This window comes from Streptomyces sp. Y20, assembly GCF_043195475.1.
Classification (GTDB): Bacteria; Actinomycetota; Actinomycetes; order Streptomycetales; family Streptomycetaceae; genus Streptomyces.
Map to the genome: position 1 here is coordinate 230,687 of NZ_JBIDDP010000011.1, position 55,358 is coordinate 286,044.

Annotated in this window: 51 protein-coding genes and 8 pseudogenes (1 of these 59 cut by a window edge); 38 read left to right on the forward strand and 21 right to left on the reverse strand. The window is 70.1% G+C overall.

Features of this window, described 5'->3' with window-relative positions; translation table 11 throughout:
- Positions 1 to 448: the 3' portion of a cytochrome P450 gene (locus tag ACGFT1_RS26415; RefSeq protein ID WP_373911467.1), read on the forward strand. Its footprint begins 770 nt before the window's first position; only the last 448 of its 1,218 coding nucleotides appear in the window; its start codon lies off the left edge, out of view; the stop codon is at positions 446 to 448.
- Positions 449 to 465: 17 nt separating this feature from the next.
- The gene (locus ACGFT1_RS26420; RefSeq protein ID WP_373911468.1) at positions 466 to 735 is read left to right on the forward strand and encodes a ferredoxin; all 270 of its coding nucleotides are present in this window, start codon (positions 466 to 468) and stop codon (positions 733 to 735) included.
- A 239-nt stretch (positions 736 to 974) separates the two neighbouring features.
- Here the strand turns inward: ACGFT1_RS26420 and ACGFT1_RS26425 are convergent, their stop codons facing one another.
- The gene (locus ACGFT1_RS26425) at positions 975 to 1,847 is read right to left on the reverse strand and encodes an NAD(P)-dependent oxidoreductase (RefSeq protein ID WP_373911469.1); all 873 of its coding nucleotides are present in this window, start codon (positions 1,845 to 1,847) and stop codon (positions 975 to 977) included.
- A gap of 713 nt (positions 1,848 to 2,560) precedes the next feature.
- Here ACGFT1_RS26425 and ACGFT1_RS26430 point away from each other — a divergent pair.
- Positions 2,561 to 3,403: an aminoglycoside phosphotransferase family protein gene (locus ACGFT1_RS26430; RefSeq protein ID WP_373911541.1), complete on the forward strand. Its 843-nt coding sequence runs from the start codon at positions 2,561 to 2,563 to the stop codon at positions 3,401 to 3,403.
- A 449-nt stretch (positions 3,404 to 3,852) separates the two neighbouring features.
- Here ACGFT1_RS26430 and upp read toward each other — a convergent pair whose 3' ends face one another.
- The 5 genes from upp to ACGFT1_RS26455 form a co-directional block, all read right to left on the reverse strand.
- Positions 3,853 to 4,575, reverse strand: a complete 723-nt coding sequence (gene upp / locus ACGFT1_RS26435) for a uracil phosphoribosyltransferase (RefSeq protein ID WP_373911470.1) — start codon at positions 4,573 to 4,575, stop codon at positions 3,853 to 3,855.
- A gap of 25 nt (positions 4,576 to 4,600) precedes the next feature.
- Positions 4,601 to 6,442: an HAD-IA family hydrolase gene (locus ACGFT1_RS26440; protein WP_373911471.1), complete on the reverse strand. Its 1,842-nt coding sequence runs from the start codon at positions 6,440 to 6,442 to the stop codon at positions 4,601 to 4,603.
- Positions 6,443 to 6,477: 35 nt separating this feature from the next.
- A complete protein-coding gene (locus tag ACGFT1_RS26445) occupies positions 6,478 to 7,431 on the reverse strand; it encodes a pseudouridine-5'-phosphate glycosidase (RefSeq protein WP_373911472.1) in 954 nt (317 codons plus the stop codon).
- A 31-nt stretch (positions 7,432 to 7,462) separates the two neighbouring features.
- Entirely contained in the window at positions 7,463 to 11,605 is a 4,143-nt protein-coding gene (locus tag ACGFT1_RS26450; RefSeq protein ID WP_373911473.1) for an amino acid adenylation domain-containing protein, read from the reverse strand.
- A gap of 332 nt (positions 11,606 to 11,937) precedes the next feature.
- The gene (locus tag ACGFT1_RS26455) at positions 11,938 to 13,197 is read right to left on the reverse strand and encodes a CynX/NimT family MFS transporter (protein WP_373911474.1); all 1,260 of its coding nucleotides are present in this window, start codon (positions 13,195 to 13,197) and stop codon (positions 11,938 to 11,940) included.
- Positions 13,198 to 13,275: 78 nt separating this feature from the next.
- On the opposite strand from ACGFT1_RS26455, the gene ACGFT1_RS26460 reads away from it, so the two are divergent.
- Complete coding sequence (locus ACGFT1_RS26460; protein WP_373911475.1) at positions 13,276 to 13,953, forward strand: FadR/GntR family transcriptional regulator; 678 nt, start codon at positions 13,276 to 13,278, stop codon at positions 13,951 to 13,953.
- A 110-nt stretch (positions 13,954 to 14,063) separates the two neighbouring features.
- The gene (locus tag ACGFT1_RS26465; protein ID WP_373911476.1) at positions 14,064 to 14,345 is read left to right on the forward strand and encodes a hypothetical protein; all 282 of its coding nucleotides are present in this window, start codon (positions 14,064 to 14,066) and stop codon (positions 14,343 to 14,345) included.
- Here the strand turns inward: ACGFT1_RS26465 and ACGFT1_RS26470 are convergent.
- The gene (locus tag ACGFT1_RS26470; RefSeq protein ID WP_373911477.1) at positions 14,339 to 14,935 is read right to left on the reverse strand and encodes a TetR/AcrR family transcriptional regulator; all 597 of its coding nucleotides are present in this window, start codon (positions 14,933 to 14,935) and stop codon (positions 14,339 to 14,341) included. The two genes, ACGFT1_RS26465 and ACGFT1_RS26470, sit on opposite strands and share 7 nt — an antisense overlap.
- Positions 14,936 to 15,022: 87 nt before the next feature.
- Between ACGFT1_RS26470 and ACGFT1_RS26475 the strand changes: the two genes are divergently transcribed.
- Positions 15,023 to 15,754 carry an SDR family NAD(P)-dependent oxidoreductase gene (locus ACGFT1_RS26475; RefSeq protein WP_373911479.1) on the forward strand — a complete coding sequence of 244 codons (732 nt, stop codon included), beginning with the start codon at positions 15,023 to 15,025 and terminating at the stop codon, positions 15,752 to 15,754.
- Positions 15,755 to 15,822: 68 nt separating this feature from the next.
- Positions 15,823 to 16,281, forward strand: a complete 459-nt coding sequence (locus ACGFT1_RS26480) for a nuclear transport factor 2 family protein (RefSeq protein ID WP_373911480.1) — start codon at positions 15,823 to 15,825, stop codon at positions 16,279 to 16,281.
- 216 nt (positions 16,282 to 16,497) lie between these two features.
- On the opposite strand, the gene ACGFT1_RS26485 is transcribed toward ACGFT1_RS26480, so the two are convergent.
- Positions 16,498 to 16,854, reverse strand: coding sequence for a MerR family transcriptional regulator (locus ACGFT1_RS26485; protein WP_373911481.1), 357 nt, complete (start codon positions 16,852 to 16,854; stop codon positions 16,498 to 16,500).
- 431 nt (positions 16,855 to 17,285) lie between these two features.
- On the opposite strand from ACGFT1_RS26485, the gene ACGFT1_RS26490 reads away from it, so the two are divergent.
- The gene (locus ACGFT1_RS26490) at positions 17,286 to 18,191 is read left to right on the forward strand and encodes an NADP-dependent oxidoreductase (RefSeq protein ID WP_373911482.1); all 906 of its coding nucleotides are present in this window, start codon (positions 17,286 to 17,288) and stop codon (positions 18,189 to 18,191) included.
- Positions 18,192 to 18,615: 424 nt separating this feature from the next.
- Positions 18,616 to 19,101: a hypothetical protein gene (locus ACGFT1_RS26495; protein WP_373911484.1), complete on the forward strand. Its 486-nt coding sequence runs from the start codon at positions 18,616 to 18,618 to the stop codon at positions 19,099 to 19,101.
- Between the two features lie 73 nt (positions 19,102 to 19,174).
- On the opposite strand, the pseudogene tpg (ACGFT1_RS26500) reads toward ACGFT1_RS26495, so the two are convergent.
- Positions 19,175 to 19,384, reverse strand: a pseudogene (gene tpg, locus ACGFT1_RS26500) (telomere-protecting terminal protein Tpg); the annotation flags it as partial.
- Positions 19,385 to 19,403: 19 nt separating this feature from the next.
- Between tpg (ACGFT1_RS26500) and ACGFT1_RS26505 the strand changes: the two are divergent.
- From ACGFT1_RS26505 to tpg (ACGFT1_RS26520), 4 genes and pseudogenes are all read left to right on the forward strand, one after another.
- A pseudogene (locus ACGFT1_RS26505) lies at positions 19,404 to 20,080 on the forward strand (type I-E CRISPR-associated endonuclease Cas1); the annotation flags it as partial.
- A pseudogene (gene cas2e / locus ACGFT1_RS26510) lies at positions 20,077 to 20,451 on the forward strand (type I-E CRISPR-associated endoribonuclease Cas2e). The pseudogenes ACGFT1_RS26505 and cas2e, both read left to right, overlap by 4 nt.
- Before the next feature lie 54 nt (positions 20,452 to 20,505).
- Positions 20,506 to 21,090, forward strand: a complete 585-nt coding sequence (locus tag ACGFT1_RS26515; RefSeq protein WP_373911485.1) for a hypothetical protein — start codon at positions 20,506 to 20,508, stop codon at positions 21,088 to 21,090.
- Between the two features lie 82 nt (positions 21,091 to 21,172).
- Positions 21,173 to 21,425 (forward strand): annotated as a pseudogene (tpg, locus tag ACGFT1_RS26520) (telomere-protecting terminal protein Tpg); the annotation flags it as partial.
- Positions 21,426 to 21,600: 175 nt separating this feature from the next.
- Here tpg (ACGFT1_RS26520) and ACGFT1_RS26525 read toward each other — a convergent pair.
- Positions 21,601 to 22,206: a cadmium resistance transporter gene (locus ACGFT1_RS26525; protein WP_373911486.1), complete on the reverse strand. Its 606-nt coding sequence runs from the start codon at positions 22,204 to 22,206 to the stop codon at positions 21,601 to 21,603.
- 314 nt (positions 22,207 to 22,520) lie between these two features.
- Between ACGFT1_RS26525 and ACGFT1_RS26530 the strand changes: the two genes are divergently transcribed.
- Positions 22,521 to 22,817: a chitin binding peritrophin-A domain-containing protein gene (locus ACGFT1_RS26530; RefSeq protein ID WP_373911487.1), complete on the forward strand. Its 297-nt coding sequence runs from the start codon at positions 22,521 to 22,523 to the stop codon at positions 22,815 to 22,817.
- Positions 22,818 to 23,532: 715 nt separating this feature from the next.
- Here the strand turns inward: ACGFT1_RS26530 and ACGFT1_RS26535 are convergent.
- The 4 genes from ACGFT1_RS26535 to ACGFT1_RS26550 all read right to left on the reverse strand — a co-directional run bounded on the left by ACGFT1_RS26535 (position 23,533) and on the right by ACGFT1_RS26550 (position 25,754).
- Complete coding sequence (locus ACGFT1_RS26535) at positions 23,533 to 24,261, reverse strand: restriction endonuclease (RefSeq protein ID WP_373911488.1); 729 nt, start codon at positions 24,259 to 24,261, stop codon at positions 23,533 to 23,535.
- Positions 24,258 to 24,467 carry a hypothetical protein gene (locus ACGFT1_RS26540; RefSeq protein WP_373911489.1) on the reverse strand — a complete coding sequence of 70 codons (210 nt, stop codon included), beginning with the start codon at positions 24,465 to 24,467 and terminating at the stop codon, positions 24,258 to 24,260. The genes ACGFT1_RS26535 and ACGFT1_RS26540 overlap by 4 nt, the downstream gene beginning before the upstream one ends.
- Positions 24,468 to 25,131: 664 nt before the next feature.
- A complete protein-coding gene (locus ACGFT1_RS26545; RefSeq protein ID WP_373911490.1) occupies positions 25,132 to 25,515 on the reverse strand; it encodes a DUF6233 domain-containing protein in 384 nt (127 codons plus the stop codon).
- Positions 25,516 to 25,526: 11 nt separating this feature from the next.
- Complete coding sequence (locus ACGFT1_RS26550; RefSeq protein WP_373911491.1) at positions 25,527 to 25,754, reverse strand: hypothetical protein; 228 nt, start codon at positions 25,752 to 25,754, stop codon at positions 25,527 to 25,529.
- 794 nt (positions 25,755 to 26,548) lie between these two features.
- On the opposite strand from ACGFT1_RS26550, the gene ACGFT1_RS26555 reads away from it, so the two are divergent.
- Together ACGFT1_RS26555 and ACGFT1_RS26560 are read left to right on the forward strand one after the other, a co-directional pair.
- Complete coding sequence (locus ACGFT1_RS26555; protein ID WP_373911492.1) at positions 26,549 to 27,265, forward strand: hypothetical protein; 717 nt, start codon at positions 26,549 to 26,551, stop codon at positions 27,263 to 27,265.
- 931 nt (positions 27,266 to 28,196) lie between these two features.
- Positions 28,197 to 28,484, forward strand: coding sequence for a hypothetical protein (locus ACGFT1_RS26560; protein ID WP_393734080.1), 288 nt, complete (start codon positions 28,197 to 28,199; stop codon positions 28,482 to 28,484).
- Between the two features lie 628 nt (positions 28,485 to 29,112).
- Here ACGFT1_RS26560 and ACGFT1_RS26565 read toward each other — a convergent pair.
- Entirely contained in the window at positions 29,113 to 29,985 is an 873-nt protein-coding gene (locus ACGFT1_RS26565; protein ID WP_373911493.1) for a hypothetical protein, read from the reverse strand.
- A 525-nt stretch (positions 29,986 to 30,510) separates the two neighbouring features.
- On the opposite strand from ACGFT1_RS26565, the gene ACGFT1_RS26570 reads away from it, so the two are divergent.
- Entirely contained in the window at positions 30,511 to 31,710 is a 1,200-nt protein-coding gene (locus ACGFT1_RS26570; protein WP_373911494.1) for a serine protease, read from the forward strand.
- A gap of 346 nt (positions 31,711 to 32,056) precedes the next feature.
- Here ACGFT1_RS26570 and ACGFT1_RS26575 read toward each other — a convergent pair whose 3' ends face one another.
- On the reverse strand, positions 32,057 to 32,416 hold the full coding sequence (locus ACGFT1_RS26575) for a hypothetical protein (RefSeq protein WP_373911495.1): 360 nt from the start codon (positions 32,414 to 32,416) through the stop codon (positions 32,057 to 32,059).
- 460 nt (positions 32,417 to 32,876) lie between these two features.
- Here ACGFT1_RS26575 and ACGFT1_RS26580 point away from each other — a divergent pair, with 460 nt between their 5' ends.
- The 7 genes and pseudogenes from ACGFT1_RS26580 to ACGFT1_RS26610 form a co-directional block, all read left to right on the forward strand.
- Complete coding sequence (locus ACGFT1_RS26580) at positions 32,877 to 33,122, forward strand: chaplin (protein WP_373911542.1); 246 nt, start codon at positions 32,877 to 32,879, stop codon at positions 33,120 to 33,122.
- A 218-nt stretch (positions 33,123 to 33,340) separates the two neighbouring features.
- Entirely contained in the window at positions 33,341 to 34,966 is a 1,626-nt protein-coding gene (locus ACGFT1_RS26585) for a molybdopterin-dependent oxidoreductase (RefSeq protein WP_373911496.1), read from the forward strand.
- Between the two features lie 100 nt (positions 34,967 to 35,066).
- The gene (locus ACGFT1_RS26590; protein WP_373911497.1) at positions 35,067 to 35,729 is read left to right on the forward strand and encodes a fasciclin domain-containing protein; all 663 of its coding nucleotides are present in this window, start codon (positions 35,067 to 35,069) and stop codon (positions 35,727 to 35,729) included.
- Positions 35,730 to 35,882: 153 nt separating this feature from the next.
- Positions 35,883 to 36,566, forward strand: a complete 684-nt coding sequence (locus ACGFT1_RS26595) for an FAD-dependent oxidoreductase (protein ID WP_373911543.1) — start codon at positions 35,883 to 35,885, stop codon at positions 36,564 to 36,566.
- A 28-nt stretch (positions 36,567 to 36,594) separates the two neighbouring features.
- A pseudogene (locus ACGFT1_RS26600) lies at positions 36,595 to 36,822 on the forward strand (class I SAM-dependent methyltransferase); the annotation flags it as partial.
- A pseudogene (locus ACGFT1_RS26605) lies at positions 36,822 to 37,478 on the forward strand (class I SAM-dependent methyltransferase); the annotation flags it as partial. The pseudogenes ACGFT1_RS26600 and ACGFT1_RS26605, both read left to right, overlap by 1 nt.
- Positions 37,466 to 37,900: pseudogene (locus ACGFT1_RS26610) on the forward strand (DUF1295 domain-containing protein); the annotation flags it as partial. The pseudogenes ACGFT1_RS26605 and ACGFT1_RS26610, both read left to right, overlap by 13 nt.
- Positions 37,901 to 37,948: 48 nt before the next feature.
- Here the strand turns inward: ACGFT1_RS26610 and ACGFT1_RS26615 are convergent.
- Both ACGFT1_RS26615 and ACGFT1_RS26620 read right to left on the reverse strand, forming a co-directional pair.
- On the reverse strand, positions 37,949 to 38,698 hold the full coding sequence (locus tag ACGFT1_RS26615; RefSeq protein ID WP_373911498.1) for an anti-sigma factor domain-containing protein: 750 nt from the start codon (positions 38,696 to 38,698) through the stop codon (positions 37,949 to 37,951).
- Complete coding sequence (locus ACGFT1_RS26620) at positions 38,695 to 39,279, reverse strand: sigma-70 family RNA polymerase sigma factor (RefSeq protein ID WP_373911544.1); 585 nt, start codon at positions 39,277 to 39,279, stop codon at positions 38,695 to 38,697. The genes ACGFT1_RS26615 and ACGFT1_RS26620 overlap by 4 nt, the downstream gene beginning before the upstream one ends.
- A 341-nt stretch (positions 39,280 to 39,620) precedes the next feature.
- Here ACGFT1_RS26620 and ACGFT1_RS26625 point away from each other — a divergent pair.
- The 4 genes and pseudogenes from ACGFT1_RS26625 to ACGFT1_RS26640 form a co-directional block, all read left to right on the forward strand.
- Positions 39,621 to 39,845: pseudogene (locus tag ACGFT1_RS26625) on the forward strand (kinase); the annotation flags it as partial.
- Positions 39,793 to 40,008, forward strand: a complete 216-nt coding sequence (locus ACGFT1_RS26630; protein WP_373911499.1) for a hypothetical protein — start codon at positions 39,793 to 39,795, stop codon at positions 40,006 to 40,008. The pseudogene ACGFT1_RS26625 and the gene ACGFT1_RS26630, both read left to right, overlap by 53 nt.
- A gap of 456 nt (positions 40,009 to 40,464) precedes the next feature.
- Complete coding sequence (locus ACGFT1_RS26635) at positions 40,465 to 41,439, forward strand: ankyrin repeat domain-containing protein (protein WP_373911500.1); 975 nt, start codon at positions 40,465 to 40,467, stop codon at positions 41,437 to 41,439.
- Between the two features lie 159 nt (positions 41,440 to 41,598).
- Positions 41,599 to 42,090, forward strand: a complete 492-nt coding sequence (locus ACGFT1_RS26640) for a DUF6174 domain-containing protein (protein WP_373911501.1) — start codon at positions 41,599 to 41,601, stop codon at positions 42,088 to 42,090.
- A gap of 410 nt (positions 42,091 to 42,500) precedes the next feature.
- Here ACGFT1_RS26640 and ACGFT1_RS26645 read toward each other — a convergent pair whose 3' ends face one another.
- Positions 42,501 to 43,169: a hypothetical protein gene (locus ACGFT1_RS26645; protein WP_373911502.1), complete on the reverse strand. Its 669-nt coding sequence runs from the start codon at positions 43,167 to 43,169 to the stop codon at positions 42,501 to 42,503.
- Positions 43,170 to 43,817: 648 nt separating this feature from the next.
- Between ACGFT1_RS26645 and ACGFT1_RS26650 the strand changes: the two genes are divergently transcribed.
- The 6 genes from ACGFT1_RS26650 (at position 43,818) to ACGFT1_RS26675 (ending at position 51,210) form a co-directional block, all read left to right on the forward strand.
- Complete coding sequence (locus tag ACGFT1_RS26650) at positions 43,818 to 45,158, forward strand: MATE family efflux transporter (protein ID WP_373911503.1); 1,341 nt, start codon at positions 43,818 to 43,820, stop codon at positions 45,156 to 45,158.
- 160 nt (positions 45,159 to 45,318) lie between these two features.
- Positions 45,319 to 46,590, forward strand: a complete 1,272-nt coding sequence (locus ACGFT1_RS26655) for a phenylacetate--CoA ligase family protein (RefSeq protein WP_373911504.1) — start codon at positions 45,319 to 45,321, stop codon at positions 46,588 to 46,590.
- Positions 46,591 to 46,774: 184 nt separating this feature from the next.
- The gene (locus tag ACGFT1_RS26660) at positions 46,775 to 47,926 is read left to right on the forward strand and encodes a pyridoxal phosphate-dependent aminotransferase (RefSeq protein ID WP_373911505.1); all 1,152 of its coding nucleotides are present in this window, start codon (positions 46,775 to 46,777) and stop codon (positions 47,924 to 47,926) included.
- On the forward strand, positions 47,923 to 48,873 hold the full coding sequence (locus tag ACGFT1_RS26665) for a 2-hydroxyacid dehydrogenase (protein ID WP_373911506.1): 951 nt from the start codon (positions 47,923 to 47,925) through the stop codon (positions 48,871 to 48,873). Before ACGFT1_RS26660 ends, ACGFT1_RS26665 begins: the two co-directional genes overlap by 4 nt.
- The gene (locus ACGFT1_RS26670; protein ID WP_373911507.1) at positions 48,860 to 49,498 is read left to right on the forward strand and encodes a hypothetical protein; all 639 of its coding nucleotides are present in this window, start codon (positions 48,860 to 48,862) and stop codon (positions 49,496 to 49,498) included. The genes ACGFT1_RS26665 and ACGFT1_RS26670 overlap by 14 nt, the downstream gene beginning before the upstream one ends.
- A 1,220-nt stretch (positions 49,499 to 50,718) precedes the next feature.
- The gene (locus tag ACGFT1_RS26675) at positions 50,719 to 51,210 is read left to right on the forward strand and encodes a hemerythrin domain-containing protein (protein ID WP_373911508.1); all 492 of its coding nucleotides are present in this window, start codon (positions 50,719 to 50,721) and stop codon (positions 51,208 to 51,210) included.
- Between the two features lie 174 nt (positions 51,211 to 51,384).
- Here the strand turns inward: ACGFT1_RS26675 and ACGFT1_RS26680 are convergent, their stop codons facing one another.
- A complete protein-coding gene (locus ACGFT1_RS26680) occupies positions 51,385 to 51,639 on the reverse strand; it encodes a hypothetical protein (RefSeq protein WP_373911509.1) in 255 nt (84 codons plus the stop codon).
- Positions 51,640 to 51,976: 337 nt separating this feature from the next.
- On the opposite strand from ACGFT1_RS26680, the gene ACGFT1_RS26685 reads away from it, so the two are divergent.
- The 3 genes from ACGFT1_RS26685 (at position 51,977) to ACGFT1_RS26695 (ending at position 53,582) form a co-directional block, all read left to right on the forward strand.
- Entirely contained in the window at positions 51,977 to 52,300 is a 324-nt protein-coding gene (locus tag ACGFT1_RS26685) for a hypothetical protein (RefSeq protein ID WP_373911510.1), read from the forward strand.
- A 224-nt stretch (positions 52,301 to 52,524) separates the two neighbouring features.
- Positions 52,525 to 52,842, forward strand: coding sequence for a hypothetical protein (locus tag ACGFT1_RS26690; RefSeq protein WP_373911511.1), 318 nt, complete (start codon positions 52,525 to 52,527; stop codon positions 52,840 to 52,842).
- Positions 52,839 to 53,582 (forward strand): hypothetical protein, encoded by a 744-nt coding sequence (locus ACGFT1_RS26695; protein ID WP_373911512.1) that lies wholly within the window; start codon positions 52,839 to 52,841, stop codon positions 53,580 to 53,582. Before ACGFT1_RS26690 ends, ACGFT1_RS26695 begins: the two co-directional genes overlap by 4 nt.
- Positions 53,583 to 53,827: 245 nt before the next feature.
- Here ACGFT1_RS26695 and ACGFT1_RS26700 read toward each other — a convergent pair whose 3' ends face one another.
- The gene (locus ACGFT1_RS26700; RefSeq protein WP_373911545.1) at positions 53,828 to 54,289 is read right to left on the reverse strand and encodes a MarR family winged helix-turn-helix transcriptional regulator; all 462 of its coding nucleotides are present in this window, start codon (positions 54,287 to 54,289) and stop codon (positions 53,828 to 53,830) included.
- Positions 54,290 to 54,374: 85 nt separating this feature from the next.
- Here ACGFT1_RS26700 and ACGFT1_RS26705 point away from each other — a divergent pair, with 85 nt between their 5' ends.
- Positions 54,375 to 55,223 carry an alpha/beta fold hydrolase gene (locus ACGFT1_RS26705; protein ID WP_373911513.1) on the forward strand — a complete coding sequence of 283 codons (849 nt, stop codon included), beginning with the start codon at positions 54,375 to 54,377 and terminating at the stop codon, positions 55,221 to 55,223.
- Positions 55,224 to 55,358: the final 135 nt, after the last annotated feature.

Sequence of the window (55,358 nt, forward strand, 5' to 3'; positions counted from 1 at the left end):
CGCCCTGCTGGACCACCCCGACCAACTGCGGCTGCTGCGCGAGCACCCCGAGCACACGCCGACCGCGGTCGAGGAGTTCCTGCGCTACGACGGCGCCTTCTGCGTCGGCCTGTTCCGGCTGGCCAAGGAGGACCTGGAGATCGGGGGCGTGCCGTTGGCCGCTGGGACACCCGTCGTGGCCGGTCTCCAGTCGGCCAACAACGACCCGGAGAAGTACACCGATCCCCGGCGGCTGGACATCACCCGCACCGGGCAGCGGCACCTGGCCCTGGGGCACGGACTGCACAACTGCATGGGCGCGGCGCTGGCCCGCCTGGAGACCGGTGTCGCGGTCCCGGCGCTGCTGGAGCGGTTCCCGCGGATGCGCCTGGCGGTGCCCCGCGAGGACGTCCTGTTCGAGGAGAACTGGCTGCTGCGCAGCCTGCCGTCCCTGCCGGTGGAGCTGTGAGCGAGCGGAGGACGGACGTGTCCGTTCCACGCGAGAGCGAGGAGCGGGGCGGCCCCCGGCTCCTGTCGATCGACGCGACGGTGTGCACCGGCGCGGGGACCTGTGAGGCGATGCACCCGGAGCTGTTCCGGGTGGGCGCCGAGGGCCACGCGGTGGTGAGCCGTACCGAGCTGACCGACCCCCGGGACATCGGGGCCGCGACCGCCGTACTGGACGTGTGCCCGACGGAAGCGGTCCGGCTGACACCCGCCGACACCTCGGAGGAGCAGGGGGTGAGGGCGCCGTAGCTGCACGGCTCCGGGCGCTGCGAAGGGCGCCGTACGCACCGCCGGCTCGTGACGGCGGCGCGCACGGCGCCCCCTGCGCGTGCTGTCCGTTCCGGTATGACGAGCGTTCGTCATTACGTGACGAACGCTCGTTATGGTGGAACGCCGCTGGGGCCCTCCTGGCCCGGGCGACGGCGGTTTCCCCGTCGCCCGGGCCAGGAGGGCCCGGTGGTGGAGCGGTCAGGCGGATGCCCGGCGCCTCACGCGGACTTCTTCAGGAGTTCGACGATGCTGGAGAAGCTGTCGGCCGCGTGCCCCGCGTCCATCGCGCGGCGGAAGAGGTCCACCACCGCCGACTGGAACGAGGTGTCCACACCCGCGTCGCCGATGGTGTGCTTGACGTGCTCGACACTCGCCAGGCCCATCGCCAACCGGTCGACGTCGCCCTCGTGGTTGCCCGCGTCGATGCGCTCGGCGTAGAAGCCGAGGAAGTGCGGCATCGCGAGCATCGTGTCGTTGGCGTGGGACAGGATGTCCGCCGCCTTCAGACCGTTCGCCTCGGCCAGGGCGATCGCCTGCCAGTAGCTGAGCATCGACGGCCAGAACATGGCCATGCCGATCTGGTACATCAGGGCCGCGAGCCCCGGCTCCTCACCGCGGAAGTCGGTGCCTGTGAGCACCTCCAGGCTGCCGCGGTGCCGGTCGAAGGCGGCGCGGGGGCCGCTGTAGAAGGTCTTCGACTCGGGCTTGCCGATGCCCGCCGGCGGAACCGTCACTCCGCCGGTGAGGTGCACGCCGCCCCGCTCGATGATCCAGCGGGAGCCGGCCCGCGTCTTCTCCGGCGTGTCGGAGCTGAGGTTCACGAACACGTGACCCTTCAGCACGTCGGCCGCCGGCTCCAGCACGGCGTACATGGCGTCGTAGTCGGTCAGGCTGAGGATCACCAGTTCGTTGGCCTGCACGGCGTCCGCGACGCTCTTGGCCAGGACGGCGCCACGGGCCACCAGGGCGTCGGCCCGGGAAGCGGTGCGGTTCCAGAGGGTGACCTCGTGCCCGTTGTCGAGGAAGGCCTCGGCCATCGCCTGTCCCATGGGGCCGAGCCCGATGACGGTGACGGACTGGTTGCTGCTCATGAGAAGGGAACCTCCGTTGGTTTGCTTGCATCGCTAGTGGAACGAGCGCTTTAGTGGGCGCGGCAAGAACGTAGCACAGTTCTAGGATGAACGCTCTATTTAGGCGGGAGCCGCCTCGACGCACAGTCCGGCCCCTGGGGCGGTGGCCGCCACGGCAGACTCGGGCCATCGGCCGCGGGCTTGGGGGAACGGTGACTACAGCCCCGTACGTGGGAGCAGCGCGATGACCGACGTACCCGCCTGACACTCGTGCTGGCGCTGGGCGGATGCGGCTCCGCTGGGAAGACGCACCCTCCCGGCCCCAAGGAAAAGCCGTTCTAGCGGGCTGCCTTCGACGGAACGGCGGTGACACGCCCCTCGGCGTCTTCGACCGCTGCGACCTCGTCGTCGGCCCGATCGTGGGCAGGCCCCTCACCAGCCCGTCTGGCCTCATCGGCGGCCCTACGGATGCGTGTCGGGTCGGCCGGTGCGGGCCCTGGTGTCCCCGTCGGCCTGTGGCCCGCCGGCCCGCCGCCGCGCCGAGACCTCGTCCTCAGCGCCGCAGGCCCGCCTGCCCTGGGCGGTCGCCTACACCAGCGCCCGGAACGCGGCAACCGACCGGAGCGGCCACGACCCGACGGGTCGGGCACGGGCCGGGCGGGTGGACGAACCGTGCTCCCCGGTGGGGAGCGGAGACGGGAGACACTGTGGTGCCCGACGACGAGGAGAACGACATGGAGCCTGGGGAATTGCGTCGGGCGATGGAGGCGGGGCGGGCGACCGCCGCGGAGCTGGGTCTGCGCGTCGACGACGTGGTCGTCGTCCACGATTCGGACCGCGCCGCGCTGCGCCTGCTCCCGTGCGACGTGCTGGCCCGGGTCGCGCCGCCGGGGCAGTTGGCCGACTCGGGGTTCGAGGTGGAGGTGGCCCGCCGACTCGCGGCCGTCGGCGCCCCGGTGGCCGAGCTGGAGCCCCGGGTGGAGCCCCGGGTGTACGTGCGGGACGGTTTCGCCGTCTCGCTGTGGGCCTACTACGCACCGGTGGTGGCGGAGATCTCGCCGGCCGCGTACGCGGACGCGCTGATGCGGCAGCACGCCGCCTTGCGCCGGGTCGAGCTGGACGCGCCCCACTTCACGGACCGGGCTGCCCGTGCGCTGCAGGAGGTGACCGACCGGGAGCGGTCCCCGGACCTGTCCGGCGCCGACCGGGAGCTCCTCGGCCGCGCTCTGGGCGAGGTGAGCGCCGCGATCGGCGCGGACCGGACCCGCGACCAGTTGCTGCACGGTGAGCCGCACGAGGGCAACCTCCTCGCCACCGTGCGGGGACCGCTCTTCGTGGACCTCGCCACGTGCTGCCGGGGGCCGGTCGAGTTCGACCTCGCCCATGCGCCCGACGGGGTGGCGGAGCACTACGCGGGGGCCGATCCGCAGCTGCTGCACCGGTGCCGCGCCGTGGACTGGGCCCTGTTCTCGGCCTGGCGCTGGCGCCACGCGGACCGGATGCCCGGCCGGGACCACTGGAGGGCGGAGGGCCTCGCCCGGGTCCGAGCCTCACTCGAAGCCGGCGGCCTGGTGTGATCTTCTGGAGGTGTAGTTGGGGCGTGGGCTTGGTGCTGAAGGTCTCCAGGGAGCACTCCCGACGCGATCCGATCCGAGAACCGACCAACCCCCGACGACTTCACCTGACCCGGCCTTGGCACACCCCATCGCGGTCGAGCAGGGGCAGAAGCCGCTGGCGGGTGGTGATCACGGCCGGGCAGAGGGGCGACTTACCGCAGTTTGAGCCCGTCCTGGAAACGATCCGGGTTCCCCGGCCCGGCTTCGGCAGGCCGCGCAAACACCCGGACCGCGTGCGGGCGACAAGGACGACTGCAAGCAGCGGCACGCTGTCGAGTGCGGGATCTATCGCCTCAAGTGCCACCGGGCCGTCGCCACGCGGTACGACAAACTGGCCGTCCGCTACGAAGTGACGGTGCTGGTCGCAGCCATCGAACGAATGGCTGTGACCAGCACTTGCACAACAGGCACTAGCGGTCCGTGCCGAAGTAGCGGTCACCGAAGTCGCCGATACCGGGCACCATGTAGGCGTTCTCGTTGAGCCTCTCCTCGATCGCGGACGTCACGATCCGCACCCCGGGGAAGCGCTCGCACACCGCCGTGATGCCTTCCGGCACGGTGATGAAGTTGACGAAGACGATGTGCTCCTCGGGCACGCCCAGTTCGAGCAGCAGCTCGATGGCGGCCACCGCCGTGCCGCCCGTCGCCAGCATCGGGTCCAGCAGCAGGACGTGGCGGTCGGCGATGTCGTCGGGGAGCGACCGGTAGTACAGGTGCGGTCGCTTGGTCGTCTTGTCGCGCTGGATGAGGACCTTGCCGATCCTCAGCCCCGGGATCACCGCGCGCAGTTCGCTCTCCATGCTCTCCCCGGCACGCACGATGGGCACGGCGACCAGCCCGTCGGCGAAGCGCAGCCCGCGGTACGTGCTGCCGACCGGGGTCCGGACGTCGTGCGGCTCGAAGGGCAGGAGGTCGAGGGCGGCCTCGGTCAGGAGGCGGATGATCCGGCCGGCATGGAACACGAAGTCCTGACGGCTGGCCTCCCGGTCCCGGACGACGGTGTGCAGGGCGCGGAGCTGGTTGGTCTGGGGCAGCAGGTGGACGTTGCGGCCCAGGTACTGCTCGATGGAGGCGACGGGTGCGGGGCCGGTCCAGGCGGCTGCGTCACTGGTCTGCCGAAGTGCGGTGGTCATCTCTGGTCCTTGCCTGGGAGGGCGGTCAGTCGGTCGGCGGCTGCTCGAAGGTGGGCGGAAGCTCCGGCGTCGCGGTGAACTGGCCCGCGGCGACCCGGTAGATCGACCTGCCGCCCGTGCGGTGCCACAACTCGCGCATCACGTGGACGAGCTTGGGGTTGTGCTCTTCCTCCTCCTCGACGGCCCGGGCGATGTGCCAGTCCCATTCACGGGCCCAGCGCGGGTCGGAGAGGTCGTCCGTCGCGGTGTCGAAGAGGCCGTCGAGCGCGGTCAGCTTCCCGGGCGCGGAGAAGTGGCCGCGGGAGAACAGCACGCCCAGGATGCCGGTCCAGTACGCCTTGACCACACCGGGGCGCTGTTCGGCGGGGAGCGCATCGGAGATGGCCCGCATCGCGTGCAGAGCGGTGATGAGGTGCAGGAGCAAGAAGTCGCCCGGCTCTGCCAGGTACAGCAGGGTGACCACGTAGGCCAGCTCGTCCCAGTTTGCGGCGGGGTCCTGCCCCTTGATCCAGCCGGGGGCGTCGTGGATCAGCGGGTGGCCCTCGCCGAGCATCCGGGCGATCCGGTACTGGAGTCCGGACCTGCGCAGCTCCGGGTGGATGTCGGCCGAGGTCTCGCCGACCAGGTTCTCCACCCATGCGCCGAGCTGCGGCTGGTTCGCCTCCCAGTGGCGGGCAATGCGCAGCAGCGAGTCCTTCGGCGTCTCCGCTTCCTGCGCGGCCGAGGGGACCGAGCGCTCGGGATGGCAGCTCACGTAGGAGAACGCCAGGTAGGAGATTCCCTCGATGGCCATCCAGCGGTGACCCGCGGCCAGTGCCCAGCCCAGGTGGATGGTCGCGTGCTGGAGCGCTCCGGCCCAGCCGGGCAGCAGCTGCGGCAGGTAGCGGCGCAGCAGTTCCGGCATCCCCAGTTCCCGCTCGCGCCGGTCGAAGAACTCGCAGTAGGCGGCCCAGTCCTGGCGCTTGCCGACGAGCTCCAGCCAGTTGTCGTCGTCGATGGTCCGCCCGGCCGGCCTGGCCGGCTCGACCGCGCAGCCGTACGGCGTCATCCGGATGTAGTTGTCGTGGTAGTCCCTGATCCGCTCCGGCGCGACACCGAGACCGGCGAGCGCGACCACCGCGTGCTTGACGTGGTTGGTCAGGTGGCCGTTGAACTCGATGTGGTACGCGCGGTCGTCCAGCAGCCCGTCGACGATGTCGGAACCGGGCAGCGTGCCGAGGATGTACGCCACGACCTCCGGGAACGTCTCGGCCACATGGGACGGCCCGGCCGAGAGCAGCTCCGCCCGGCCGTGCACCCCGTACGTGACCGCGATCGACCCGGTCCCGGCCGCGTGCGCCATCTTCAGGTCGTGGGTGGTGTCACCGACCATCACGGCGTCCTCGGGGCGGGCGCCGAGCTGTTCGAGGATGCGCAGCCCCGACTCGGGGTGCGGCTTGGGGTGGGTGACGTCGTCTGCGCCGATCAGCACGGCGAACTGCTCACGCAGTCCGGCCGCGGTGAGCAGGGCGTCGGCGCTGCGGTGGAACTTGCTCGTGGCCACCGTCAACGTCACGCCGTGCCGCCGCAGTTCGGCCAGGCCCTCGGCGACGCCGGGAAAGACCAGCGAGCGGGCACGGGGCAGGATGACGGTGCGGAACGCCTCCTGGTAGCGGGCGACGCCGTCGGCGACGAGGGGGTCGTCCTGCGGGACGCCCAGCAGCTTGGCGAACGCCTGCTCCAGCGGCAGGCCGATGGTGGCCCGGACGTCCGCCTCCTCCCGGGGGCTCTCGCCGAGCGCCTCGAAGGCGGCGGCGAAGGTCTCGACGATCGCCCGCGGGGAGTCGACGAGCGTGCCGTCCAGGTCGAACATGGCCACGTGTGTCACGGCTTCCTCATTTCCTTCGGTTTCCCCGGTGGTGCTCACTGCGACTCCTCGCGCCGGAGCCGGGCGTGGGCGGCGGCGAGCCGGCCGCCGACCTCGGCGGTGTGGATGAGGACGGCCATGTTGGCCGTGGCGGAGCGGCCCTCGGTGGCGCGGTCCACGGCGCGCATGACGTACTTCGTCACGGCACCGCCGCGCACCCCGTCAGCCTCGGCACCGCGCAGCGCCGCAGCGATGGCGCCCTCGATGTCGTCCCCGTCGATCGCATCCTCCTCCCGGGTGGGGCTGGTGATCAGGACACCGCCGGGGTTGCCCAGGGCCCAGTGGCTGTCCACGGCACGGGCGATGAGTGCCTCGTCGTCCAGCCGATGCGGGGCGCGCAGGCCGCTGGAGCGGCAGTAGAAGGCCGGGAAGTCGTCGAAGCCGTAGGAGATGACGGGGACGCAATGGGTCTCGAGGAACTCCATGGTCAGCCGGAGGTCGAGGATCTTCTTCGCACCGGCGCAGACCACCGCCACCTTGGAGCGGGTGAACTGGATCAGGTCCGAGGAGATGTCCATGGTGGTCTCGGCCCCGCGGTGGACGCCGCCGATGCCGGCGGAGGAGAAGAACGTGATGCCGGCGAGTTCCGCCGCCACCAGCGAGGAGGCGACCGTGCTGGCGCCCATGCCGCCGGAGGCGAGGACGACCGGCAGGTCCCGGCTGCTGACCTTGGGGATACCCGGGGTGGAGGCGAAGCGCTCGATGTCCGCGTCGGTCATCCCGACCAGGATCCGGCCGCCGTCGATGCCGATGGTGGCGGGTACCGCACCGCCGGCTCGTACGGCTTCCTCCACCTTCCGGGCGGTGGCCGCGTTGTCCGGGTAGGCGAGTCCGTGGGTGATGACGTTGGACTCCAGGGCCACCACCGGGTCGCCGTCGGCGACGGCCGCGGCCACCTCCTCCGTGAGGACGAGGGGGACGGAATGCGAGCCGGGTGTGCGTGTCGTCATGGGTTTCCTTCCGTGAACCGGGGGACGGTGATCAGTAGTTGGGCGTCTTGCGGAGCAGGTCCTGGCGGTGGAGTATCTCGGGCTCGTAGACCTGTTCGTGCCAGGCCTCCTGCTCGACCGGTTCGATGGCGATGGAGACGACGTCCTCCTTGCAGCCGAAGGCGTTGCTCACCGCCGAGGTGAGGGCGGCGAGGAGTTCCTTCTCCTGTGCCTCGCTGAGGGCGACGGGGAAGTGCTTGATGCTGATGTGGGGCACTCCGACCTCCTGGGAGATGACGCGGGACGGGGGGACCTGCCCCGGAACCGGGGAGCTGGCGGTGGCGGTGGTGCTCAGCCGGTCGTTGACCAGTGCGGCGAGTGCGGTGACGTGTGGCTCGCGCAGCAGTTCGTAATGGCCGGAAGGCAGGTGGTGCACGACGGGTGGCGTGACGGAGAAGGCGCCCTGGCGCTCGACGAAGGAGTAGTTGTCGTCGTTGGCCTTGACGAGCGTCACGGGGGCGCTCAGGCGTCGTCCGGCCAATTCGTGGAACTCGTACGTCGGGGAGTAGGTGCGCTTGACGATGCCGGTGACGGCCTGGACCAGCTCCGCACCGAGGCCGGGCATGCGGCCGGTGACGAAGTCGACGAAGCCGGCCTCGTCGGTGACGGTGCGCAGGCAGTCGTCCAGCTGCGGGCCGCTGAGGGTGCCGGCGAAGACGGAGTGGAGGACGGCGAGGAAGGCCCGGTCGGTGAAGTCCGCCCGGCCCGTCGAGCCGGCCGTGTCCTCCTCGCGCAGCCGCGGCATGCCGGAGGCGATGAGGAAGAGGTGCTCGACCCGCTGCCCGGCCTGCTCCAGCTGCCGGGCCGCCTCGAAGGCGACGCGGGCGCCGAACGAATAGCCGCACAGCAAGTAGGGACCTTCGGGCTGGATGCTGCGGATGGCCTCGACGTCCGCCGCCGCCATCTCGCTGACCGTGCCGTAGGGCACCTCGCCGCGGTTGATGCCGTGGGCCTGGATGCCGTGGACGGGCCGGTCCTTGCCCAGTGCGGCGGCCAGCGGGCGCAGGTTCATGGGGTAGCCGCCCAGGCCGGGCCAGCAGTGGATCGGGGTGCCGGTGCCCTCGGGCTGGAGCGGGACGAGCCGGGGGAGGGGCTCCGATGCCTCGGCATCCATCCGGGCGGCCAGCCTGTCGACGGTGGGCGCGTCGAACAGCACCTGCAGCGGAAGTTGTTCGCCGAACGTCCTGTTCATCCGGTTCATGAGGGCCACGGCGAGCAGGGAGTTGCCGCCCAGCTCGAAGAAGTCGTCCGTAACGGAGATCTGCTCCTGCTTCAGGACGCTCTGCCACAGGTCGCGGATGCGGCGCTCGGTACGGGTGCGGGGCGCGACGAAGGGCCGTGCGGCCAGCGAGAGTTCGGCCTGCTGCGAGGCCTCCAGGGCCTTGTTGTCGATCTTCCCGTTGGCGGTCAGGGGCAGCCTGTCCAGGACGATGATCCGGTTGGGCAGCATGTAGCGGGGCAGCAGTCCGGCGAGGTCCTCCTTGATCAGCTCGGCCGGCCCTTGCATGTGGACAACGTCCTCCTTCATGTCCTCGCCGCGCAGTTGCTCGTCGCTGACGTGCCCGCCGACGAAGAAGTACGACGGTCCCGTGGGCAGTCCGCAGTCGGTGAGGATCCTGTTCAGCCGCTTGGCCGCGGGCAGGTCGTTGCCGGTCTTGGAGCTGTAGCCCGAGGACATGAAGCCGAGGTTCAGGCCGTTCATCTGCAGTCGCTGCAGCTTGCTGCCGAGGTCGAGGTAGTGCCGCCAGGCGTCCGGGCCGGTGGCGACCAGGCTGATGCCGAGGCCCGCCCGCTCGTAGACCCGCTGGTTGATGGCGATGACGTGCTTCTTGAGGACCAGGTCGTCCGAGATCCGCACCAGGTCGCCGTCGGCGTACCGGTACTGCCCGGCCGGCAGGCCGTCGATCCGGCCCGGGTGCGCCTGGACGTAGACGTCCAGCGCGTCGGCGCCGCCCTCCGCGTCGTGCGGTACGAGGTCGAACGTGCCCAGGTAGTGGTCCTCCTCGGCGCAGTCGAGTCGCTCCAGGGCCGCGGGTTGGTGCGCGGCGGCGGCGATGCCGAGGCCGTAGGCGGGGAGCACCTCCTCGAAGAGGCCGACCATGTGCCCGGCCTCGATCTCCAGGACCTCCCGGATGTTGTTGCGGTAGACCGGCTCGATCGCGCCGTGCTTGCCGAGGAAGTGGATCCTCGCCCGCGGCGCGGACCGCCGCGCGGTGGGACCGATCAGCACCAGGTGGTGGTGGAGCGGGTGGTAGTAGTACAGGCCCGGTTCGATGCCGCCGATGCCGTCGAGTTCGAGGTACAGCTGGGTGGCGTAGAGCGAACCGGGCGAGGCGTACGCGTACTTGGGCAGCAGGCGCTGGTCGCTGAGGTACTGGCCGAAGTTGCGGAGGACCGCGCCGACTTCGGCCCGGCTCAGGCTCTCCGGGGAGCGCGGGACGATGCCCGGGCGGGTGACCGGTGCCAGCAGGCGCAGGATGTCGTCCCGGTTCACCGGGCCGCCCTCGTAGCAGCGGTACGTCTTGCGGGCGAAGGCCAGGGCCCGCTGCTCGGGGGTGGCCTCGGCGCCGGGCAGTGGGGCCACCGAGCGGCCGGCCAGGTCCGCGGCGTCGCGGCAGCCCGCGTGCGACAGCTGGGCCCTGACCTGGAGCCTGCTGCGCTTGGACTGGTGGTGGGCGCCGTGGCTGCCCTGGTCCATCAGGGCGGCTTCCTTGGGGTTCAGCTCCACGAAGGCGGCCAGGTTCTGGAAGCCGGTGGTCTCGTCGTCCTTGAGCAGGACGGCCGAGCTGCGGACCCAGTCGTGCGTCTCGATCGCCTGGCGTATCTCGTCCAGCTCGACCCGGTAGCCGCGCAGCTTGACCTGGTTGTCCGTGCGCCCGACGAACTGCACCGTCCCGTCGGTGTTGAAGTGGGCGAGGTCGCCGGTGCGGTAGAGGCGGGCGCCGGGGGTGGTGGAGAAGGGGTCCTGCACGAATCTCTCGGCCGTGAGGTCGGGGCGGCCGAGGTAGCCGCGGGCCAGCTGGATGCCGCCGATGTGCAGTTCGCCGACCTCGCCGACCGCCGCCGGCCGGCCGGCCGCGTCCAGAACGTGGAAGGTGGTGCCGCTGACCGGGGTGCCGATGGGCATGACCCGGGGGCCGTTCTCCACCACGGCCCGGTCGACGACGAAGGCGGAGGCGTTGATGGTGCACTCGGTCGGGCCGTAGAGGTTGACGAGCGAGCAGTCCGGCACGGTGTCGAGGAACTGGGCGGCGAGGCTGCGGGACAGGGCCTCGCCACCGCTGAACACCTGGCGCAGCGAGCCGCACTCGGCGAGGGTCTCGGTGTCGAGCAGTGCCTGGAGGAGTGTGGGGACGCACTGGAGGGTGGTCACGCCGTTCTGCCGGACGGTGGCCACGATCGCCTCGGGGTCCCGGTAGATGCCGGGGGCGCCCATCACCACGGTGCTGCCGCAGGCGGGGGCGAGGAGCTCCCACTGGGCGGCGTCGAAACTCAGGGGAGTCTTCTGCAGGATCGTTTTTTCGCCGTCGATGCCGCAGGTCTCGGTCAGCCATCGCATCTGGCTGACGACGCTCCGGTGCTCGATCATCACGCCCTTGGGCTTCCCGGTGCTGCCGGACGTGTAGATGACGTACGCGAGGTCTTCCGGACCGGCCGCTCCGCAGTCGTCCGCCGCCGGAGAAATATTCCCGCCGGATTCCTCCGTCGCATGGAGAAAATCAGTGGTGACGACCCGGACGCCGGCGGGCGATATCTCACGTAGGCGGGATTCGAGTAATTCCTGGGTGAGGACGACTTCCACCCCGGCGTCCGCCATCATGTATGCGATGCGCTCCTCGGGGTATTCAGGGGAGAGCGGGACGTACGAAGCGCCGGCCCAGAGGATTCCCCAGACGTTCGTCATCAGTTCCAGCGAGGGCTCCATGAACACGCCGACACGGCTTCCTCTGGTCACCCCGGCCTGCCTGAGCCGGGCCCCCAGCAGTCTGCCCTGGTCCAGCAGCTCGGCGAACGTCAGGCTCCGGTCCTCGTGGACCACGGCCGTCCGGTGGGGTGCGGCACTTACCTGCTCGGCGAGCAGCGTGGTCAGGCAGGTGTCACTACGTCGGGTCTGGGTATTCGCGTGGGGGCTCATGGACCTCTCTTTTCCGCATAGCGGCCCGGAAATCGTCGCAGTGACGACGTTTTCCGGGGAAATCGCGCACTCGTCGTGCCCTGAGACAAAGACTGATCACAGGTTAGGAGACACTTTCCGCCCTGGTCAATAAATTATGGGCGTGCTCGCGGAAATTGATCGCGCCTTCAAGAGAAATTCATCTCGCGGGCGCGGCCACGATTTCGGGCACGGCGAAGCGAAGGCGGACCCCGGCGCGGCCGGGCCGGAAGGTGAACAGGGAAGCGAAGGCGTCGGCCGCCCTCGACCGGGAGCGAGCCGGTGCGTGGAGGAGCCGTGCGGCGGGGAGCGGGTCAGCCGATCTGACGGTCGCGGCCCGCGAGCAGGCCGGCCCCGATCTGCAGGAGGGTCATCACCAGGATGAAGGCCAGGGGCGCACGCCAGCCGCCCGTGTGCCCGTAGAGCACGCCGACGACGAGGGGGCCGGGGATGGAGAGCAGGTAGCCGAAGCTCTGCACGAACCCGGAGAGCCGGACGACGGTGGCGCTGTCGCGACCACGCATGCCGATCATGGTCAGCGCCAGCGGGAAGGAGCAGTTGGCCACGCCGAGCAGTAGCGCCCACAGCCAGGGCGCGGTGGAGGGGGAGGCCCACAGCCCGGCGAAGCCCGCCAGGCCGCACAGGCCGATGCCCGCCGCGATCCCGCTCTGGTTGCGCAGCTTCCCGGCCGCGGCCGACAGGGCGAAGGACAGCGGCACGCCGAGCAGGGACGTGCCGGAGAACAGCAGGCCGGCGCTTTCCGCGGACAGTCCGGCGTCGCGGAACATCTGTGGCAGCCAGCCGATGATGACGTAGGCGGAGCTGGCCTGGAGCCCGAAGTAGGTGGTGAGCGCCCAGGCTGTGGGGTCGCGGGAGAGCCGGCTGTGCGCGTGTGTGTGCGCCTCGTCCGCCGCGTTCGCCGCGCCGGCCGTCGCCGGTGTGTCGTGGCGGCTCTGCCGTCGGCCGGCGGCCAGCCAGGGGGGCACGCCGATCGCGGCCAGGACGGCCCAGATCCCCAGGCCGTATCTCCAGTCGCCGCCGAACGCCTCGGTCAGGGGCACGGTGACGGCGGCGGCGGTCGAGGCGCCGACGTTCAGCGCCATGGAGTACAGCCCCGTGATCGCGCCCACCCGGTCGGGGAAGCGCTGCTTGACCACGGCCGGGAGCAGCACGTTCGCGATGGCGATGCCGGCCAGTGACACAGCGGTCAGCACGACGAACAGTGCGGCGCCGGTGGCGAACGCACGCGCGGCGAGCCCGGCCGTCAGCAACGCGGCGCCGGTCGCGATCGCGCCGCTCGCACCGTACCGCTTGGCGAGGGCAGGAGCGGTGGAGCCGACCAGGGCGAAGCAGACGGCCGGGATGGAGGTCAGCAGGCCGGCGACCGTGCCACTCATGGCGAGGCTGTCGCGGACCTCTTCCAGGATGGGCCCCAGGCTGGTGACGCCCGGCCGCAGGTTCAGTGCCGCGACCACCAGTGCCACGAGCGTCAGTCTGCGCAGCCGCAGTGAGCGGTCGGGGGGCGCCGCCCGGTCGCTGCTTAAGACGGTGTTCTTGAGCTCTTCCTTCGTCACACCACCGATCATAGACTCATCCCATGACTCTACGTCTAGTGATTAACGTACTTAACGCGAGGGTCATATGATGATGGGATGACTATGGATCCCGTTCGCCGTGAACCACTGTCTAACCAGGTGATTGCTCGCCTGCGGCGGCAGATCACCTCCGGCACGTGGCCCGTGGGATCACGCATCCCCACCGAGACGGAGCTCGTCGAGCAGCTGGGCGTGGCGCGCAACACGGTGCGCGAGGCGGTGCGGGCCCTCGCCCACACCGGCCTGTTGGACATCCGCCACGGCTCCGGGTCCTATGTCCGGGCGACCAGTGAGCTGGCCGGCATGATGCGGATCCGTTTCGAGAAGGCCCACACGGACGACGTCGCCGACGTCCGTGGAGCGCTGGAGGTCCGGGCGGCCCGCCTGGCCTGCGCCCGCCGCACGCCGGAGGACCTGGGGCGGCTGGACGCGCTGCTCACTCAGCGGCAAAAGGCCTGGTCGCAGGGGGACCGGGTCGCCTTCGTCAACTCCGACGTGGCTTTTCACCTGGCCGTCGTCGCCGCGTCCCACAACACGGTCCTGGCCCAGTTGCACGCGGACCTGGGCGAGGTGATCCGGGACTCGCTCCTGGACCACTTCGGCGAGGAGCTGCGCCCCGAGCAGTTCCAGGACCACGCGCGTCTCGTCGAGGCCATCCGCGACCGCGACGGCGACAGGGCTGCCTACGAATCCGGTTCCTACGTGGGCTGCGCTCCCGCGCAGGGGGAGGACTGACCAATGCCGGGGCCGGGACGCCTGGAGAGCCCTCGGCCCACGCCGCCGGCAGATGCACGATCTGCACCGGGGCCGCCACCCGCGCCAACCCGCCGGTGCTTTCGGCACCGATGAGCCGGGCTGTCGGCAAGCTGCTGACCAGCCGGATCGAGACGAACGCGCTCAAGCGGCGGCCCACCACCCGGGCCGGGGTGATGGTGACCGGAGGCGGCTACCAGGGCAAGACCGAGTCCGTCTGCGAGATTATCGCCACCTTCGAGGACCGCTGGCGCGAGCTGCTCGGACACCTCGACCCCGAGGTCCTGGCCGGCACCCGCGACCTGCACGCCCCCGTCGCCTACGTCCAGACCCCGGTGCCCGCCGAGCCCAAGAGCGCTGAGGAAACTCAGTGAGCAGGGCGGGGCAGTACAGCAAGGGCTGTGCGGGCGATATCGGTCAGCGTCTCCTCACTCGCTCCGGCCTTGCCCAGCGCTTCGATGCCGCGCAGTACGGCGAGCACCAGCGCAGCCAGCTTTCCCGGATCCGTGTCCGCGGCGATATCGCCATTGCGCTGGCAGGCCGCGATGTCGCTCTCCAGTAGCGCCTGCAGCGCCTCGATGGCCGCGCGCGCCCGCTTGGCCACCGTCTCGTCGTGTTCGGCCAGCTCGGCGGCGCCCTTGGCCAACAGACATCCGCGGCGGGCGGTGTCTGCGGCGGTCGCCGCCGCCACCGCGTACACGTGGGCGGACAGTCGCGCGTAGGCGTCCGCGTCGTTGCCGCGCAGCTGCCGACTCGCAGCGTCGACGACGGAGCCGCAGTAATCGTCGAACACGCGGTGGAACAGTTCCTGCTTTCCGCAGAACGCGCCGTACAGGCTGCCTTTGCCGAGCCCTGTTGCCTCGGCGATGTCTTCCATGCGTGTGGCGGCGTACCCACCCGACCAGAACCGCTCCCGGGCAGTGTCCAGTACCTGCTGCTCGTCGAACTTCCTAGGTCGTGCCATGGGCACAGCCTACCGATTCTTGACTGACTCGTCCATAATGGTTAGCGTTCTGGACGAACCAGTCAAGAATCGAGGAGTGGACGCGCCATGACGGAAGTACTCGCAGGCAAGGTGGCCGTGGTCACGGGAGCCAGCAGCGGCATCGGGCTTGCCATCGCCAGGCGGTTCGCCGCGGAGGGGGCACGGGTGTTCCTGGCCGGTCGCCGTCAGGAGGCGCTCGACGCGGCCGTCGCTGAGATCGGGCCGACGGCCACCGGCGTGAGGACCGACGTTTCGGTACAGGCGGACCTCGATGACCTCTACTCAGTCGTGCGCGAGGAGGCGGGCCGCATCGACGTGCTCGTCGCCAACGCCGGCAGCGCTGTCCCTCAGCGTCTCGGTGAGATCACAGAGGAAGCCATCGACGCCACCTTCGGCACGAACGTGAAGGGCACGATCTTCACCGTGCAGAAGGCGCTGCCCCTGCTGTCGGACGGCGCGTCGATCGTAGTGACAGGATCGACCAGCTCCCGCCGCCCCGAACAGAGCCTGGAAATCTACGGCGCATCGAAGGCGGCGGTGCGCAACCTGGTGCGCAGCTGGGCGCTCGGCGCGCGGGAACGGAAGTTCCGGGTGAATGTGCTGAGCCCCGGCCCGACCGAGACCCCGGGCCTGATCGGCGCCGTAGGCCCGGACCACCAGCTCGCCTCGCAGGTGCCGCTCGGCAGGATCGGCCGCCCGGATGAGATCGCCGCCGTGGCGACGTTCCTGGCCTCGGATGCCTCCAGCTTCGTCAACGGCGTCGACTGGTTCGTCGACGGAGGCCAGGCACAGGTCTGACCGCGCCCTCAATCAGCGCGAGAGCGCACCGCACACCACGCACCACGCACCACGCACCAGGAGGAAAAGTGAACGCCACCAGCGATATCCAGAAGCGTCGCGAAGAGATTGCTGACAACTACTTCCGTATGGTGGACGCTGGCAACTCCGCGGTCATCGACATCTTCACCGAAGATGCTCATATGTTCTACCCGAAATTCGGTATCGCGAGCGGGAAGGCGCAGATTGGAGCGTTCGCTCAGGGTCTCGGCTGGGGAATCGCGTCGCTCGAGCACGAGATCGAGAACTTCACCGTGTTGTCGTCCGGGGACTACGTAATCGTCGAGGGCGCGGAAAAGGGAACAATGACGTCAGGCGTGGACTTTCCTGACGGCGTTTCCTCCTTCGGGCTGTTCTGCAATGTGTTCGAGTTCGAGGGTGAACTCATCAAGAGAATCCACATCTACGTGGACCCGGACTTCGCCAACACGCACGCCGAAGGTGTGGCTTGGGGTAAGCGGGTGCAGGACAGCATCGCCAGCCTGTAGTCAACGGCCTGCACCGTGGCGTCGCCACTGGCACGAGGCCGCTTGGCGACGAGATGGCAGTGTCCAGCCGATACCGGCCGCGTTCCTCCGGCCACCACGAGACGTGACCGATCGCGTTGTTTCGATGGCCTCCGGATACGCCTGGGGCTTCCCGTAATCGGCCAGTGCCCGGTAGATGCCGGATAGGCCGGGGCCCCACCCCTCGCGACGGGTTGTTCAGTCCTGCGCCACGTTCGCCGCGGTCACATTCTCGATCACGCGGCCGAGTTTGGTCTTGGCCCGGGTCAGGTCCTGGATGCGTGCGGTGATGCGGTCGCGTTCGATGATGAGTTGGTCGAGCATGGCGGGGGTCGCGACGCCGGTGCTCACGCACGGCAGGAGTTCGACGACGGTACGGCTGGAGAGGCCGGCCGCGAAGAGGTCCTGGATGAGCTGGACCCGCTCCAGGGCTTCGTCGGGATAGTCACGCTGCCCACCGGGCGTCCGCGCCGAATCCAGGAGCCGCTGTTCCTCGTAGTAGCGCAGGGCCCGCACGCTGACCCCTGACCGCCTGGCAAGCTGTCCGATGCGCATGACGCCGGCCACTCCCTTCCCGCTGATACCTCACGTTTACGTCAGGTTCAGGCTAGCAATACCGGCTCCGGGGGCGGGCCCTGGGGGTCGATCGAACGGTTGCCGGCCCCGAGATTGATCACGACCCGGCGGTGGGCCCGAGGGCGTTCACGCGGTTCACGTACGCACGCAGGCCTCGCGTCGTGCCGGGAATGGGAATCGCCGAGCCCGCCCGAGGGCACATGGGTGTCGACCGTGAGGGCGGCGTGATCCCTCGTAATGGTGCAGGCCCCCCGCTCACCCCCGCCCGATCGGCAACCTCACCCATCCGCGCCTGCCCTCCTCCGGCCGGGCGGCAGTTACGGCTTGCACCTCACGTCAACGTCAGGTCCTAGAGTGACGAGCGTCGGATGAACACGTCATTCCGGCCCGTCAAAGTAAGGCAGACCATTATGCGCGCAGCCCGGTTCCACGAATACGGCGGAGCGGAGAGCCTGGTGATCGAGCAGGTCCCCGACCCCCACCCCGGACCCGGTGAGATCCGTGTCCGCCTCGCGGCGGCCAGCGTCAATCCCATCGACTGGAAGCTGCGCGCCGGCGCCCTGCACCAGCTGATTCCCCTGGAACTGCCCGCCATTCCCGGGCGCGACGGCGCCGGTGTGGTCGACGAGATCGGCGACGGGGTGCAGGGGGTGAGCATCGGCGACCGTGTCTTCGGACTGGGCGGTGTCACCGGGGCGTCCGCAGAGCTGCTCATCCTCTCGGCCTGGGCTCACACCCCCGCCACGTGGAACGACGAGCAGGCCGCTGGTGCCGGTCTCGCGTCAGTGACCGCGATGGGCGGACTCAACGCGCTCGGCCCCCTCACGGGGCGCACCCTTCTCGTCGAGGGCGCCGCCGGAGGCGTGGGCAGCGCGGCGGTCGAGATAGCGGTAGCGCAAGGTGCCACTGTGATCGGGACAGCCAGTGAACGCAACCACGAGTTCCTCACCTCCCTCGGCGCCGTTCCCACCACCTACGGCCCCGGCCTCGCACAGCGCCTCACCACCCTCGCTCCGCACGGCGTCGACATCGTGCTCGACACCGCGGCCTCCGGCTCCCTGGACGACCTCGTCGCGATCACAGGTGACCCGAAGCGCGTCGCGACGGTCGCCGACCACGCGGGCGGCCAGCGCCTGGGCACGCATGTGGCCAACGCGGAGAACGATTCCACCCTCCTGTCCGCGGCGGCGGAACTGGGCGGGCAAGGCCGCTACACACCCCGTATCGAACAGGCCTACCCCCTGGAGCGGATCGCCGACGCCCACGCGCACGCCGAGCGCGGACGCACCCGAGGAAAGATCGTGATCTGCATCTGAACAGGCCGACTGTGTCCGAACAGGCCCACGAGGTAGGTGACTCGCAACGTGCGGGCTGTGGGGCGGGCGTGCCTCGATCGGTACCGGCGAGCGGACGGTCCGGAGCGGGCCGATCTCCATGGCGCCTCGTCAAGCAGACCGCCTCCAGCGCCGTGGTGATCCCCACCGTAAGGCGCGAACGGGCGCACACCGCCGTTATGACCTCCTCGATCTCACCCCGGTTCACGATCCAGTCCCGCGGCGCGGAAGTCGCGCGCAGCGGCGGATCGCCAGCCGTCCGGGAGGAGCCGAGGTGTTGCAGCAGCGCGGCCAGCAGCCCCCCGCACACGGTCAGCGCCGCGCTCTACAGCCACGGGTGCTGACGCGGCGAGTCCAGCGGGCCGGGTCAGCGCTCCGGTTCCACCCGTCCCGGCGAGACCAGGGGGTGTTCGGCGACCGCGACAGCGGCGTCTTCCTCATCGAGTTCACCTGGACCGGCATCGCCCGGCACCAGCTCGTCAAGGGCGGAGCGTCCCCGGACGATCCTGCTCTGACCGAGTACTGGCGGCACCGCCGCCGCAGGAAAGCGCCACCGCCGATGGACAAGACGAGTCTTCTCCTGGCGGTCCGGCAGCAGGGGCTCTGCCCTCTTTGCAAGCAGGACTTGATCGTCGGAGCCGAGTACGAACCGGACAGCCCACGCGAGTGGATCAACTGGTCCGCGGCCTCGAAGAAGATGCTCCACAAGCATCACTTCACCTACCGACGAGACGGTGGCACGGACGACCGGAACAACCTCGCCTCGTGCACTCCGAATGCCACCGCCAGCCTCACGCTGGCGACGGCCAGCGGACCACATAGCCCTGCTGACCTGCGAAGCCCTTGGGGCTTGCTGGAGCCGGATGTGCTGAAAGGGGCCCGTCCGATCTGAGCGGGCCGGGTCACGGCAACGTGATCCGGCTACCCGACACACCATCCGGGCTCGCGGTTGTTCGGAGACGGCGCTACAGCTCGAATTCGAGGTGCTCGATGTCGGTGAACCGGACTTCTTCCAGGCTGCCGGCACGGCGGCCGTTGTCCTGGAAGTACACCTCCTTGAGTGCTTCGGCCGCGATCTGCTGGAGCTGCTGGTCGCCGGCACCCTGCTTCTGGGCGTCGAAGAGGCGGGCGGCGTAGAGCGGCGGCAGGGCGACGGTCAGGTGCCGGATGCGGTCCCTGACCCGCTCCTAAACACTCGCCGGAGCACAAGCCGCGCAATGGGCCAACCCCCGCAACCGACTCACCGTCGCCCGCGCCGTGTACCGGCTGCGCTTCCCCGACGAGGACCCCACCGGCCTGACCCGCGAAGAACTCCTCGGCCACGAAGGCAGCCGCCTCAAAGACTGCTACCGCGCCCAGTCCGCCCGCACCGGAGTCCCCTGGCGCGACCGCCGCTACACCCCCGGCGACTCCACCAGCGGCGACCCGGTCAACCAGGCCATCACCGCCGCCGCCCAGTGCATGTACGGCATCGCCCACGCAGTCGTCGCCTCCCTCGGCTGCAGCCCCGCCCTCGGCTTCATCCGCTCCGGCCACGAACTCTTCTTCGTCCTCGACATCGCCGACCTGTACACAACCGAAATCGGCATCCCCCTCGCCTTCGACATCGCCGCTCAGGACGACCCCGACATCGGCCCCCGCACCCGCCGGGCCTTGCGGGAGCGCATCAACGACACATCCCTGCTCGATCGCTGCGTCAACGACATCAAACGCCTTCTGCTACCAAAGACAGCCCCGGCCGAGGCCACACACGACGACCACGACGTCGTCGCCCTCCACACCGACGGTGGCCGCACCATCCCCGCCGGCCCGACTACGGCGACGGACCCGACCATCACGACGCCAGCAACTACACGGACGTCACCTGGTGACCGTCATCGTCCTCACCAACTGCCCGCCATGCCTATGCGGCTTCCTCCGCCGATGGCTCCTCGAAATCTCCGCCGGCGTCTTCATCGGCAACCCCTCCGCACGCATCCGCGACCTGCTCTGGAACGAAGTCCAGCAATACGCCGGCCAAGGCCGCGACCTCCTCGCCCACACCACCAACAATGAACAGGGCTTCACCTTCCGCCCCCACGATCACGACTGGCACCCAGTCGACCAAGAAGGCCTCACCCTGATCCGCCGACCCACCTAGAACCCGTCCAGCACCACGACCACGCCTCGGAAAGGCTGGAGCAACGCCTCCGAACGACGGCGATACGCCAGGTGGGTTCAGGACCTCGTTCCAGACCGTTAACGCCAACCCGCCTACGGGTGGGGCGTTGTCAGTGGCGGGCGCTACCTTTCCGGCATGGGGATCTACCTGGTCAGTGTAGGTGTGCGGGAATGGCTCGACGGCGACGGCGACGAGGACGAGGGCGGCCGGGGAGCCGTCGCCTCGGCGCTCGGCGAGGAGTTGGAGCGGCGGAGGCTGCCGCGGTACGAGCCCGTTCGGGAGGACGAACCGGGGGCGTGGTTCGAGGAGAAGCTCATCCCTCCCATGGACGGGTTCGCCGCGCTGTGCCGCGCGCACTTGACGCCGCGGGGGCAGGAGACGTTGGGCGAGTGGTCGGTGCTGGTACCGGTGTCGCTGGAGGAGGAGATACACCTGCCCATCGGCTCCGCCTACACCGACACGACCGTGATCGCGGGAGCGCCGCAGGTGCTCGCCCTGGCCAGGCGGCTGGCGGACGTCATCGGACTGCCGCCGGAGGTGCCGCAGGAGCCCGGGAACCTCGGTCTGACGTTCTGGTTCCTCGAGGGCCAGGCGAAGGAACTGGCCGCGGCCCGGCCAGGACCCTGGAGCGAGGACCTGGACGCCGCGTTCTACGTCGCCGTGTACCTGCGTGCCGCCGAGCACTCACTGCGCCGTGGCTGCCCAATGACCTACAGCTGACGCTACGAGTTCCCCGTGGCGGCGGGAAGACGGCCCTGTACCGAAGGCGACCACCAGTCGATCTTGAAGGAGCGAACTCTCCATGGGTCTGGTCTCCGACGGCCTGGACCGCGCCTTACAGCGGGCGTTCACCCGCCCCATCCCGAAGTCCGCGGGCGCGCAAATGCGCTACCTGGCCAAGCAGCTCAAGGGCACCCGGGCGGTCGCCGGCCTCCTGGGCGTCTCCCAGCGCACCGTGGAGCGCTACGTCAAGGACCGGATCCGCCGGCCCCGCGCCGACCTGGCTCAGCGCCTGGCCGACGCCGTGCGGGCTCGCTGGCAGCCCCGCTCTCGGGACAGATCGTCTCCGCGAAAGCTGGGGTGCCTGCCACGTGCACCTGGCACGGGAAGCCGCCGGCATCGCGCGCCCACGCTGCCAGTTGCAGCGACTCGTCCGCGTCGTAGCAGGTCACCGGGTGGCCAGCCTGCGCCGGGGCGAATTCGAACTGCGCGGTGATGTGCCGCCAGGTGCTACAGGCCGAAGGCGCCGCCCTCGATGAGGATGAGCAGGCCGATGGCGATCAGGACCAGGGGCAGCAGGACGTGGCCCCAGCGGGCAAGTGCCTTGGCGATGACGGGTCGGGTGGCGAAGAACTTGCCCGCCAAGCACCACACGGCCACCAGCACGAGGAACACCGCGGCGTACGCCGTCATGCCGCCGATGCCGGCGGTGGCGAACACGGGCACGTAGACGCCGATGTTGTCGCCGCCGTTGGCGAAGGTGACTGCGGCGACCTCCAGCGGGCCCGGCCCGCCCGCCCAGGTCTGGTCCGCCTCCTCGTCCCCGTCCTCATCGCGGTGGTCCTTCCATGCCTGCCAGGCAGCCTTGAGGCCCAGGGCGAGCGGCAGCAGGCCGAGGTAGGGGATGGCGGACTCGGGCAGGAAGCTGGCGCCGAAGGCGGCGGCCACGGCCACGGCGAGGATCGCGGCGAAGCCCATGTACTGACCCAGCACAATCCGGCGGGTGGAGCCGGGGTGACCGGCGCCCTGGGCGAAGAACAGCGCCAGGATCAGGATGTCGTCGATGTTGGTGACGGCGAAGAGTCCGGCTGCCTGCCCAATGATGCCCAGATCCACGAGTGGGTGCTCCCCTTCGATGCGGGTGTCCCGGTGACGCTACCGGGACCCCGTACCTCAGCGATCACGGGGCCAAGGCTGGGGTAGCGCCGAGGTAAGCCCCAAAGCCGCCAGTAATTGATCTTGGCGGGTGTGGTGCTCTGTCCGCTCGAGGCAGGCTGGCAGCCGGGAGTGCGTTGGCGCGGTTCTGGGGGCTTGAGGGACAGGTATGTCAGACCGCGCGCTAAGCCTTGAAGGCCGGCGTTGGGGCCTGGCGGGTTACCCACGACGGGTTCGGGGTGACTGCCGACTCGATGGGTCGTTGCACCGCTGTGATGAAGTACCTTCTCGTGGCAGCCGCCCTCGTCGGCGCTGCTGTACTGTCCGGCGCCCCTGTCGCCCAGGCGCATTCCCCCGCCACCTCGGAATTGCGCACGCATGCGGGAGCGGCGCGGGCTGCGGCGCCCGCACACGACCCCTTGTACTACTCCTGCGCCGGCAAGCCCGACGGCAACTACCCCTATCCCGGCGATGACACCAAGATGATCTCCTGCGTCAACCAGATCCACGCCTATGTGCGGGACTGCCCCCAAGGACTGCACTTCGATCCCGAGTACGGCGAGTGTGACTGATCCCGTCGACCGGGTAGACGCGGCCGGACTGCTGCGGCTGCGGTCGGCGATCCGGTCGCGCGGCACGTCGCCGAGCGTGACCCTGCTGGCCGCCGCCGGGTCTGAACCGGTACCTCGATGGTCAGAACCCAGCGCCGGCGCCTGAGGGTCAGACGCCGCGGTGCACGCACATCAGCTGGGGGTGGGTGCTGTTCTTGTCGTGGCCGGCGATCAGGGCGGGGCCGTGGGAGCTGTGCCGGCCGGTCTGCGCATCGCCGTTCCAGGTGGTGCCGTCGAAGCGGGTCCAGAACAGTTGCCGGTTGTGGGATCGGGACGAGCTTGCACGGCCCGCCGTCGGCCACCTGCTTGACCCACTCCCCGCGCAGCTCCGCGCAGAGCTCCACGATCGTGCCGATGGGCTCCTTCAGGAAGGCTGCCACCACCTGCCTGATGTACGGCGCGATCTCCGCCGCGAGAGCCGCCCCCTCGGCATTGAGGTGCACCTCGAACTTCCACCAGACCCTTTTGACCTCGACCGTGAGCCCCGGGCGGCCAGCGCCTTGCCCTCCAGATCGGCCCGCTCCAGCACGGCGGCGCTGGGGGTGAAAACGCGAGGGTCTTCGGTCTCACTTGCGGTGGTGGCCTCGTCTGTCGACACGGACTCTCCTGTTTGCTCAACTCGCACCGACCACGAAGGCGCAGGTCTTGCATGGTCGGGCGTTGTGTCGCTGCGGCTTCAGGACAGGCTGGTGGGCTTGCGCGGTGGCGGGACGGCGCGCAGCAGATCCCACAGGGGGCGTGAGCCAGACGCCCACGCTGCGAGGGTGTGGCGGTCGACGACGTGGAGGCGCTGCTGCTTGGCGAAGGCCACGGCCGGCGCCGTGACGCGGCCGTTCGTGACGAGGACCGCGACGTCGGCGCCGTGGACCGGGCGGGCGGTGCCGTTGAGGACCTGCAGGTCGGGCGTTCCCACCGGGGAGCCGGCCAGGCCGCTGCGGCGGTGTTTGCACTGGATCACCCAGCGGCGCCCGTAGGGGTCGGTGGCCTTCACGTCGGCGCCCAGGTCGCCGCCGCCCCCGACACGGATCGCATCTGAGCAGCCGTCACGGCGCATCAGGTCCCGCACCGCGTCCTCGAACCGGGAATGGTGCAGGGCGTCCAACTGAGCCAGCCCGTAGCGCAGGCCCTGCGCGCGGACTGCTTCCCACCGCGCCTGCTGCTGCTTTCGGTGGAGCCAGGCGCAGCCGGCCAGAACGGCGAGCACGCCGGCGGCTAGCAGGACCCACCAGTGGGCCAGCAGCCACTGGACGACCGACACGACCAGGGCAAGGGTCAGGGCGGCGGGCACCAGCAGGCCGATCAGGCGGTCATCCGCGCGTTGGCGCGGGCTCGGCCTGCGGGTACGCCGCCGCGACGGCGGGCGCCTGGACGTCGTCGCCCTCCGCTTGCGCGTGCGGGGGCTCATCGGCTGGCCTGCGTGACGCCGCTCGCCAGTTGCCCCACGACGTTCAGGATGCCCTGGCCGACCGGGGTCGGGGCGAGCAGAACACCCAGCGCCAGGATGAGGACGGCAGTGGTCCTCTCCTCGTTCCGGCTGCGGGCCTGCGTACGGCGCCGCAGCCGGAAGAAGACGATGATTGCGAGCAGCACGGCCACGTCGATGGTCAGCAACCGTCCAGACCTCCCCCAACGACCGGCCATCCCCACGTAAGGGGTAGCAGTCCGCTACCCCAGCCTTCTTGTGTAGCGGGGCGTCAGGGAAAGGGGAGGCGGGTTGCCGGTGAATGGCACAAAGACATCGGACCTGGCCGAATACCGCGACACGGAATCCCAATCAGCAGAGAGCACGGCCACCTCCGCTAGGGCGCTTCCCGTCGTGGTCGTACTCGTGGCTGAGCTTGGCCCATGGAGGACATCGCGGAGAACGGTTACCCGGCCGCGGAGTCCGGTGTGCTGTGGGAGGACGCCCGCGACACCCACCTTTAGCGCCTCGCCGGCGAGCATCCCCGTGTCGCCTGAGCACGCCCCGCGCCGCTCCCAGGTCGTCCTGGTGGAACCCGCGCTGAGCCAGCCCGACAAGCTCACAGCGGCCGAGACCCACCGCCTGGACCGCGCTATCGTCGCCATCAGCATCAACCCCGAGCTGGGCACCCCAGTACCCGACACCCTGCTGCGCGACTACGTCGACGACGTCCGCGTCATCTACTACGTCACGGCCCTCAGGCAGATCACGATCGTCGCGTCGAGGCGTAGAAACCCTCCCCGCGCAGGGGTGCAGCGCCCCGAAGAGGCCGGGCGGCCCGCCCGGGCAGCGTGCGAAGGGCCTCGGACGGGCTCAGCCCGGCATGATGCCAGCCCACGGACGCCGGCGCGCGGCGACAAACTGGCCCACCTCTGCCGCGTGGCAGAGGTGGGCCCAGATGAGGACGCGCGCCTCGCCGGCACCTGGGCCTTGCGCTGCCCGCATCCCTCGGGCACCTGCGCCTTCCGCGTGCTGCGGGGGGACCGTTCTCCCCGGCCGGGTCAGCTGTCGAGTACCGCCGGGGGCGGTGTCCGTGCGGCAGTGCGGGCACCGGCGTACGCCCTGCGCGAGCGCCTGATGGACCTGGTCCCGGGTGACGCTCCGGGTCCGGCGGCTCTGTGCCGCCGCGTCCGGCAGTCGGCGTGGGCCCACGCGCGTGAGGTGTGGGCGTGGGCACCGTGAGTCGGATGTCTGCATTCGAGACTGGCCTAGAACAGCGTGTCGGTGTTGTAGGTGGGCGCCGGGGCCGGCGTGTGAGTGCGGCGGGTGCGCGCGTGCTGCGGGTCATTTCCGAACAGCGCTTGTGTCCCGGATTCGTCGGGCACCGCAGGTACCGGTCGGCACACGGCTGCGTCGACCAGCTCGAGCGGGGCGCAGTCGTCGAAGTCGGCGCGCTTCATACGGGTCCAGTCGCGGCCCTGGGGTATGGCGGTCACGGGCGGTCTCCTGTCTGCGCTCGAGGCCGGACGCGGGCGGCGCGTCCCCACGGCACGTCAGTGTTCAGGTCAGCGCCGTGCGGTGTTTGTATCGCACGACGGCGGTCCGCACAGGCGGTCCTCCTGCGGTGAGGGTTAGCCGCTGTCGTCCTCCTCAATCCGTCTGTCACGGTCGTCACCCAGGGCGTCGCCTGGGCTGTCTACCCATCCTTCTGCCCACACAACGTGCCCTGGTCACGCAGGTCGCCGAGGACGCTCGGGCGTGGTGCTGTCGCCGAGGGCGGTCACGCCCGCTCTCCACCAGGCTCGGCGAGCGACACGATGGTGGCGGTATGGGACCGGCCCGGGCGCGATGCCTTGCTGCACCTCGGCCCACACCACCGCCACGGGCTCGTCGCTGGGCAACCGTGACGCGCTCTGGGCCAGTTCGGCGCGCTTCGCGGCGAGCCGCCCTGCGCAGGGCGCGGACCTGCGCGATACGGGTGGCACAGCACATCCGTCCTACGCCACCGAGACACCGCAGTGGCCGGCCAAGAACTCGCGATGCGAGCGCGTCGTCGCCACGGCGTACGACCCGGCGGCCGATGTACCGCGCGCGTACCGAGCACGGGGCCCGCGGAGGAGGGCGGGCGGTTTCCGCTACGATGCCGACCGGCAGGACGCGCACTGCCGACCGCCGTTGCTGTATACCCGCCCGCGCCGGGACGGCACAGACGGCCAAGGTCCCCACCCGGGCCCGCGACACCCACCCGCACGACTGCGGGCAGGCGCGGGTTGCCCGGAGAGAAGACGCCATGCCGCGCCACCAGTCCCGCGCCGGCCAGCGCGCCCGCGCCGCGCAGAAGGCCGCGGGCGGCAAGAGCAAGTACACCGAGCTGCTGCGCGCCAAGGCCGGCCCGCGCGGCGTCAGCGGGGAGCCCGGCCACGCCGAGCCCGCCCGCCGGCTCGCCACCCAGCTGCGCGCCGGCTTCGGCGCCGAGGGGGAGAAGGCGGCCCGCCTGGTGGATGCGGCGGTGGCCTGGGCGGTGAAGGACCGCCACATCAAGAACGCCCTGCTGTCCACGCAAGCCGACCTCGCCGCCCGCGCGCGCCTTCAGCCCGCCGCGGCGGAGCACGCCGCCGGCGAGGTCACTGCGCACGACGCGCCTCTCGTCCAGGTCGTGTACATGCTGGAGGCGGCCGCCTGGGAAGAGGCAGAGGCGAGCGCGGAGTTGCTGCGCGCGGCCGCGGACGTCCTGGACCGGCTCGTCGGCGCCAGCCACATCTGTCATCCCGCGATGTACGGGGTGCGGGCCGACGGATGGCTCACCGAGCCGAGGATGTTCGAGCGGATCTACACCACGACCGCCCCGGCCGCGGTCGTCGCGGCAGCCGCCCTGCGCGCGATGCGGGAAGCCGCCCGCATCCCCGACGAGGACGAAGCGACCGACGCCGACTGCCTGTTCGCCCTCCAGGAGGCCGCCCGCTTCGCGTGCCCCGCCGCCGAACTCGCCGCCCGCCCGGCCGCCTGACCCGCGGGCCGGCCCGCTCCTCTCGTGCCGCCCGGCGAGCAGCAGTTCCAGCAGACCGCGGCCGAGGGTCTCGCGTAGCTGTACTTCCGCGCCAACAACACCCGCGCGCACGACTGGGGCGTGGAGTTCACCGACGTGGAGCACATCGATATCGAGCTGGAGCAGGCTTCGTACGCGGATTCGCCCGGGCCGGTGCCAGTGGTCCGATGCCTGACGGCGGGATCGGACCACCGGGGCCGGCCCTTCACCCTCGCGCGGAAGAGGGAGCGGTCGTGCCAGTCCCCGGCCGTCTGTGACGGCCGGGCTTCACCGGGTGTCCGCACTGTGTCCAGGGTCGTGTGAACTGCACCACGGTTCGGTCGGCTTTTGGATCGAGCTGCTCGTGCTGGGTCCGCGTCCGTGCAGTTCAGCCCTTCGTTATCGAACTTCTGAACTATCTACGTAATCAAAGAGGGTGGTTCTCCAGCAGTTCCCCGATCCGAGTTAGAAACCGTCGTCGCCAGCCGCGGCATCAGCGCCCGCGACTACGAGGCCTACAACCCCAACTACGTCGGCGGGGACATCAACGGCGCTGCTGTGACCCCGAAGCAGAGCGTGCTCTGCCTACCCCCCGGGTGAATCCCTACCGCACGTCGCTCCGCGGCGTTTACCTGTGCTCCGCATCCACACCGCCAGGACCTGGTGTGCACGGGATGTCCGGTTACATGTCCGGTTACCTGGCCGCCCGTTCCGCCCTGAGACGCGAAGCCGGCATCCACACGACACCGAGTCTCGCCTCCTGACCAGATCGCCCGCCCCCGTCCGCGAGGCGGCGGCACGACAGACCGCCGAGGTCCCTCGTGCACAGCCAGTGCGGCCTGGGTACGTCGCTCACTTGCCCTGGCCCGGGCCCCACACGAACGGTGACCGGAGATGCGTTAATGTGCGAGCCATGACGGCTGATGAAGGTGAAAACTCCGGCGCCGAGCGGGAGTTAGCGGCGACTCCCTGGAGCTGGGGGGGCCTGGGCCCGGTCGGCGGGGTCCTCTTGGTGCTCTCCGGAATCGGTCTGCTCCTGTGGGGGATCCTGGGCCGGACAAGCGCCGGCCCTTCACTGATCTACCAGGCCGCGAAGGTCGTGGCCATCGGCCTGGTGGTCACCGGTACCACCCTGATGGCGCGCCGACGCGACTCGTCACGACGCCCCGACGCAGAGACAGAGTCCGCTCCACGGTCGTGATGCGTCGCCGGGTCCGCCCGGGAAGACGGCCACCGACGTCGCACCCTTCATGGTCGAGGATGAACTCCCCGCCGTTCTTCAGGCACCGGACGGAGAACAGCGTTGAAGTGGCCGACAACGACCCGAAGCGCGTGGTGGGGGGTGGCTGGCCGGCAGCGCGGGCACGGGCGTACGCCCTGGGCGAGCCCCTGGTGCCCCGGTCGCGGGTGATGCTGCGGGTCCGGGCGCTTCGTGCCGCCGCCCGGCAGTGACCGACGTGGACCAGCTCCCCGCCGCGCCGGCTCAGGCCGTACTGCGCGCGCCGGCCCGGCGCTGCCCGCCCCGGCGCCGCTCCTCGTCCGCGGTCCACCGGCGGGTACGCGCGAGGTTCCGCTCCTGGACGCACTCCAAAAACCAGATCCAACACGCTCGGCTTCCAGTCCCGCTGGACCCCGTTCCTCGGAACCCAGCGGCTGCTGAACTCGGCGCTGCCGGACGAGACGCTCCGCACGGCGCGGCTCGCGGCCACCCACGGCGTCTTGTACCACGTACCGGCCGACAGGCCGGCCCTCGTCACCTTTCCGGGCGGGAAGGCTACGCCTGCGTCGGCGCGGCTGCTTCAGACCGGGCGACGAGTGGTGATGTGTGCTCAGACGGAGGTCGCGCGGCGGGAGCGGGCCCGCAGAAGGAATCCGGTGCCGGCTGCGGCGGTGAGGAGTACGCCGCCGGCGGCCCAGACCAGCGTGGCAGTGCGGGATGACCCGGTTGAGTGCTGTGCCAGGCACTTCTTTCCGGGGGCGGCGGGGGTGATACGCAGTCGGGCCCATGGTTTGTCGGGGCCGGTCTGGTCGACGTCGTGCCGGTAGACGACGTAGATTCCGGGTCCAGAGTCACAGCTCAGGGTGGTGGTGGCGGTCAGGACGGCTTTGGCGCCGCGCAGGACGGGGCGGCCGGTGAAGGCGCGGGAGGCGAGGGTGATATCTCCGTCCGATCCCTCGTCGTCGTTGTCCGTGATCGTGATGCGGCTGCCGGCCCGGAAGGTTCGCACGTCCCATTCCGACTGAGGCCACGTTCTGTCCGGAGCCCAGCGTTCCTCCAGCCTGGGCGGAGGCAGTTTCCTGACCTTGTCCCGGCAGGCGCGGCGTGCCGCCTCGTCGGCGGGTTCCACGCGCACCCGTGCCCATCGGAACGGGTGCTCGTCCGGGCCCACGTCTCCGGCGCCGCGCTGTGTCACCGGGTAGGTGCCAGGCCGGGCGTCGCAGGCGATGGTGACGGTGGTGGTCAGCACCGGATACATCATGCGCAGCTTCCCTGCCGCAACGAACGCGGGGGAGTTGATGGTTGCGAGGTAATCGACATCGCTGGCCGCGGTGTTGACCGTCAGCGTGTCGCCGGGATGCACCGAGCGGACACTTCCGAACGAGAGCGAGGGGCCGGGCGCGGAGGCCGCGGCTGGTCCGACTGCCAGGAAGGGGAGCAGGAGGGGGAGCGCCGCCCACGCGGTCCTGCGGAGTCGGTCCATCGCCACAACCTGTCCCCTTATTGATGATACGCCAGTTACTACTCAGTAGTGCACTATCGCCACTTGACTGAACATAGGTGCGAGTTCTGGTCAGTTCAGGGCTCCGCTCGCTGTTCGGCCCTCTCCAAGACGGAAAGGCATCTCCTTGCGTTCCAGACACAGATGGATTCCAGCCCTTGCGCTGGGACTGGGCGTAGGTGTTCTCGGAGCCGGGACAACATCGGCCGCCACGGGCGATCCGGCACCAGGCTCTCCACCCCACCGACAGCCTCCGCATCACCGGTGACTCCGGGCACCGGGCGTCAGGTTCCGCCGACACCACCAACGGCATCGGCATCGGCATCGGCATCGGCACCGTCGACGGACGCGGGGGCCGTCGATCCGACCGACTCCGCCACCCCCTCGACCCTCTCGACGCAGCCCACCGAGCCATCTCCCTCGCGGTCTGCCGAGCCGACCACCTTCCCCTCTCCCTCGGAAGGACCGAGTCTGAGCGAGGAGGAGAAATACTGGACGGCGGAGCACATGGCCAACGCGGTCCCGGTCGATGCCCCGCCGGACCCCGCTCCGGTCGCCTCGAAGCACGGCATCGCCGCGGGAAGCGCCGTCACGCACCGGCCGCCGCCGTCGGGTACCCCCACCCCCGAGCACTTCCTCGGTCACCCGACGATCGGCACGTTCTTCTATGATGGCCGGCAGCTCGGCGGCAAGAAGACATACTGCACGGGCAGCGTCGTGCACACGACCGCCAAGGACATCGTCCTGACCGCCGGACATTGTGGCCTGGGCATGAAGTCAGCCACCCACCGCATCTTCGTGCCGCGATATCGCATCGGCAAGCCCGCCGCCGAGCAGCCGGACGGCGTGTTTTCGGTGTCCCAGCTCTCCATAGACGCGCGCTACGAGAGGAACAGCAAGAAGGCGGTCTCCGACCTCGACCTGGCCTTCGCTCAGGTCGGCTCCAACCGCCGGGGCAAGGCGGAGGATGTCACGGGAGCCCTGACGTTCACGCCGACCAACAGCTATCACCACAAGGTCACCGTCATCGGCTATCCCGATGACGTCAGCGTCAACCCCGACCATGTGCCCATCCGCTGCCCCGTCAGCACCTCCCAACTGCCAGGCTTCAGACAGATGCGCATGACCTGCAAGGGCTTCTACGGCGGTGTCTCCGGCGGCCCGTGGATCGAGGACTACAACAGCACCAGCGGCACCGGCAAGGTCATCGGCAACACCGGCGGATACAACGGCGGCGGCAACGACGCCAACGACGACTGGGTGACGTACGCGCCGGTCTACGGCAAGGACGCCCAGGACCTGTTCGCCGACGCCGCCGCCCACCGGAACGTGGATGACCACAAACCGCCGTACCCGCCTTCCGGGGACCCCTGGCTGGCCGGCTCGGCCTCCACCTGGCAGCACGCCAAGCTGCTGGCCTCGGGCGACTTCCGCCAGACCGGCCACAGCGACATGCTCGTGGTCTGGACCGACGGCGAAGTCACCCTCTACCCCGGCAACGGACACGGCGGCTACGACCCCGAACGGCAACTGCTGCCCGAGAACGACACCTGGACGAACGCGAGGACCATCACCGCAGGCGACTTCACCGGGTCCAACCAGTTCGACCTACTGGTCCGCTGGTCCGACGGCGAAACCACCATGTACACCGACACCGGCGCCAACCACCTCGGAACCGAGCACATGCTCGTCGCCCCCACCTCCTGAACCAGTCAAAACCGCCCCCGGGCCGGACACGGAACACCTGTTGCAGGCCGCACCGCCAGCGGCCCCTGCCCCGGAGGTGGTTAGCCCGGCCGGGTCAGCTGTCGAACCCCAAGAGCGGTGTCCGCCTGGCGGTGCGGGCAGGCCCCGGCGTTGTTCCCCCGTCGGCGATCCACCGACGGGTGCGCGCCGGGTCTCGCTCCTGGAGGCGCTCCGGGAAGCGGAGCTGGGTGAGGCAGTCACCACTGAACGGGATGGAGGCGTCGAGGCCGAGCTGAACGCGACCGGCGAGCTGGAGCGCGTCCAGGAGCGGTGCGTCGTCGGCTCCCACATCCGCGTGCGTCTGAGGTCAGGATGTGCCGGACTCACGCAACGCCAGGTAACCCGCCGCAACATCCGCGCACTTCATCGTCGCCTCAGACGGAGTCGCATCTTTCAGGTGCACGAGCGCGCTGTACTCCGTCTCGTCCCGGACCCCGTTCTTGCGGAGATCCTCCACCGTCGCGTACACGTACCCGGCCAGCGTCTCCCGGGTCTCCTTGCAGCGGGACGCCCACGTATCCAGCGCCGTCTGGTACTGGCTGGCGGGATGAGCGCTGCCGTCGAGGTCCGCTAGCTTCTGCGCCGGGCCGGGCTCGCCGAGGGTGCTCGAGCAGCCGGCCAGCCCGAGCGCTGCGGCGAGGAGGATGACGGTCGTGGTGCAGCGCATAGAGCCCCCGAGAGGTTGCTGGTTCTGCGCCGCATAGGAGCCACTCCGCAGTGACATCTCGCGCAGGGAATCCGCAGCCGTCGACAGAAAGGCTTGGTGTCCTCTGAGCATCGGAAGGGGGGTGTTCCGTGTGCCTGGTTTCCGGCCGGATGAGCGCGTCCGAGCCAGTGGTCACCCTGTGTGCGGCTCGGGCTGTTCAGCCCCGCGCGTGCATTTTCCCTGGACGGCCGCGTTCCAGCGGACAGGCGACCGGTAATGGCGGGAGGGGACGGTGTGCCGACGACGCTCGATGGCAACACCGGTGTAGCGCGATCGGGTGATCCGGGCCGTTCTGAGCAGTCCGCGCGCATGGTGGCAGCGGATCACCGGTGCCTGGACGCGGCACGCGACCGGCCGGCGGCGACTGCCGCCGCAACGAGGAGGAAGGCACGTGAACATGACGTATCTGCGGTCTCGAGTGATGCGGAGTGCGGGTCTGGTGGCTGCTGCGGGCGCGGTGGTGCTCGCTGGAGCGGCGGCGGCGTCGGCCGACAGCGGCGCGCAGGCGGCTGCGGTCGGTTCGCCGGGCGTACTGTCCGGCAACGTGGTCCAGATTCCGATCAACACCCCGGTCAACGCCTGCGGCAACACCGTCGACGTGATCGGCTTGCTGAACCCGGCCTTCGGCAATGCCTGCGTCAACACCGGCTGGCACGCGGGAATGTGACGTGGCAGCCGCAGCGGGGACCCGGGGCGCTTGGACTCCTGCGCAGGCACCCCCGGGCAGGCCATACGCCCATACCCAGGTGCAGCAATGACGGCGATGTCCGCCGGCGTCTGAATGGGTAATCCGTTGCGGAACGCGGGGTGGATTGGTCCGGGATCTTCTTTCACCTGATCAGGTCTGGGACCAATCCACCCCGTGTGCAGAACCGGATTCCCTGCGTGAGGGACGAAGAGAAGGATCAGCGGGCACGGCCGGGTCTGCCGCGTCGTGCGCTGGGTGCGTTGAGCGGGGTGCTGGCCGGCTTCGCCGCACTGGCGGTGGCCGAACTGGTCGCGGCGGGGTTGCGTCCGCAGTCCAGTCCGGTCATCGCGGTGGGCGGCGCGTCCATCGACGCAACCCCCGCTCCGGTCAAGGACTGGGCGATCCGCCACTTCGGCACCAACGACAAGCTCGTACTGCAGCTCGGCATCCTCGCCGTGCTGGCTGTGCTCGCTCTGGCGCTGGGGGTGCTGGCGGTGGGGTTCAGGCGGGTCGGAGCCGCCGGGGTCCTTCTCTTCGGGGCCGTGGGGGCGGCGGCCGCCGTCAGCCGCCCCGACTCCACCAGCCTCACCGACGCACTGCCCTCTGTCGTGGGGACTGTTGCAGGGGCTCTGCTTCTGTACGTTCTGGTGGGCCGCCTGACCGCGGTGAGGCGGGCACCGGCGCCCGAGCCCGCGGCCGAGGAAGCGGGAGCCGGTCTGCATGCGGGCCAGGGATGGGACCGGCGGGGATTCGTCCTGGCGGCCGCGTCTGCCGCAGCGGCCTCTGCCGCGGTAGGCGCGGTCGGCCGGTCACTGAACGCCTCCAGCGGCCAGGACGCGATCGCCTCGCGCAAGAACGTCGTGCTCCCCGATCCCGGGTCGTCGGCGCGACCGGTGCCCAAGAGGGCTGCGTTGCGCGCCCCCGGAGTCAGCCCGTTCGTCACCCCGAACGACGACTTCTACCGGGTGGACACCGCGCTGGTGGTGCCCGAGGTGGACGCCACGACCTGGCGGCTGCGTATCCACGGCAAGGGGGTACGCCGTCCGGCCGCCTACTCCTTCGACGACCTGCTGCGCAGGGAGCTGATCGAGCGGGACATCACCCTGGCATGTGTGTCCAACGAGGTCGGCGGCCCGTATGTGGGCAACGCCCGCTGGATCGGAGTGCGGCTGGCCGACCTGCTGGCCGAGTGCGGTGTGAAGCCTCCGTCCCGGGGCGGTCCGGCGGATCAGTTGGTGTCCCGGTCGGTGGACGGTATGACGATCGGGAGCCCGGTCGAGGACGTCATGGACGGCCGGGACGCGATGCTCGCGCTCGGCATGAACGGTGAGCCGCTGCCTTTCGAGCACGGTTTCCCGGTACGGATGGTGGTACCGGGCCTGTACGGATTCGTCTCGGCCTGCAAGTGGATCGAGGACATCGAGCTCACCACCTTCGATTCCTACGACCCCTACTGGGTCAAGCGCGGATGGGCCCGCAGGGCCCCGATCAAGACCGGGTCACGTATCGACACGCCCAAGCCGTTCGCCCGGCCGAAGGCCGGCACGGTGATGGTCGCCGGCGTCGCCTGGGCCCAGCACCGGGGCATCGACAAGGTCGAGGTCCGCATCGACGACGGGCCCTGGCAGGAAGCCCACCTGGCCGCCGAGGACACCCGCGACACATGGCGCCAGTGGTCCCTTCCCTGGCAGGCCACCAAGAGAGGCCACACCCTCACCGTCCGCGCCACCGACCGGACCGGCGCGGTGCAGACCGGCAAGCGGACTCGCACGATCCCCGACGGCGCCAGCGGCTGGCACTCCGTCGTCGTGACCGTCGAGTGATAACCCGCCCCCACCACAAGGGCCCCGCCCTTGCGAACCACCTTTCCGAAATCCCCATAACGCAGCCGCTTCGTGCTGCACCTTCCAACAGGAGAACATGATGAGCACCCGCATCCGTCGTACCGCCGGCCTTCTCGCCGCTGCCGCCGTCCTGCCCGTGGCCCTGGCCGCCTGCTCCAGCGGCAGCAGTGACTCGGGCAAGTCCGACTCATCGAACAAGGCGTCTGCTCTGGCGACCAAGCGCAGCGACGACATGGGCGGCTCGAGCAGCAGCGCAAGCAGCATGAACCAGCCGTTCGGCCCGGCCTGTTCCTCCGTGCCGGAGAACGGCGCCGGCTCCTTCCACGGCATGGCCAAGGACCCGGTCGCCACCGCCGCCTCCAACAACCCGGCGCTCTCCACCCTCGTGACGGCGGTGAAGAAGGCCGGCCTGGTCGACACGCTCAACAACGCCCAGAACATCACCGTGTTCGCGCCGACCAACGACGCCTTCAAGAAGATCCCGAAGGCAACCCTGGACAAGGTTCTGAACGACAAGGCCCAGCTGACGAAGATCCTCACCTACCACGTCGTCGGCCAGAAGCTGACGCCCACAGACCTTCAGAACGGCTCCTTCGACACGCTGGAGAAGTCGAAGGTGATGACCTCCGGCTCGGGCGAGTCCTACACGGTCAACGACTCCGCCAAGGTGGTCTGCGGCAACGTCAAGACCGCCAACGCCAACGTCTACATCATCGACACCGTCCTGATGCCGAAGAGCTGACGCCCGTGCGAGCCGAGGACGCGCGCCCCGTCCGGTCGCCTTGACGGGAGCGACCGGCCGGCGCGCGTCCTTCGTGCCGGGCATTCGCCGGCCGCCCATCCGGCAGAGCCTGCCGGATGCCCCCTCAGAGGGCTGGTCCGCAGACCTCAATGCCTGCGGACCAGCCCTCTGAAAGTGCCGTTTCATCCGTCCGGGGAGGGAGACAACACGGGCGGCTCAGCAACGTGCGTCGAGCGGATCGCGGCCGGCCTGCACGAGGTGCGCGCCGGCACTCCCGTGCGGTCCGTGCTGCGTCACGCGGACGGCGTGGAGGTGACCGCCGGCGACGGGACCACCGCCTCCTACGACCACATCGTCGTCGCCGTCCACCCGGATCAGGCGCTGCGGCTGTTCGGCGACCCGACTCCGGACGAGAAGGAGGCCCTCGGCGCGTTCCGGTATTCCCGTAACGCCACCCTGCTGCACACCGACACCACGCTGCTTCCGCGGGCGAGCGGGGCCCGCGCCTCGTGGAACTACCTGATGCCCACGTGCGGGGCCGGCGCGGACCGGGTGCGGGTGAGCTACGACATGAACCGGCTGCAACGACTCGGCACCCCGCAGACGTACATCGTCACGCTCGGCGGCCAGGACCGTGTCGATCCCGCCCAGGTGCTGGCCCGCATGACCTACGAACACCCCGTGTACATGCCCGAATCGGTCGCCGCCCAGCGCCGGCTGCCCGAACTGACCACGTCCGTCACCGCGTTCGCGGGCGCCTACCACGGCTGGGGGTTCCACGAGGACGGCTGCCGCAGCGGCGTCGAGGCCGCCGCCGCCCTGGGGGTGAGGTGGTGACCGCCCTGCCCCCCGGCCCGAGCCGGCCACGGGGCTGGCGGTGGCCGCCCGGGATGGCTTCGGCGCGCACTACGCGGAGACGCTGCGCCTGTGGCGGGAGCGGTTTACGGACCGCGCCGCTGAGGTCGACGCTCTCGGTTGCGACGAGACTTTCCGTCGTCTATGGACTTTCTATCTGGCCTATTCCGAGGCCGGATTCCGCTCCGGGTATCTAGATGTCCAGCAATACCTGCTCACCGAGGAGAACCCGGCGTGATGACGACCGCCCGCACTCCAGTGTGTACCGGTGCCGCACAGCGGCTCGCCGCCCTCGCGGAGGGTGCGCTCGGCGGCCCGCTGCCGGTGCGGTTGCCCACCTGGGACGGCAGCGAGTCCGGTCCGGCCGGCGCCCCGGTGGTCGTTGTGCGCTCGCGGCGCGCACTGCGCCGCCTGCTGTGGCAGCCCGGCGAGCTCGGCCTGGCCCAGGCATACGTCACCGGAGAATTCGACATGGAGGGCGATCTCGCGCAGGGGCTGCGTGCCATGTGGGCCGCCGTTCGGTAGCGGGGTCTGCACCGCCCGAGGCTTTCCCCGGCCGACTGGACACAGGCGGTTGCTGAGGCGGTGCGGCTCGGTGCCGTCGGCCCGCGCCCGCCTGCGCCCGCTACTCAGGCACGGCTGCGTGGCGGCCTGCACAGCAAGGCCCGCGACCGGGCGGCCATCAGCCACCACTATGACCTGTCCAACGACTTCTGCCGCCTTCTCCTCGACGAGACGATGGCGTACCCCTGCGGCTACTGGACCGGGGCGGAACCCGAGGTCAGCCCGGCCGATGCGCAGCGCGCCAAGCTGGAGTAGATCTGCCGCAAGCTCGGCCTCGTCCCGGGCGCCCGCCTGCTGGACATCGGCTGCGGCTGGGGCTCACTGAGCTTGTCTCTCTGCCGGTGCAGGCAGCCCAGTTCACGTCCCGGCCGCTGTCCGCCCCGGCCTGGGCCGGGACGGCCGTCTGGGCCGTCGGACTGTTCTTCGAAGCTGTCGGCGATGCCCAGCTGGCCCGTTTCCAGGCGGACCCAGCCAACCGGGGCCGCATCATGGACCGAGGGCTGTGGCGGCTGACCCGGCACCCCAATTGCTTCGGTGACCTCTGCGTCTGGTGGGGGCTGTTCCTCGTCGCCTGCGACGGCGGACGGCAGGCCGCGGCAGTCTCCGTCATCTCACCGCTGGTGATGAGTACGTTGTTGATCAACGGAAGCGGGAAACGCCTGCTGGAACAGCATATGGCCGGCCGTCCCGGCTGGGACGCGTACGTGACCCGCACCAGCGGCTTCCTTCCCCGGCCACCGCGTCGAGGCTGATCGCCGCGTGGGGGAGCCGTCCGTCGGACGGCTTCCCCACGCGTACTCTCACGTCGGTACGCCGAGCAGGGCGAGGGGCGTCGAGGTCGGCTGCTTCGATCCGCCCGCCGGTTCCACCGTGATGCCCACCGCGGAGGCGCCGTCGACCGCTCCCTGCATGAGCACGGCCTGGCTGCTGAGGCCGGGGTCCATCAGGCCGGCCGAGCGCATCTTCCCCCCATCGGCGAACCACAGCTGGTACACCTTGCCCCGCGGTGGTGCCGCCATCTTTGACGCCACGAACACGGCCCGGTCCCGGCCGGCGGAGATCACCAGCGTGCCCGCGCCGCCCGCCACCTTCGCCGAGCGCGACTTGGCATCAGGCGCGGCCAGCACACCGGCCAGGTCCTGGACGTGCCGCTGGGCCTGTGCGGCCTGGTTCTGCGCGTCCTGGGCGCGTTCGTACTGCCATACCGCGGTTCCGCCGAAGGCAGCCGCAGCGGCCACACTGGCGGCCAGCGCCCACCGGGCCAGGCCCACGCCGCGCCGCACACCGCGGCGTACCCGCTCCAGGGGCACGGCACCGGGCGGCACCTGCCGCACGGTGGTGATGCGCTGCAGGACCTGCTCGCGCATGACGGGGCGTGTGCGCACCGTGGAGGCCAGGGCCAGGCGTCCGGCAGTGGCCGTGAACTCCGCGACCTCCTGCTCGCACGCGTCGCACTCGGCCAGGTGACGCTCGAAGGCGGCACGTTCCTCGTCGTGCAGTGCGTGCACCGCGTAGGCGCCGGTCAGAGCGTGCAGATCAGTCGTGGTCATGCGGTCACCCCCAGGCAGTCACGGAGCCGGATGAGTCCATCGCGCAGCCGGGTCTTGACGGTGCCGAGAGGCAGCGCGAGCGCCTCGGCGACCTCCCGGTAGGTCAGGCCCCGGTAATACGCGAGAGTGACCGACTGCCGCTGCAGCTCGGTCAGGGTGCGCAGGCACCGCCGCACCTGTTCCTGCTCGAGCCGGCGTTCGACCTGCTCGGTCACCTCGTCGTAGGCCGGCTGATGCTCGAGCAGAGCGGCCTTGGTGTCACGGGCCGCAGCGGCCTCCACCGACCGGACCCGGTCCACGGCCCGCCGGTGGGCGAGAGTGAGGATCCAGTTGATGACCGTGCCACGCTCGGGCCGATAGCGCGGAGCCGTGCGCCACACCTCCACCAGCACCTCCTGCGCCACCTCCTCCGACTGTGCCTGGTCACGCAAAACGGCCCGGGCGACCCCAAGAACGGAACCGGCCACCGCGTCGTAGACTGCGGCGAAAGCCTCCTGATCACCCAGCGCCACCTCGTGCAGCAGGCGCTGCAGATCAGGTTCCGCGGACGGGTTTCTGCCGATACGTACTGCTTCCTTCACAATGGCTCTCCCGTGAGCGTGACAGGCCGGAACATCCCTGTGTGATCCGGGGCCACGCGAGCTGCGGATTGGTGGTCTGATGGAGATCGCCATCATCCCGCTCATGCCGATGCTCTTCCTCAGGTCCCGCTCGGCTGGTCCGCGCCGTCGGCGAGGCGGGCGAGCCGGAGCCGGACTGGCCGGAGGCCGCCGTGGGACAGGAGGACGTGTCCGAGCCAGAGGAGGTCTTGCCGGAGCTGTGGGAGCTGCCGCGGGCGGGGTCGTCAGCGTAGGCGCCACCACACACACCGCCACACTCGTGCAACGGGGGCTTCGCTAACTTTCGCCAAGCGAGGCGTGGGGCCGGCCTGCGCGAGAGGTTCGGCCGCGGCCCGGCCGTGGTCGGCCAGGACAACCTCCGCCGCATCGCTCCGCGAGCGGGACCGGCCTGGCGCCGCGAACATCGGCCTGATCGGGCTGACCGCCCGCTACGCCCTGGACGCCGGATCCACATCGTCGCCGAAGGCGTCCTCTATGCCGATCGCTACGGCGACATCCTCACCGAGCTGCGCGCCGACCACCGTGGCCACCTGCCCGCCCGAGCGGGCCGGCGGCCTGCACCAGCGGGCGTGCGCCGCACTCGGCCCGGCCCCCGCCGCCGGCGAGGTCACCCCGGCCCTGCCCGCCGACGCCGACCCCTTGCAGGCCGGCGGCCGGATGGAGCCGCTCGCGTCCTGGCTGCGGGTGTGACACTGGTCGTCGGTCCTGCCCGCGCCGCTGCTGGCGGCGCCGCGCCGGCTGATGCCGGCCGGCCCGCCCGACCCGCGTTCCGTCGTCCGCCCGGCGTCGCGCCATCACACCGGCTCTCGCTCTTCAGGACCTGCGGGAGCCGGCGGCGGCGGCCGGCCCGCTCGCGGCCGCCGCCGCCCTCGCCGACGCCCCGGACGCAGGCGCCGACGGCTACGCCGCTGTACTGCAGCGCCTCGTCGGCGCGGATCCGGCCGCCTGGACCGCCGACGTTCCCGCGGTGCTCGCCGCCCTGACGCCTTCCCCGCCGGCCCGGTCGAGGCCGTTCTCGCCGCTCTCACGCTGAGCTGTGCCCTGCCTGCCCCGGCAGGCCCTCATGTCCCCGGCGGCGTGTCGGACCCGTCTGCAAGGGTGGTCGGTGTACGGCAGGATGCCGTCGGGCGGGGCGCGGGAGGCGACATGGGGACGGGACCGGGGGACGGCTGGGAGGGCGGCGTCGACTGGGAGGGCTGGCGCGACCACCGGGACATCCGGCGACGGCTCGACCAGGGCGCCGATCCGGAGGCGCTGCCGTGCGGGGAACGGCCCCTGCACCGGGCCGTGGCGTTCGGCTCGCCCGAGGTCGTCGCGGAGCTGGCCGGGCGCGTCGCCGACGTCGACGCCCTGGAGGACGGTACGACCGCGCTGTGGGAGGCGGTGGCCGGGCACCGGCCTCAGATCGCACGCGTCCTCGTCGCCGCGGGAGCCGACCCGTGGCGGCCGGTGCTGGCCGGATGGTCACCGGGGAGGCTGAGCCTGGCCGGTCCCACACCGGACCTGTTCCCGCTGCCCGAGGGCGAACCGGGGCTCAGCGAGGCCGAGTCAGCGGCGGCGCGGGAAGGCCGGCGGCGCATCGCGGCCCTGGCCGACGTCGGCTACTACGACGGCACGGGACTGGCCTGCGTGGCCGGCATCGACGCGCAGGAGGCCGTACGGCGCCTGGCAGCGGTGCCGCCGGACGCCGGGCTGCTCGCCGAGCTCCTGGACGACCCGTACGGCGTCGACACGGATGACAGCCTGCGCATCGTCGGGGTGACGACCGTACCGGGCGGTTGCGTCGTCACCCAGCCCTGGGGATACGGGCCGCAGATGCCGGGCGTACAGGCCCTGCTCTGCGCCGGCACCGTCTGCTACGGCATGTACGCCAACCCCAAGAGCGGCAACCAGGGCAGCCTCGTGCGCGACGGTGTCGTCGAGAGCTGGGACCTGCACCCCGGCGGGGGCCCGTGCACCGGTACGCCTCCCGAGGAGGTCCTCACCGCGTACATCTACGGCTCCCACGCGATCGCCGAGTGCTGCGCCCACGCGGGCCTCTTCCCCGCCGACCCGCGGCCCTTCACCGGGCCCCCCGAGCTGTGGGTGGAACTCCCCGAGCGCGACTACTGGCACCACTGACCGGTACCACTTCCGAGGGCGCTCCCGCGTCGGGCCGGCAGGTGCGCGCAAGCCGCTGCCTGCCCGCCGTCCCCGGGTGCGGCGGGCCGTGCACGGGGCGGGCGGTGAACGAACCCGGGTCCTCCCGCGTCGTTGCGGTAACCGAACCGGAGGAGTCCCATGAGTGCTGGACGTTTCCCCGCCCGCCCGCTGGCCGCCGCCGCGCTGACGGGCGCCGCGCTGTGCCTCGTGACCGCGTGCGGCGGCACCGCCGAGTCCGTACGGAGCCACGCGGCCGGTGGGCCCCGGCACACCGCCGCAGGCGGGACGACCGCGTGGCGGGAACCCGCCGCCTACGGCTACACGTTGACGTCGACGACGGAGGCGCTGGCCGGGCGGTTCCGGGTCCAGGTGCACGACGGCAAGGTGTCCGAGGTGGCCGGGCTGGACGAGGACAGCCGGCGCCAGGTCCGCGAACACGCCGAGGTGCCCACGCTCGGCGGGCTGTTGCGGCGGTTGGAACAAGCCCGCAAGGAGCACGCCGAGACGGCGCAGGCGCGGTACCCCGCCGACGGGCACCCCGTGCGCATCGCCCTCGATTGGAGCCGCAACGCCGTCGACGACGAGGCGCTCTACCTCGTCAGCGCCTACACCCCCGCCCCCACCGGGTGAACCGGCCCCGAGACGCCCCGCCCCCCGTCGCGCGGCGCGGGCGCAGCCCTGCTGGTCCTCAGCTGTCCTGCTGCGCACGTGGGCCACCTCCTCCCTGCGAGCCCGGCCGCGACCGGCGATGCCCGCGGGCGGCCCGCTCCCACTCGGTATCACCCGTGCGGGAGCGCCCTTGCACGGGAAGAACGAGCGGCAGGAGCAGGTGGCAGACGCCGGCGGCGCCGTCCGGGCCGGCGCTCGTCCCCGACCCCGTCCCCGCGCCCGCACCCAGGCGGCCACCGCCCTCACCACCGTGCTCCTGACCGTCGCCCTCACGGCCGGCCTGCACCACCCTTGGGCTTGCCCAAGGTGACCGGCGGGAGGCTTGCCAGGGTGGCCTGGGTTTGCCCACAACCGTCGGCGGCTCGCCCGGCTCAGCGGCGCAGACGTGAGAGCCAGCCGGTGGTCATCTGCTTGGGCACGGCCTGGTCCCGCTCCTGCTCCTGACGCATCGCCCCTGCCCAGGTTTCCTCCGTGACCGAACGACTGGGTGGTCCGTGCGGCGTGCGCCCCGTCATGCTGATCTCAAGGTGTGGGGGACGCGCGTGGCACGCGATCAGGCGGAGATCGAGCAGAAGAACCGGCAGTGTCTTGAGTCGTTCGTGGTGCGAGCGCGCCGTGTGCGCCGCGGCGGACTCGACCACCTCCTCGGCCGGCAGCTCATGTCGGATCCGGATTTCACCGTTGTCGAAACGGACTCCGATTTTCGGGTCGATGAGTGTTATGAGCTTCTCCCAGTCACCAGCGAGGGAGTGCTCTGCGGATCCCACGGTTTCGGCATCGATCTGCCGCCCCGCGATCAGTGCCCGAACGAAGCGGGTCTTGCCCGAGGCCGGTGGCCCGACGAGGACGACGAGTCCCACCGGCACCCGGATCAGCCCGTCGTCGGCGGGCCCGGGACCGTCGGTCACCTTGCGGGACCGGTCGAGGTAGAGGCCGCAGACGCAGTCCAGGGCCTGTTCGGGAGAGCCGAGCGAAGTCCGGTGGGCAGGACGTTGTCCTCGTACTTGCCGCTGCTGGCAAAGGAACGGGTTCTTCGGCACGGGTCCATCCTGCAGGGTCACTCCTCCGGTAAGCCATGATCATCGCTCTGGAGAGGACCCGAAAACCGCGGCAGCACTGATCACCTGCCTCGCACATCACGGAGAACCCCAAGCGCTCCAGTTTCCTCTTTTCGCAAGGAACTTCGGAAATCTCCCCGCGGCCGCGCCGAAATCGATCCATCCAGGGGCGGCCGTACGGCTCGTTAACACCTGGCCTGCACAGTCGCAAGATCACCGAAATACTGCAACTGCCCCTGGCATTTTCAGGCACCTGAAAGGGGCCCGCACGGGGCGACGACTTGCCGCTCAGACCTAGCGATGCGCCCCGCTCTTCGGGGAGACTCGACAACCGGTATCCACCAGCCGAGGACCCAGGGGGCGCCATGACGTGGAGCAGTGCCTTACGTGCCGACGAAGATCCCGAGAACGGATCTCCGGAAATCCGGGGGCACGGCGACCACGGCGTGAGTACGGACGCCGTCGTGAGTGGTGAAAGCCGGCCGAGGCCGGATTCGACTGCGTATCCGCTGTTCTGGGACCTATACACGGACGGCACCATCCGAGGCTGACCGGACCCGCCGCGTGAGCCGATCCGGTGACACCTCGACGTTCCGCGCACCGACGGGGACGGGTTCCGTCAGACGCGTCGTGGGGAGGATTCTGCCGCTGGGGCTTCCTCTCGCCGTCGGCTACATGGCGCAGATCTCCATATCGTTCACCGATGCCGCCCTGGTGGCCAGGTCCGGTTCCGAGGCGCTGGCCGGAGTGACCCTCGCGGTCAGTCTGTTCAGCCTCGTCATGCTCTTCGGCCTTGGACTCGTCACGGCCGTGGCACCGAAGGTGGCGGCCAGTCACCAGGCGAGTGCCGCGGACGAGTTGCGCGGCTGGGCGGTGCAGGGGGCCTGGCTCGCGCTGCTCGCCGGCGCCCTCGGTATCGTTGTTCTCCTCAACACCGAGCACATCCTCGTCCTCATGGGCCAGAACCCCGGCGTCGCGGCCATCGCGCAGGACTACAACAACGGCGCGGCGGCGGGGCTGCCGTTCTTCCTCCTGTACGTCAATGCGCGCTGCCTGATGACCGGGGTCGGCCGGCCGAAACCGGCGACCTGGATCATGCTGGCGGCGGTGCCCCTGAACCTCGTCCTGGGGTATTCGATGATCTTCGGGGTCGGCCGGCTTCCCGGGCTGGGCGTCTTCGGGGCGGGGCTCGCCAGCAGCGTCGTGCGGATGTTCGCGTCGGTACTGGTGGGCGTCGTCCTTCTGCGCGGCAGAACCTTCCGCGAGCTGGACCTCCGAGCAGGCTCACCGGCCCCCAGGCCCCCGATGCTGCTCGAACTGGGCCGGGTGGGCGCCTGGATCGGGGTTCGCATACTCCTCGGTGAGGGGTTCCTGCCCGTCCTCGCGTTCTTCGTCGCCCGGCACGGAGCCCACGCCGTCTCCGCCCACGCCGTGGCCCTGCGGCTGGAATCGCTGATCGTCGTCTTCGCCCTCGGGTTCTCCAGCGCGGCGACGGCGGCGGCCGCGTGGGCCCACGAGGAAAAGGACTGGCGTGCGCTGCGCGACCTGCGCACCGCGCTGCTGCTGATAGGCCTGGTCTACTCCCTCGTCCTCTCCTCGGCCGTGACCCTCTGCTTCCACGGCATCGTGCGCGACGTCTTCGGCATCCACGACCGGGGAACGCAGACGACCCTCTCCACGCTGCTGCCCCTCCTGATCGTCTACATCGTCGTCGACACCCTGGTGACCATGCCGATGGGCTATCTGGTGGGGCTCAGCGACACCCGGGTGCCGACCGCCGTCGTGGCCGCCGGGAACTGGATCCTCGGGCTGGGTTCGGGCGCCGCCCTGTCCGAGTTCACCCCGCTCGGTTTCTACGGCCTGTGGCTCGGCGCCGGCATCGGCACCACCTGCGTGACGGCCTTTTGCTTCGCCCGCGCGGGACAGCACATCAAAACCCTCAGGAAATCGGTGGTGAATCAGCATGACTGACGTGACACGGCGCGATGTGGAAGGCGAAGCGAGTACGAGCGACGCCATCGCACGCTACATCCGCCGCAGCGTGCGAGCCGTGAAAGAGGACCCCCGGTCGCAGCTCCGGCTCCGGCGCAAGTGGGAGCACGAGCGGCAGCGACTGCAAGGACGCTACCGAATGGCACCCGAGGAGCGCGCGGCGTGGCAACTGGAAAGGGTGCGGTGCCTCGTGGACTCGGCGTTCGCCACCGTGCCGTTCTACCGTCGGCTCTACTCGGCCGTCGGCTTCGAACCGGGAGACCTGGTCACCTGGTCGGACTTCGAGGAATTACCCCTGGTGAACAAACGCATGCTCGTCGAGGCGGGGATGGGGGAGGAGGCGGCCGGGCACGCCGACGGCAGAACCGTCCATTCGGCACGCACCTCGGGATCGAGCGGATACAACATTACGATCTACCAGGACAACGCGAGCGTGGACTACCGGACGCTGCTGCACATGCGCCACTGCGAAATGGGCCTGAGCGGACCGCTGAAGCCGGACGACTGGCGCTACAGCGTGTATTTTGTCGCCGAACGGTTCACGTCGCTCGCCGGCGGCTACCCGTTCGTCACGGTCTCGCTGGACTGCCCGCCCCGGCTGGTGCTCGAACACCTCGCGGAGCTGCGGCCCCGGCTCATGGCTGCGTTGCCGAGTTACCTCCAGCGGCTGGCCGCGGAGAACGTCGCACTCGACGCGTTCGGCCTGGAGGCCGCCTACACGAACTCCGAGCGCAGCAGCAGGGAGGAGCGGGTGAAGTACTCGGAGGTGTTCCGGGTGCCGGTTCTCGACGAATACTCCTCCGAGGAACTCTCCTTGATCGCCTGCGAATGCCCCGAGCGCAGCTATCACGTCGTCGAGGACAGCGTCTACCTCGAGGTCACCGACGCCGACCAGGACGGCTTCGGACGGCTCGTCGGGACCTCCCTCGGAAACTTCCTCATGCCCTTCATCCGGTACGACCAGGGCGACATCGCCCGCCTGTCCGACACCGGCACGCGCTGCGGTTGCGGCTCCCGCTTCCGGACGATCACCGAATTCAGGGGGCGCGAGGACGAGTACCTGCGCGACGGCCCGTCCCGTACGGTGCCCGCGGACATCGTGCTCAACCTGTGCGACCGCACCCTGGTCCTGGAGGCGTCGAACGTACGGCAGTACCAGATCGTGCAGGTCGCGCCCGCCCGGATCCAGCTGCGCGTCCAGCCGGTCGACCCGGCCGGGGCCGTTGAGGACAACCCGGTGGTGGCCGAGTTCGTGAGGGAACTGCCGGGCCTGTTCCGCACCGTGCAACCCGACGTCGAGGTCGTGCGTGCCGACGACTTCTCACGCTTCGCCTCCGGCAAACGACGGCTCATCCACCTCGAAGGAGCATGGGCGAGACGCCCCGCGGAGCCGGACCCCTCGGGCAGGTGAGCGGGGCAGGTGAGCCGGACGACCACGGGCCCGCACGGCGTCCGAGGCCTGCCCGGGCCACCCCCGGACAGGCGGGCACGAACCCCCGTGCGGCGAGCCCGGTCGACCCGAGGCCGGTCACGGTGCACCGCAGGCAGGAAGACGGACGGGTGGCAGTAGCGCCCTCACCTCGACAGGAGACACATTGACCAGCGAGAACCGCTACACGAACCTGACCCGGTACGAGGACATCGGACTCAACTCCAAGTTCAACCTCGCCGACGGGCACGCCCACCAGGGACAGAACCTCACCCAGCGGGAGATCGTCGCAAGCCTCCCCGAGCTCTTCCACGCCGCGGAGGAGGCGTTCCAGTCGGACTCGGAGCGCGAGTTCCAGCAGGCCTTCTACTCACTCGCCGGACAGCACTCCGCAACCGGGCACCCTCACACGCTCCTGTGCTACTCGGCCTCCCTCTCCACGGACCTGGCCGCCACCTACCTGGCGAGCCGCGGTCTGTCCGTGGCCCTGCTCCAACCCTGCTTCGACAACCTCGCGACCATCCTGCGGCGCAGGAACGTCGCCCTCACCCCCCTCGGCGAGGACCGTCTGCGGAACACGGCGGTCCTGGACGAAACCCTGGACGAGATTCGCACCGACGCCCTCTTCCTCACGCTGCCCAACAACCCGACGGGCTTCAGCCTCACGCCCGACCAGTTCCGCGCGATCGTCGACCACTGCGTGGCACACCACCGCATCCTCATCCTGGACTGCACGTTCCGCTTCTTCGACACCTCGCCCCTGTGGGACCAGTACGAGGTCCTGGAGGATTCTGGCGTCAGCTACCTCGTGGTCGAGGACTCCGGAAAGACGTGGCCGACCCAAGACCTCAAGTGCAGCATCCTCGCCGTGAGCCGGGACCTGTACGCGGGCGTGCTCGAACTGCACGACGACATCCTGCTCAACGTCAGCCCGTTCATCCTGCGGCTGCTGACCGCCTACATCCGCGACACGCAGGAGGCGGGACTGGAACGCACCATATGGAGGACCATCCGGCAGAACCGCCAGGCCCTGCGCAAAGCCCTGGCCGGCACGATCCTCACCCCCGAGTTCCCCGACAGCACCGTGAGCGTCGACTGGCTGCGCATCAACCGGCCGGACGTCCGCAGCGAGGACGTCGTCGCCACGCTCGGCCGCGCCCAGATCGGAGTCCTGCCCGGCGACCACTTCCACTGGGCCGACCACCAGGCCGGCGCCCGGTTCATACGGATCGCCCTGGCGCGGCCCCCTGAGTGGTTCGCCACGGCCTGCGGCCACCTACGAGACGTCGTCCTGTCCACTCCGGAGTTCACCGCATGACCGCTGCCACCCCGGCCGGCGCCGCGCGCATCGTCTACCTCGACGAGCCCACCCACATCACGGCCGGCTTCCTGGCCTGCCTCTCCGGGCTCGGGAGCGTTCGGGTCCACTTCGACCGCCCGGGACCGCAGGAGACGGTACGGCGGTTGCGGGAGGCGGACGTCGTACTGGTGGAATGGACCCGCCTGACGGCGGAAATCCTGCGCGCCGCGCCGACGGTTCGGCACATCGCCACCATGCTGTCGGCCACCGACCAGATCGATCTACGGGCGGCCGCAGACCTCGGCATCAGCGTGTCGCACTGCCCGCGGTACTCGGTCGCCGCCGTGGCCGAGCACGTCCTCGCCTGCGTCGCCGCGCTGAGCCGCCGGCTCCTGCCCGCGCACGGGGCGGGAGCGGCCGGGGTCGGCCACCGCTATGTGCCGTTCCTCGGCCGCGAGGCCCACGAGCAGGTGCTGGGCCTGGTCGGCACCGGGCGCATAGGGCAGGCCGTCGCGGCCCGGGGACGGGCGCTGGGCATGCGCGTACTGGGCAGCAACAGCCGGTGCTCGCCGGTCCCCGGCATCGAGGTCGTGGAGCTTGCCGAGCTCGCCCGCCGCAGTGACGTGATCTGCGTCCAGGTCCCGTTCACGGACGCGACGCGGGGCCTGCTGTCGGCCGAGCTGATCGATGCCGTCCGCGTCGGCGCCATCGTCGTCAGCGTCTCCCGGGCAGGGACGATCGATCTCGGTGCCCTCGCGCGCCGGCACGTGGCCGGGGAACTCGGAGGCGTCGCCCTGGACGACACGCCCGCCGATCTCGTGCCGGTGCTCGCCGACGTGCCCAACACGCTCCTCACGCCCGGGACGGCCTGGTACACCCGGCGCTCCCGCACCGAGAACCTCGCCGAGGTTCTGAGCAACGTGCGGGGGTTCCTGGAAGGCGAGGCCGTCAATGTCGTCACCTGACACGGGGCCCGAGGCAGCGGCGGCCCGCGCCTTCGGCTGGTTCCAGGACCAGGCGCGCCACCTTGGCGCCGGTACCGAGGTCCGCCTCGACCCGCTCGGGGCGCGCACGCTGGAGGTACGCGTCCACCCGGGGCGCCCCGCCGAAGTCGGCCTGCTGGCCCGCTGGCAGGAACCTGGGACAGCAGGCCCCCTCGGCGTCACCTCCGACGTGTCCGTGTCAGCGCTCTACCTCCTGGAGGTCCTCGACCAAGCCGCGACCAACCCGGGCCCGGGCGTCATGGGGTACGCCATCGCCCACGACACACCAGTGACATCCGTGCAACCGCCGGCGGCCAGGCCGCAGGGGCTCGGCGGTTCGAGCCGCCCGCGACTCGTCGTGATCGCCGCGGGGAGTGTGCCGGGCGGCGGAGTCGTCGGGACCACGGACCCGGCCTTCCCGCCCTCGCCGCTCCTCTCACTGCCCCGGGCGGATGCGACGGCCCTCGCCCCGGACGTGGCCCGCCTCCTGGCCTCCTGCTCCGAACAGGGGGTCGCCGCCTGTGCGTTGGACCCCGTGTCCGTGCGTGGACACCTCTCGCCGACCCCCGCCGAGTTGTTCGCCGCGATGAGGGGAGCAGGCGCATGACCGACGCCGCCGGCCTCTGCCTCGCCGTCACTCCGCCGGCAGCCGGAAGCCGCCCGCCACGTCGCCGTGAGGCGAGTCCGGCAACGCCGCCGCGCGCCGCGACGCCCGCGCCCTGTCCAGGATGCGGCACTCCACCGCCTGGCTGTGGTGACGATGCCGGTCAGATGCCCTCCGGGTCCGTCGTGGCAGACGACCGGGGCCCGGCTGGCCGGGGTCTTCAGGAATGGGTGAGGCATCCGCGCGCAGGTGCGCGAGCAGGGCCCGTACCCCCTCCGGGTCGTCGCCTTGGGTGAAGGACAGCAGCGCCCGCAGGACGTGGCGGGCGAGGTCACCGGTCGCCCGGACATCCTCGCCCGCGCCCCGGCAGGCAGTACCGCCCCCATCCCGCCGGGCCCTGGCGTCCTGCCCGGTGACCGGCCCGGGCCGCCCCACCGGTCATGACACGGCGGCCTCCCTCCTCCCAGTAACGCAGGGTCATGCGGTGCCGGGGCGCGATCAGCGGGTCGTCAGCAGGTCTTTCGGTGGGGCACCTCCGGAAGAGAGGTCCTCCAGTCAGCTCGGGTAAGGCAGCCCCGACGCGTCCGCAGATGCCGGCGGCTGCTCGCCGGGGGTCGATGACGTACTTCTGGGTACGCCCCCACCCACAAGCTCCTGGAGTATCAGCTCGACCTTCGAAGCCATCGACGTACCGGACCGCTGCTGTGTGCCCGGTCAACGGATTTCCCACGGCGGTCGAGTGAGCGAGGTCGCTCACGTCGAACAGACGGAGGCTGCCGTCTTCTTTCCCTGGCGCGAGCCACTGGCCGTCCGGACCGAACCCGATGGACGTGACATCTGCACTGGCGGTGGTGACCAGAGCGCCGGGTCTCCTCACGTCGGAGTGATCGGCCCGCCATAAGCGGACAGCTCCGTCTGCCTGGACGGCGGCGGCGACGCCTCGCCGCGAGAAAGCCGGTTTCCCACCGTGCCGTCGTTTTCCGAGACGGACAGGGCTGGCCGTATTCGCGGTGTTCCAAAATGTGATCTCTCCTGCACGACCTGGCCCGTCGCCAGACGCAGCAGTGGTCCGTCCCCCTCCTCCAGCGGACGCTCTCTCTCGGGTACGCCGCCCCGCTGAGGAAACCGGGTCGTGGTGAGTGGCGTCCGAAAGCCATCAACGCAGGCGGTAAGGGTAAGGGGTAGTGACCACGATCGCTCGCAAGGAAGATAGGTACCCCGCCATGTCTCAGACACAGGACGTCGTTGAGCTCATCCTCCAGGACCACCGGCGCATGGAGGACCTGTTCCGCCTGATGCGCAGCATCGAAGCCGACCGCGCCGCCGCACTCGAGGAGTTCGCCGACCTGCTGATCGCCCATGCGCTGGCCGAGGAGGCCAAGGTCTACCCCGCCCTGAAGAGGTACAAGAACATCGACAACGAAGAGGTCGAGCACGGCGAGCACGAACACGACGAGGGCAACGAGGCCCTTCTGGCCCTTCTGGAGGTGCAGGAGGTCGGATCCGACGAGTGGGACTCCAAGCTGGAGGAACTGGTGGAGGCCGTCACCCATCACGCCGACGAGGAGGAACGCACCATCCTCAACGGTGCGCGCGAGAGCGTGGCCATGGAGCGGCGTGAGGAACTGGGAGCGGCGTTCTTGGAGGAGCGCGAGCGTCAACTGAAGGCCGGGTGCGGCTCGGTCGACAACGTGCGCCGCATCGTCAAGTCCTGACCGCATCCCGACAGGGCCTGGGAACCGGCGTCCCGGCGACCACCGCGCAGACCTGGGTCCAAGCGTGGCGCATGGTGGGGCACCGGCCCCCATCGTCGCGGTGTGCTCGTTCGAGAACGACCCGGTGCTGAACGAGTGGGCGTGCGCATCACCACCAACCCGATCCAGCTCGCGCTACGACGGCGCCGCTTCGTCGAGCGGGGACTGGACGGCTTGTGCGGCGACCCGCGTCCCGGCGTCCCCCGGAAGGATACCGACGCCTACGTCGCGCGAGTCCTCGGCAAGCCCCTCGATGAGACGCCTAAGCTTGTCCTTTAAGGTCTGACTTCGTGTGACAGGTCGGTGTAGCTGGCGGATGTTCATGAGCCTTGGCAGGTTCAGGACGGTCCGGACGACGTCAGCTAGCAACACTGGGGAGAACCCGACCATGAGGCCTCTGGTTGGCCGGATGGTTCGCCGGATGTGTCGTTCATAGCGTGGTCTCATGTCGATCACGCGGAGTCGGATCAGCCGTCGGACAGTGACCGTGCTCGCTGTCGCCCTTCTGGCGTTATTCGTTCCGGCCGAATCCAGAGCGGCGGCCCCCGATCGCCTGTCCCAACTGCAGCGTGTCGCGCCCAGGCCAGACCACGAAGAACAAGCTGAGTGCCTGTCTCTGAACCTCGCTCTGATGCACCGCACTACGGCCTGGCGGTCTGGGTCCGCGAGCAGCAGTGGATCTTCCCTGTGTCGCGTGACGGGGCAGCCGCAAGATCGTTGGCCCGGAATGAACAAGAAACTTGCTGCTGTAGGCATCGGACTCGCCGCGGCCTTCGGTGCCCTCTCCACTGCCGCGCCAGCCCTGGCTGACACCGGAAAGGAACCCGCCGTGGTCGACCACGAAGACGACGGCGAGCGCCAGAAGGTCATCCTCAACGACGTCAACCAGGACCAGCAGAACACCCATGGTGTCATCGACGCCCTCCGGGAACGGATCCTGCATACCTTCGCCGACCTCCCGAACCCCGATCCGGCGTTGGGTCAGGCGGGGGAGACTCAGCCCGGCTTCGCGGGTACGTCCGAAAATGGGCCGGAGGCCATCGAAGATTGAACGCCTGGCGGAGGCGAGCTACGCCTCGGCACTCTGACATCAGCCCACGCAGTCACTACCGCGCTCAGCGCCCGTGAACTTGAGAACGACCGCGCTCGCGGCCACCTGGCAACTTCTCGGTGCGCTGACGACGGTCAGCGCCGGCGACTCGTAGCGTCTTTCGCTCGCATCCCGCCAGCCACAGCAGTTGCCGTTCGGGGATCGGTCACAGTGACCGAGCCGGCGTGAAGTTCAACAAGGCGGACACGATCTGGGTGACCGAGTACGCCAAGCCTGGTGTAAACCTCGCCTGGATCGAAAAGGGTAACGCCAACGCGGGCCTGATCCATATCGTCTTCCGGCACGCCGGAGAATTCGCCACCGCGGGCGTCAGGGTGGAGGACATTCCGGCTCTGGTGAAGAAGGCTCTGGTCGAGGGCACCAGGGTCGGCACCCAGGGAGCGGGAAGGCCTCTCTACGAGGTCGCCTTCAACGGCAAGACCCAGCGCCTGGCCATCAGCGTGGGTGACAACGGATTCGTGATCGGAGCAAACCCCGGATGACCTTCGAAGAACCGCGCCACGTGCTCGTACGCGCCCAGGACGAACCGTCTCCGCTGTACCAGCCGGAGCATGCCGGGTTCTGCGACGACGCGGATGCCTTCACCCGCAACGTCCCGCTGGACGACTCCGGGCTGGACCTGCCCGAGGATCTGGCCAACGCTCTGCACTCATGGTCGCTTGCCCGCCCGCCCGAGGGATTCACCTCCCGCCCGGACCTGCGCAAGCACGTCAAGCAGGGCTTGGCAGCCGCACAGCGCCTGGCACGGCACCTCGGGCCGTCCTGGGTCGTCCGCTACTGGGACGAACGCCACCGCACGGTGAAGTGGGTCTGCTGGGGCTGCGACCGCCTGCACTGGGACCGCGACAGTCACGACGCCCCACCGCACCCGATCGACATCACGGTCGAGGGCGAGTTCAAGTATGGCCCGCTGCGCTCCGATGGCTTCGGAGACTTCTTCCCCGACGACCCCGCTGCCGCCCTGGACCTGTCCGACGACCTCGTCTCCGGCCTGTACAAGTGGGCAGAGGACATCGACACCACGTTGAACCTGGACCTGCGAGACCGTGAGGACGGCAAGTACGACGCTGAGTGGGAGCGGCTGTTCCAGGACGGAAGGGACCTGGCCGGACGCCTCGCACACGAACTGGGACCAGCCCGGACGGTGACCTACAAGGGCCTAGCCCACGGAGGCCTGGCCGCGCTGACGTCGGTGGCCTGGCGAGGCGACCGGCAAATGTAGTCCGGCGACTGCCAGGCCGGTGGAGCGGGGCAAAGGCCGCGTACCTCCGATCCACCGGCCGTGGCGGTGTAGACAGCGCCAGCAACGCCCGGCCTGCCTGAGGCCGGGCCCGGTCACCTGCGCAGGTGCTGACCCACGCTCTCTACGGATGCGCTGCCGGATGGGCGTGCGCAGTGTTGCTCATGGTCTCCGGGTGCTCCGGACTCTGGTGTGCGGCCCAGGGTCCCGACCGAGATGGCGCCTTGCTACGGGTGGGTCTGCGACTGGGGGCCCTTGGGGGTACTGGCGCGAGCGGCGGCATGGAGGGCTGCGGTCAGGTAGCGGTGAATGGTGTCCAGTTCGGCAGGGGTGAAGTCCTCGGCCGCCTCGACCAGGTTGGCAATGAGCGGACGGAAGAAGGCCCAGCCCAGCTCGACGGCCTTTTGGTCTACCGTCAACAGGACGCGTCGCCGGTCGTGTTCGTCGCGCTTGCGACGGACCAGCCCCAGGCGCTCCAGCCGGTCGAGCAGGGCGGTGGTGCCCGCCGAGTTGAGCCGTAGCGCCTCGCCGAGCCGTCCCGGCGTGACGGTGGCGACCGCCCGCTCGGCGTCGAGCAGGCAGATGAGGGCCCGCAGGTCGGTCGGGTGCAGACCGTTCTGCCCGGCGAACTCAGCTCCGCACAGATCGAATTCCACGGTTACCGCGCGCAGGAGGTGGACCAGCCGCATCGCTGGGAAGATGTCATCGCTCACTCAGCTAGTATCTCGCCAAGCGAGATAATTGGTCAACGAGACGACCTCCGAGGAGTTCACCGTGTCCGGATCCCAGGAGTTCTTCGCCGCCTACGACGCACTGGTCGCCCGCTGGCCCGCCGGCACCACCGAGATCGACGTTCCCACCCCGTACGGCACCACCCGCATCCATGCCTACGGGCCCGCCGACGCCACCCCGCTAGTCCTCCTACACGGTGGCGGCTCCACCGGGGCAGTCTGGTTCGCCAATGCCCGGGCGCTTGGCACCCATCATCGGGTGCTCGCCGTCGACATCCTCGGCGACGCCGGACGCAGCATTCGCCAGGGGCGCCCGCTGCGCACCACCGCCGACCTGATGGACTGGCTGGACGCGCTGCTCAACGGCCTCGGTGCATCCCGTGTGCACCTGCTGGGCCATTCCTACGGCGCCTGGATCGCCCTGACGTACGCCCTGCACGCCGCGCACCAGGTCGACCGGCTGGTACTGCTCGACCCGACCCAGTGCTTCGCCGGCTACCGCCCCGCCTTCCTCCTGCGGTCGCTGCCGGTACTGGTCCGCCCGACGGTAACCCGCGCTCTCGCCTACCTGGACCGCGAGACGGCGGGCACGGACACCGACCCGGACTGGAAACGGCTCTACGCGCTGGCAGCCTCAGGCTTCGCGGACCGGAAGCTAGTCGTCGGCCGTCGCCCGGACCCCACGGCGCTGAGCGTCCCGGTCCTGGTTCTTCTCGCCGGCCGCAGCCGCACCCATGACGCGGCGAAGGTCGCGGCCCGCGCCCGCAAGGCCGTACCGCACGCCCGGATCGAGACCCTCGCCAATCTCACTCACTTCGCGCTGCCCACCGCAGCGCATGCAGAGACCAACCGCCGGATCACCGACTTCCTGACCGCTGACCAGGAAACTTAGACCGCCCCGGGTGCGGTCTAAGTAGGATCTTCCCGGGCATCCTGGCGCGCCTGTTGAGCAGAGCTTCGGTCGGACCTGCCGGGGCCCGTCATCAACCGGGCACAGGGCTGGGCGCAGCGGTACGCACAGCAGGTG

Excerpts from the sequence above, each read along its gene's own strand:
- ACGFT1_RS26470 (WP_373911477.1), bottom strand. The coding sequence starts at position 14,935 with ATGGCACGACCTAGGAAGTTCGACGAGCAGCAGGTACTGGACACTGCC.
- ACGFT1_RS26445 (WP_373911472.1), bottom strand. The coding sequence starts at position 7,431 with ATGACGACACGCACACCCGGCTCGCATTCCGTCCCCCTCGTCCTCACG.
- ACGFT1_RS26450 (WP_373911473.1), bottom strand. The coding sequence starts at position 11,605 with ATGAGCCCCCACGCGAATACCCAGACCCGACGTAGTGACACCTGCCTG.
- ACGFT1_RS26535 (WP_373911488.1), bottom strand. The coding sequence starts at position 24,261 with ATGAGCCCCCGCACGCGCAAGCGGAGGGCGACGACGTCCAGGCGCCCG.
- ACGFT1_RS26565 (WP_373911493.1), bottom strand. The coding sequence starts at position 29,985 with ATGGACCGACTCCGCAGGACCGCGTGGGCGGCGCTCCCCCTCCTGCTC.
- ACGFT1_RS26530 (WP_373911487.1), top strand. The coding sequence starts at position 22,521 with ATGAAGTACCTTCTCGTGGCAGCCGCCCTCGTCGGCGCTGCTGTACTG.
- ACGFT1_RS26460 (WP_373911475.1), top strand. The coding sequence starts at position 13,276 with ATGACTATGGATCCCGTTCGCCGTGAACCACTGTCTAACCAGGTGATT.
- ACGFT1_RS26475 (WP_373911479.1), top strand. The coding sequence starts at position 15,023 with ATGACGGAAGTACTCGCAGGCAAGGTGGCCGTGGTCACGGGAGCCAGC.
- ACGFT1_RS26430 (WP_373911541.1), top strand. The coding sequence starts at position 2,561 with ATGGAGCCTGGGGAATTGCGTCGGGCGATGGAGGCGGGGCGGGCGACC.
- ACGFT1_RS26670 (WP_373911507.1), top strand. The coding sequence starts at position 48,860 with ATGTCGTCACCTGACACGGGGCCCGAGGCAGCGGCGGCCCGCGCCTTC.
- ACGFT1_RS26615 (WP_373911498.1), bottom strand. The coding sequence starts at position 38,698 with ATGACCACGACTGATCTGCACGCTCTGACCGGCGCCTACGCGGTGCAC.
- ACGFT1_RS26575 (WP_373911495.1), bottom strand. The coding sequence starts at position 32,416 with ATGCGCTGCACCACGACCGTCATCCTCCTCGCCGCAGCGCTCGGGCTG.
- ACGFT1_RS26700 (WP_373911545.1), bottom strand. The coding sequence starts at position 54,289 with ATGCGGCTGGTCCACCTCCTGCGCGCGGTAACCGTGGAATTCGATCTG.
- ACGFT1_RS26555 (WP_373911492.1), top strand. The coding sequence starts at position 26,549 with ATGCCGCGCCACCAGTCCCGCGCCGGCCAGCGCGCCCGCGCCGCGCAG.
- ACGFT1_RS26695 (WP_373911512.1), top strand. The coding sequence starts at position 52,839 with ATGACCTTCGAAGAACCGCGCCACGTGCTCGTACGCGCCCAGGACGAA.
- ACGFT1_RS26685 (WP_373911510.1), top strand. The coding sequence starts at position 51,977 with ATGAACAAGAAACTTGCTGCTGTAGGCATCGGACTCGCCGCGGCCTTC.
- ACGFT1_RS26580 (WP_373911542.1), top strand. The coding sequence starts at position 32,877 with ATGCGGAGTGCGGGTCTGGTGGCTGCTGCGGGCGCGGTGGTGCTCGCT.
- ACGFT1_RS26515 (WP_373911485.1), top strand. The coding sequence starts at position 20,506 with ATGGGGATCTACCTGGTCAGTGTAGGTGTGCGGGAATGGCTCGACGGC.
- ACGFT1_RS26485 (WP_373911481.1), bottom strand. The coding sequence starts at position 16,854 with ATGCGCATCGGACAGCTTGCCAGGCGGTCAGGGGTCAGCGTGCGGGCC.
- ACGFT1_RS26590 (WP_373911497.1), top strand. The coding sequence starts at position 35,067 with ATGAGCACCCGCATCCGTCGTACCGCCGGCCTTCTCGCCGCTGCCGCC.
- ACGFT1_RS26570 (WP_373911494.1), top strand. The coding sequence starts at position 30,511 with ATGGCCAACGCGGTCCCGGTCGATGCCCCGCCGGACCCCGCTCCGGTC.
- ACGFT1_RS26465 (WP_373911476.1), top strand. The coding sequence starts at position 14,064 with ATGAGCCGGGCTGTCGGCAAGCTGCTGACCAGCCGGATCGAGACGAAC.
- ACGFT1_RS26425 (WP_373911469.1), bottom strand. The coding sequence starts at position 1,847 with ATGAGCAGCAACCAGTCCGTCACCGTCATCGGGCTCGGCCCCATGGGA.
- ACGFT1_RS26635 (WP_373911500.1), top strand. The coding sequence starts at position 40,465 with ATGGGGACGGGACCGGGGGACGGCTGGGAGGGCGGCGTCGACTGGGAG.
- ACGFT1_RS26630 (WP_373911499.1), top strand. The coding sequence starts at position 39,793 with ATGCCGATCGCTACGGCGACATCCTCACCGAGCTGCGCGCCGACCACC.
- ACGFT1_RS26560 (WP_393734080.1), top strand. The coding sequence starts at position 28,197 with ATGACGGCTGATGAAGGTGAAAACTCCGGCGCCGAGCGGGAGTTAGCG.
- ACGFT1_RS26665 (WP_373911506.1), top strand. The coding sequence starts at position 47,923 with ATGACCGCTGCCACCCCGGCCGGCGCCGCGCGCATCGTCTACCTCGAC.
- ACGFT1_RS26640 (WP_373911501.1), top strand. The coding sequence starts at position 41,599 with ATGAGTGCTGGACGTTTCCCCGCCCGCCCGCTGGCCGCCGCCGCGCTG.
- ACGFT1_RS26675 (WP_373911508.1), top strand. The coding sequence starts at position 50,719 with ATGTCTCAGACACAGGACGTCGTTGAGCTCATCCTCCAGGACCACCGG.
- ACGFT1_RS26680 (WP_373911509.1), bottom strand. The coding sequence starts at position 51,639 with ATGGTCGGGTTCTCCCCAGTGTTGCTAGCTGACGTCGTCCGGACCGTC.
- ACGFT1_RS26545 (WP_373911490.1), bottom strand. The coding sequence starts at position 25,515 with ATGCAGACATCCGACTCACGGTGCCCACGCCCACACCTCACGCGCGTG.
- ACGFT1_RS26490 (WP_373911482.1), top strand. The coding sequence starts at position 17,286 with ATGCGCGCAGCCCGGTTCCACGAATACGGCGGAGCGGAGAGCCTGGTG.
- ACGFT1_RS26655 (WP_373911504.1), top strand. The coding sequence starts at position 45,319 with ATGGCACCCGAGGAGCGCGCGGCGTGGCAACTGGAAAGGGTGCGGTGC.
- upp (WP_373911470.1), bottom strand. The coding sequence starts at position 4,575 with ATGACCACCGCACTTCGGCAGACCAGTGACGCAGCCGCCTGGACCGGC.